This window comes from Roseovarius sp. EC-HK134, assembly GCF_902498815.1.
GTDB lineage: Bacteria > Pseudomonadota > Alphaproteobacteria > Rhodobacterales > Rhodobacteraceae > Roseovarius > Roseovarius mucosus_A.
The window spans coordinates 652,143-709,813 of the sequence record NZ_LR701544.1 but is presented as its reverse complement, the minus strand read 5'-3'; the positions used below and the strand labels follow the sequence as shown (position 1 = coordinate 709,813).

The following is a 57,671-nucleotide window of genomic DNA, read 5'->3' as shown; positions in this document are numbered from 1 at the left end:
CGGCGCGCAACGCGCTGGTGTCGCTGGCCCTACGCCCCGCCCCTGTCACCGATCAATGGCTGCGCGACGGCCCGCATCTGCGCGACATCGCCGGGGCCATGGCCAATGTCACGCTGGTCGAGGCCCCGTCGCAGCGCCAAGAGGCGCTCGCCATCGCCCTGCGCCTGCGCCAAGCGGCAGAGGACGGGCGCACCGCCGCCCTCATCACGCCAGACCGCACGCTCACCCGCCAAGTGACCGCAGCCCTCGACCGATGGGATATCCTGCCTGATGACAGTGCCGGTCTGCCGCTGCATCTGTCACCACCGGGGCGCTTTCTGCGCCATGTCGCCGATCTGTTTCGCACCCGGCTCAGCGCTGAATCTCTGCTCACTCTGCTCAAACATCCGCTGGCACATCAGGGGGCCGAGCGTGGCCCACATCTGCGCCTCACCCGCGAGCTGGAATTGCATCTGCGCCGCCACGGCCCCCCCTATCCGACCGAGGAAAGCCTGCGCCTTTGGGCAGCCGATCAAAAAGATCCCCTTGCCCCTGAATGGGTGAGCTGGCTTTGTGCTTGCTTTGTGAACAGAGACTATTCCGGCGAAATTCCTCTTGATCATAGCGTGGCCACGCATCTCGACCTCGCGGAAAAGATCGCCCAAGGCTGCCATGGCACAGGCTCTGGCACGCTCTGGCTCAAGGATGCTGGGCAAGAGGCGCAAAAGGCCGTGACCGAACTTCGGGCCGAGGCCCATCATGCGGGCGCGCTCAGCACCAGTGACTATTCCAGCCTGTTTCACAAGATTCTGAGCACGCGCGAGGTGCGCAATCCTGTTGATCCGCACCCCCATATCCTCATCTGGGGTACGCTGGAGGCGCGCGTTCAGGGGGCCGATCTCTTGATTCTCGCCGGGCTGAATGAAGGGAGCTGGCCCGAATCCCCCAAACCCGATCCTTGGCTCAACCGCGCCCTGCGCCATCAGGTGGGGCTTTTGCTGCCCGAGCGGCGCATCGGCCTCTCGGCGCATGATTTCCAGCAGGCAATCGCCGCGCCCGAGGTCTGGCTTACCCGGTCCGTCCGCTCTGCCGATGCCGAAACCGTGGTCTCGCGCTGGCTCAACCGCATTTTGAACCTGCTCTCTGGACTGCCGGATCAGGGGGGGCAGGCGGCGATTGAGGACATGCGCAACCGTGGCCGCCTCTGGCTCGACCGCGCCACGGCGCTAGAGGACCCGGGCGAGGTGCCGCGTGCCACCCGGCCTGCGCCCGCGCCGCCCGTTGCCGTACGCCCCGACCATCTGCCCGTAACCGAGATCAAGCGGCTCATTCGCGACCCCTACGCCATCTATGCCCGCCATATCCTCAAACTGCGCCCGCTTGATCCGCTGATGCGCGCGCCCGATGCGCTTTTGCGCGGCACCGTGCTGCATGAAATTCTTGAGGGGTTCATTCGCGAAACACTGGATCACCCGGAGCAGTGCGACCACGCCACATTGATGCACCATGCAGAGACTGTTCTGGCCGAAAAGGTCCCTTGGGCCGAGGCGCGCGCGCTATGGCTGGCGCGGCTGGACCGTGTTGCCGACTGGTTCATCGACACTGAGGCGCGGCGTCGAACGCTGGCCCGACCCGTGTATTTCGAGGCTAGAGGCCGCGCCACCCTGCCAGATCTGGGCTTTACCCTTTCGGCCAAGGCCGACCGGCTCGATCTCGATGATCTGGGGCAGGTGCATATCTATGACTATAAAACCGGCGCGCCCCCTTCGACCAAGGAACAGACCAGTTTCGACAAGCAATTGCTGCTTGAGGCCGCGATTGCCACCCGCTCCGGCTTTGAGGGGATGGGCCCAACCCGTGTCGCCCGCGCGGTCTTTATCGGGCTGGGTAGCGAACCCAAAGAATTGGACGCGCCGCTGGACACAGAGCCGCCTGAGAAAATCTGGGCCGAGTTCCACGCGCTGATTTCGGCCTATTTCGACCCTGATATGGGCTATACTGCGCGCCGCGCGCCGCGCAATGCCGATGAGGATGGGGATTACGACCAGCTGGCGCGCTACGGCGAATGGGACCAGACCGATACACCCGACGTGACCAAGGTGGGCCAATGACTGCGCGTGATGCCGCCACTCAGGCACAGGTCGAGGCCGCGCGCCCCGACCTCTCGACATGGCTGTCGGCCAATGCCGGATCGGGCAAAACGCGGGTGCTTACAGACCGTGTGGCGCGGCTTTTGCTCGATGGGGTCGATCCTCAGCATATCCTCTGCCTCACCTATACCAAGGCCGCGGCAAGCGAGATGCAGAACCGTCTTTTTCGCCGCCTTGGCGCTTGGGCGATGTTGGCCGATGCCGCGCTCATGCAAGAGCTTGATCTTTTGGGCCATGAGGGCGCGATCACCGAACAGACCCTGCGCGACGCCCGCCGTCTCTTTGCCCGCGCGATCGAGACGCCGGGTGGGCTGAAAATCCAGACGATCCACTCCTTCTGCGCCTCCCTTCTGCGTCGTTTTCCGCTCGAGGCGGGCGTCACGCCGCAGTTCACCGAGATGGAGGATCGCACTGCCACCCTCTTGCGCGCCGAGATTGTCGAAGACTTGGCCGCCGGGCCGCAGGCCGCCACGTTTTACGCCCTTGCCAGACACTATTCCGGCGAAACTCTGGAAAAACTGACCGCCGAAATTGTCCGCAACCGCAGTGGATTTGCACAACCGCTAAGCGATGCTGATCTGGCCGCCCTCTTTGATCAACCCGAGGGGCTGAGCGCCCAGATGATCCGTGACGGGGTGTTTTTGGGCAGTGAACAGGCGCTTCTCGGCCACCTCATGCCTGCGCTTCAGGCCGGGTATGCCAATGACGTCAAGGCCGCCGCCAAGCTGGCGCAAATGAGCGCGTTGGACCTGCGCGCGCTGCCCGTGCTCGAGGATGTCTTTCTCACTGGCAAAGGGGCAAAATCGCCCTTTTCCGCCAAGTTAGGCTCTTTTCCGACCAAGGCGACCCAAGGTGCCCTTGCCTCTGTCCTGCCGCAGATCGAACAATGGATGCTGCGCGTCGAAGCGGCGCGCCCCGCGCGCCTTGCCCTCCTTGCGATGCAGAAAACCCGCGCTTTGCATGACTTCGCCCGCGCTTTCCTGCCCGCCTATGAACGCGCCAAGCAATTGCGCGGCCTCCTTGATTTCGACGATCTGATCCTGCGCGCCCGCGATCTTTTGACCGATCCAGCGGTCGCGGCTTGGGTGCTCTACAGGCTGGATGGTGGCATCGACCATATTCTTGTGGACGAGGCGCAAGACACCAGCCCCGTGCAATGGCAGGTCATCGAACGTCTGGCGCAGGAATTCACCAGCGGCGAGGGCGCGCGTTCCGATGTGGCGCGTACGATCTTTGTCGTGGGCGACAAGAAACAGTCGATCTATTCCTTTCAGGGGGCCGACCCGCGAGAATTCGACCGCATGCAGCAGGAATTTGGCCTGCGTCTGAGCGCCACCAACACCCCGCTGCAATCGCGCGTTCTGGCTTATTCCTTTCGCTCGTCGCGGGCGATCCTGACCACTGTCGATTGTTGCTTTGATCAAAGCAGCGAGAGCGGTTTTACGCCGGAAGAGGGTCACAAAGCCTTTTTTGATACCCTCCCCGGTCGTGTCGATCTCTGGCCTCTGGTCGAGAAACCGGATGAGGACGAACCGCCGGCCTGGCACATGCCTGTAGACATCCGCGCCACCAACGATCCGGCAATCCTTTTGGCGCGGCAGGTTGCGGCGGCCATGCGCGATATGATCACCGCACGGCAGGCCATCCCCGATCCCAAATCGCCCAGCGGTTTTCGCGCCGTGCAACCCGGTGATTTCCTCATCCTTGTGCGCCGCCGGTCCGCGCTCTTTCACGAGATCATCCGCGAATGCAAGGCGCAGGGCCTGCCCATCGCCGGGGCTGACCGGCTCAAGGTGGGGGCGGAACTTGCCGTGCGCGATCTTGAGGCGCTCTTGTCCTTTCTCGCCACGCCCGAGGATAGTCTGGCCCTTGCCACCGCCCTGCGCTCGCCGCTCTTTGGCTGGTCCGAACACCAGCTCTACACCCTCGCGCAGGGCCGCAATCGTCCCTATCTCTGGGAGGAATTGCGCGCCCGCGCCGCCGAGTATCCCGACACCATCACAATCCTGCGTGACCTGCTTGATCACGCCGATTTCCTGCGCCCCTATGACCTGATCGAGCGTGTTCTGACCCGCCACGATGGCCGCCGCCGTCTGCTCGCCCGTCTGGGAACCGAAGCGGAGGATGGCATTGACGCCCTTCTGGCGCAGGCCATGGCCTATGAACGTCGCGCGGTGGATAGCCTAACGGGCTTTCTCGTCTGGATGGAAACCGACGATCTCGAGATCAAGCGCCAACTCGACAGCGCTGGCAACCGCATCCGCGTCATGACCGTGCATGGGGCCAAGGGGCTTGAGGCGCCCGTCGTGATCCTGCCTGAATGTGGTGTTTGGCGCACGCCCCCTGCGCCACAGATCGTGACGCAAGCGGGCCATGCCCTTTGGACCGGGCGCGCCGATGACATGCCGCCCAGCTTGGCCGCAGCGCTCGATACTGAACGCCGCGCGCTTTTGGCGGAACGTGACCGCCTGCTCTATGTCGCCATGACGCGGGCCGAGACGTGGTTGATCGTTGCCGCCCATGGCGATCTGGGTAAACAAGGCGACACCTGGTATGAAAAGGTGCAGCGCGGGATGCTGGCCGCAGGCGCTCAACCCCACAGCTTTGCCCATGGCCCTGGCCTGCGTCTTGATCATGGCATTTGGGCCGAAACAGAGACTAATTCAGCGCCCTCTGCGTCCCCTCAAACAATCACCCTCGATCCGCTCTTTCAGCGCCCCGCCCCGCTCCCTGCGCGCCTCAAAACGCTCAGCCCGTCAGAGCTGGGCGGGGCCAAGGCGCTGCCCGGCGAACGCGGGCTGGATGAAGAGGCCGCAAAACGGCGCGGTCGTCAGATCCACCGTCTGCTTGAATTCCTGCCCACTGTGCCTGCCCATGACTGGCCCGCCACCGCTGCGCGGCTTCTGTCCAATGGGGGTGATGCCGCGACAGGCGAAGAACTCGCCCTTCTTCTCGCCGAGGCAGACAAGGTGCTGACACGGCCTAGCCTTCTGGCCCTTTTCACGCCCGCTGCGCTGACAGAGGTGGCGATCACCGCCACCCTCGACCCGCTTCAGGGGCGGCGCATCCATGGTGTGATTGACCGCCTGATTATCGAAGATACCCGCATCCTCGCCGTTGATTTCAAGACCAACGCGCTGGTGCCCGACACGCCCGCCGACTGCCCTGATGCCCTGCTGCGGCAGATGGGGGCCTATGCCCACGCGCTCGGGCAGCTCTACCCGGATCATCGCACTGACACCGCGATCCTCTGGACCCGCACCGCCACGCTCATGCCCTTACCCCACGATCTTGTGACTGCGGCGCTGGAATCCACCACCATCGCTTGACGCGCCGCGCCCGGCTCCATAGGTTCACGACCGAAACCCTGACCACTAGGAGACAGATCATGGCCACCGTTGCCGTCACCGACGCCACATTCGACGCCGAAGTCAAGAATTCCGACATTCCCGTCGTCGTGGATTTCTGGGCCGAATGGTGCGGCCCCTGCAAACAGATCGGCCCGGTTCTGGAAGAACTGTCAAGCGAGATGTCCGGCCGCGTCAAGATCGTTAAGGTCGATGTGGATAGCAACCCGAATTCCGCCGTCGCCATGGGCGTGCGCGGCATCCCGGCGCTCTTCATCTTCAAGGACGGGCAGGTTGTTTCGAACCGCGCTGGTGCTGCCCCCAAGGCCGCCCTCCAGAGCTGGATCGAAGACAGCATCTGAGCCTGCAACGCCACAAGATCAAAAGGGGTCGCGCCGGTCGCGGCCCCTTTTCTTTGGCCACAAAACCCGCATGATCACACCATGACCCTGACCAATGCTGACATTACAGAGCTGACCGCGCTGCGCCACCTGCTGCACCAACACCCCGAAGTGTCTGGACAAGAGCAGGGGACAGCCCGGCGTATTATCGCGGCTCTCACGGATCACACGCCCGACCACTTGCTGACGGGGCTTGGCGGGCATGGCGTGGCGGCGGTCTACGACGGTGAGGGTCAAGGGCCAACGCTCCTCTTTCGCTGCGAACTTGACGCGCTGCCGATCACCGAGCAGGGCGATCTGCCCCACCGTTCGACCGTGCCGGGCACGGGGCATCTCTGTGGCCATGATGGGCATATGACGGTGATTCTGGCGCTCGCGCGTCTCTTGTCTCGTCAGCGCCCTGCGCGGGGTCGGGTTGTGCTGCTGTTCCAGCCCGCCGAGGAAACCGGCGCAGGCGCAGAGGCAGTGCTGCGCGATCCAGAATTCGAGACTATTTCACCAGATTATGCCTTTGCCCTGCACAATATGCCGGGCCTGCCCTTGGGGCATGTCGGCCTCATCCCCGGCCCGGTCAATTGCGCCTCGCGCGGTATGTCCATTACCCTCAGCGGAAAATCCGCCCATGCGTCAGAGCCAGAGAATGGCCGTTCGCCGATGCAGGCGCTGTCGCATCTCATGCCGGCGCTGACCGCCCTCAGCCGGGGCACACCACAAGATCACGATTTCACTCTGGCCACCGTCACCCATACCAGCATGGGCGCACCTGCCTTTGGCATCGCACCGGGCGAGGCCACGCTCTACGTTACGCTGCGCACTCTCGTTGACGCTCAGATGCAGGCGCTGTGTGATCGTGCTGAAACGCTGGTGACAAACACCGCAGCGGCGCACGACATCAGTGTTGAAATCAGCTATCACGATATTTTCACGCATTGCGCAAATGATCCCGATGCGACTCTGATTTTGCGCAAGGCGCTCGATGCGCTGCACGTGCCCCATGACGCGCGCGGCTTGCCAATGCGCGCGTCCGAGGATTTTGGCCGCTTTGGTCAACGCGCCCGCGCTGCCATGCTCTTTCTTGGCGCAGGTTCCACCCATGCCGCGCTGCACAATCCAGACTACGATTTTCCCGACGACCTCATTCCCATTGGGGCGCGCATCTTTCATCAGGTCGCCCGCGACATGCTGGGTTAGCCTGCCCTTGCGCCCTCTCCCGACCCCTTCCATATAGGGGACACAGAATAAGGAGGCCCAAATGAGCGATTTTCCCGGGTGGCACGGCACCACCATCATCGGTGTGCGGCGCGGCGGCGAGGTTGTCGTTGCCGGGGATGGGCAGGTCAGCCTTGGACAGACGGTGATCAAGGGCACAGCTCGCAAGGTGCGCCGCCTGTCGCCCGGGGGGCATCCGGTGGTCGCGGGCTTTGCCGGGTCTACGGCGGATGCCTTTACCCTGCTCGAACGGCTGGAAACCAAACTTGAGGCGACACCGGGCCAATTGCAACGCGCCTGCGTGGAATTGGCCAAGGATTGGCGCACGGATAAATACCTGCAAAAGCTCGAGGCGATGCTCATCGTCACAGATGGCGATCAGCTCTATGTCATCACCGGAGCGGGCGACGTGCTGGAGCCAGAGCATGACGTGGCCGCCATCGGCTCGGGCGGCAACTTCGCTCTCGCTGCGGCGCGCGGTCTGGCCGAGAATCCCGACCTGAGCGCCGAGGATATCGCCCGCCGCGCCATGGCCATCGCCGCCGATATCTGCGTCTACACCAATGGCAAGCTGACGGTCGAGAAGATCGGCAAACCCTAGTCTTTTTTCGCCACAGCCTCCATATATGCCCGGAGCACCGCATTCATGCGGGTTTGATAGCCTTTGCCTTGGTTGCGGAAGAATTCGACGATATCGGCGTCAATCCGCAGCGAGATCAGCTTCTTGGACTCCGGCGCGACCAACCGCGCCTTGGACCAATCCACATCTATTTCCTGCTCGCCCTCATGATCCGGCGCCGCCTTGACGCGGTCCCAATCTGTTTGGCTCTTCATCTTTCGTATCTCGTCGAGCGACATACGCGTCATATGCTTTTCGCTCATCCTGCCTTGCCTTTCGAACTGTGATAATTCGGATCACGTCGCCGCGCATGGTGAACACCACCGCGAGATAACTTCCATTCAGATATCCGACCGCGATTTCTCGTATCTCGATCTCGCTTCTTCCTGAGAGGCAGAGATAGTCGGTCTCGAAAATTTCGACAGCGTCACGGAAGTCGATGCCGTGCTTTTTCAGCGAAAGACCGCGCTTGTCCTCGTTCCATTCGAACATCGGGAGAGTTCCTTTTTCGATTACGTCTAGTAATTTCGATCATCGTCTTTCTCCCTATGATCGCGCGTTCACCACTAAACGCTCACGAAAATACATACACTTTGTAGCTACACAGATCAACCCCCCTTCAAATCCCCGCCTTCTCTGCGTATCTCTGCACAAACCGGTAAAGGAATGCTGAATGACCGACCTGACCCCGCGCGAGATTGTCTCGGAGCTTGACCGCTACATCATCGGCCAGAAAGAGGCCAAGCGCGCCGTTGCCGTCGCCCTGCGCAATCGTTGGCGGCGCAAGCAGCTCTCCGATGACCTGCGCGACGAGGTATATCCCAAGAATATCCTCATGATCGGCCCCACCGGCGTTGGCAAAACCGAAATCTCCCGCCGTCTCGCCAAACTCGCCCGCGCGCCCTTTATCAAGGTCGAGGCGACCAAATTCACCGAAGTCGGTTATGTCGGCCGTGACGTCGAACAGATCATCCGCGATCTTGTCGACAGTGCCATTGCCCAGACCCGCGATTGGATGCGCGACGACGTCAAGACCCGCGCCGAACAGGCCGCCGAAGAGCGCGTGATCACCGCCATCGCTGGCGAGGATGCCCGCCAAGGCACCCGCGATATGTTCCGCAAGAAGCTGCGCGAGGGGCTGCTTGACGACACCATGATCGACATCGAGGTGGCCGATACCTCTAGCCCCTTGGGCATGATGGATATTCCCGGCCAGCCCGGCAGCCAGATGGGCATGATGAACCTCGGTGATATCTTTGGCAAAGCGTTCGGCCAGCGCACCACGACCAAGCGTGTCAGCGTTGCCGATAGCTACGCGCTGCTGATTGGGGAAGAGGCCGACAAACTTCTTGATGATGAAACCGTCCACCGCACCGCACTCGAGGCGGTCGAACAGAACGGCATCGTTTTCCTCGACGAGATCGACAAGGTCTGCGCCCGCTCTGATGCGCGCGGTGCCGATGTCAGCCGCGAAGGCGTGCAGCGTGATCTCTTGCCGCTGATCGAGGGCACGACCGTTTCGACCAAATATGGCGCGGTCAAGACCGACCATATCCTCTTCATCGCGTCTGGGGCCTTTCACATCGCCAAACCGTCAGACCTCTTGCCGGAATTGCAAGGCCGCCTGCCCATCCGGGTTGAGCTGCGCGCGCTGACCGAAGGTGATTTCGTCCGCATCCTGACCGAGACGGACAATGCCCTCACCCTGCAATACACCGCCCTCATGGGCACCGAAGAGGTGACGGTCAGCTTTACTGAGGATGGTATCGCCGCCCTCGCCCATATCGCGGCAGAGGTCAATCAATCGGTCGAAAACATCGGCGCGCGGCGGCTCTACACCGTCATGGAACGGGTGTTCGAAGAACTCTCCTTCACCGCCCCCGACCGCGCCGGCGAGACCGTGACGGTCGATGCAGGCTTCGTCGAGGCGAACTTGGGCGAGCTGATGAGGTCAGCGGATTTGAGCAGGTATGTGTTGTGAGGGGGGAGATCATCTGAGCGGCCTCAGCGACATCTAATGATCAGGCTCACGGGCTAATTTATAGTGCGCCTTTGGATCGCGAGTGTAGTCACCGGTAACGAAAACCAGTATTCCTTTTCGGCAAAGGCGCTCCAAGTCTTTCTTCGAGGTTGCCCATGTGCGGCCGGTTAACCTCTGCGCCTCTGAAACTTGAATCTTCTCATTTCGATAGGTGTAGGCAGCAATCCTAATCTCGTGTTCCTGCATCAGTTTCCACTGATCGACTCCGAAATGCATTGCAACATCACGATCACTCGAACGATTCCGTTTCTCGTGGTCATTTTGGAGCGTCACCCTTACAACAACCCCGTGCAGAGCCTCTTGGCGAAATTCCGGCTCAGGCAGATTGTACTCCGCCATGCTGTCTCTAATGCGTCTAGTTCCTTCTCGAGCCATTTGCACATAACCGAGAATTCGCATTGCATCCATAAAGTGATGATTTCTTGATGCCCGCAAATCATAAATTGTCTTTTCATTAACTGGGGGAACGAATCCGCCAGGGCTCTCTATCTCCATTCTATTGCTGAAAATTTTAATCGTAGTGTCGGTTCCCGAGAAAGAATAAGAACGATGAACACAAGCATTTACAAGTGCCTCAAACCAAGCCCATCTTGGGTACTCGGGCGTAGTCACAAACTTTCCGTCCGAATTTAACCACGTCACGGTATGCAATACATCATCAATGAACTTTGACGCCTTCTGTATGATTTCAACTACAGAACCCTCAAAGAACCGATCCCTGATAGGTCGGTAAGTTTCTCCAGAACCCTCTCTTTCTCCCTCGAACCTCTGCACCCTGACGCGGCAACCGGGGATAGTCCGTCCAGGGTCTTTGCCCGCAAGAAGAACTATAGTATTCAGCGGAAAGACGTTCTCACCATCTTTTTCGAGAAGGTGGCGATCAACGAGAACCTCTTCATTTGACCAACTTGGCCTTTGCTCTCTCGCTCTGAACTCATCACAGAAATCTTGAATTGTGGAGAGATTAAAATCTTTTGGATACTTGAAAGAAGCCCTTTCCAGCTCGAATGAGACCTCGTTTCGCGTAGCGCGAAAGTCCCGTTTTTCTTCGTCGGACATTTTGTGCTTTGTGTCACCGTATCTGATCCAAGCTTCAGATTTGTTAGTCTCCGCAAGCCTTCCAATGTATGGAACGTAGACGAGAATTAAGAAATCTTCCTTCCCGTCTATGACAACGGGAACCCTCTTGAATTCGGGTTTGGCGAGCGGACACCTTTGCAAATGGCAAATCTCGACGTTGTTGAGACTTGTTTGCTCTAAAGACGCACATCCAATGACCTGCCCACTATCAGCTACGCCATAACACAAGACGCCCCCATCTGGGGTATTAGAAAAACAGCTCAGATAGGCCGCAAGGTCGTCCATCTGAATTTTCTTGGATGATTTATAATCAATTCTGCGGTCTTCCGAAAAATATGGAATCATTCTCTGGGTGAAGCGCACCCATATGTCTCTCGGTGTCCACAAACCCGGCTCGTCGCTGACGGAAAACGGTTCATCGAAAGGGAGGTTAAGTTGGCCGTCGTTCATCACTACATCCAGTATGTTGAGGTAAGCTCGACATACTATATATAGAAACTAAGCTCCTTTTCCCTATATACGGTGTGTCGAGCCCGCCTCGACACACCGTATATAGATATTAGGACTGAGCCTTAGGCCTAGAAGAAGTATGTCGACCCCACCTCGACATACTAGATCATGTTGATGCGGCCAAGCAAGTGAGGGCGAATAGCCTAGTTTTGGCGCGGTGGATGGCTAGTCACCATCAGCGTGCGAAAGACATATGTTGGTATCAACCACCCCCGTCATTCTCGCGAAGACGGGACTCTCCCTCCCATGCTGCGCACACCTCACGAGAACACCGCCTGTGCGGGGATGACGTCTCTGACATCGACGGGGCCCAAATCCCCCACTTCCCCCTCCGCATCGCCCGCGCTAAACACCCCTTATGGTTGTTCCGGTTCTCCTTCTTGCCCTCTCTCTCATCGGCGTTGCCGTGGCGTTTTTGTTGCCCGGCTATGGCGATCTGATCCTGCTGGCGGGGCCTTGCACCATCGCGGCTTTGATCCTGCTTTGGCGCGCCCTTTTTCTGCGGATCACGGCCCCGGCCGCGCCCGAGCCCGAGACAGAGCCGAACCGCATCCTGATCGACGGTTCCAACGTCATGTATTGGCGCGACAACACCCCGAGGATCGAAACGCTGCGCGAGGTCATCGGGCAGCTGCGCCGCATCGGCTTTGCGCCGGGGGTCGTGTTTGATGCCAATGCGGGCTATCTGCTGACCGGCAAATACAAACATGATGATGCCATGGCCGGCTATCTGGGGCTGGCCGAAGATTGGGTGATGGTCGTGCCCAAGGGCACTGTTGCCGATCGCTACCTTCTGACCGTTGCCCGCGATGTCGGCGCGCCCATCGTCACCAATGACCGTTATCGCGATTGGGCCGCTGACTATCCCGAAATCAAACAGTCGGGGCGTCTGATCCGGGGGGGCTATCGTGACGGGGCGCTCTGGTTCGAAGGCATGGACATACCGACGTAAGACCGACACGATACCGACGCGGATTTCCCCCTGTTTTCAGCGCGCTACCGTCCCCGCGCCCCGTCGATCCGTGCCCGCGCGGAATTGGAGCGCGGCATCCACAGCCCCCGGTCAATGGCCTCTGCCAGCCGCTCCGCCAACTCGCGCAGGGCCGATGGGTTATGCGCCGCGATGAAGGCCCGCGTATCCTCATCCTCTAGGAACGCGGCCTCTACCAGATCAAAGTGATGCCCCCGCACAGCGCCAGTTGTGGCAGCAAAAGCAAAGAGATAGTCCACCGTCGCGGCAATCTCGAACGCGCCTTTATAGCCGTGCCGCTTGACCCCATCGATCCATTTCGGATTGACGACGCGGGATCGCACCACCCGCCCGATTTCATCCTCGAGCGTGCGGATCACCGGGCGTTCGGGGCGTGAATGGTCATTGTGGTAAACGGGCCGGTCGCGCCCCTGCAAGGTGCTGACCGCCGCCGCAGCGCCCCCCTCGAACTGATAATAGTCGTCAGAATCAAGAAGATCATGCTCGCGGTTGTCTTGGTTCTGCACAATCGCCTCAGTCTGCCGCAGCCGGGTTTCAAACCCCGCCCGGTCCGGCGTGCCCGCCTCTTTGGCCCCATAGGCATAGCTGCCCCAAGTCAGGTACGCCTCTGCCAGATCGGCCTTGTCCGCCCAGAGCCGCTCGTCGATCATCGCTTGCAGGCCTGCGCCATAAGCCCCGGGTTTTGCGCCATAAATACGCGGGCCAATACCCTCGCTCCGCGCCCTCGCGGCGGCGGGATTGCTGTCTTCGGCCTCGTCCAGCCCCTGCACAGCCCGCGCCGCACTGTCAAACAGCGCGATAAGCTGCGGAAACGCATCACGGAAAAATCCCGAGATGCGCAGCGTCACATCCACCCGCGGCCGCCCCAGCACGCCCTCGGGCAGAATCTCGAACCCGGTCACGCGCCGGTTGGCGGCATCCCATTTTGGCTTGACCCCCAACAGCGCCAGCGCCTGCGCGATGTCATCGCCGCCGGTGCGCATATTGGCCGTGCCCCAGGCGGTGATCAGCAAGGCGCGCGGCCAATCACCATGGGTTTGCAAATGCTTCTCAATCAAGAGGTTGGCAGATTTCCAGCCCAAGGCCCAAGCGGTCGGCGTGGGCACGGCGCGGCTGTCCACACTGTAGAAATTGCGCCCCGTTGGCAGGGTATCGAGCCGCCCACGCGTGGGGGCGCCCGAGGGTCCGGGGACAATCGCCCGCCCGTTCAGCGCGCGCAACAGCCCCCCGCCCTCGTCCGGCCCGCAGGCGGCAATGGCGGGGCGAATGCGCGCTGCCATCTCTGCCAAAACCGCCGACGTATGCGGTCCGATCTCTTGGCCGCCCTCCCTCAAGAGGCGCTGCGCCATAAGCTCCAGCCGCTCCACCGTGTCGCCATTGCTGCGCCATGGATCGGCGCAGAGACCGGCCAGCGCCTGCGGCTTTTCAGTGGCGGCCCCGGCCATATCGCAATCAAGCGGATCAATGCCCAGCCCGAAATCACGCGCCAGCGCGCGGATCAGCGAGGCGTCTCCCCCTTGGCCATCGCCGCGCGGCACCCGGGCCAAGGCAATGGCCAGATCAATCTCTTGCTGCCCTGTGGGCGATTGACCGAATACATGCAGCCCATCGCGGATCTGCGCCTCTTTCAACTCGCAGAGATAGGCATCAAGCTGCGCCAGATCAGACTCTTCATCCGCCCCGGACATGCCGACATCCTTATCGAGCCCGGTGGCAGAACTCAGTGTCAGGATCTCGCGCCGCAGATGGGCGATGCGGCGTGGATCGACCCCGGCGGCCTCGTAATACTCATCTACCAGCGCCTCGAGATCGCGCAGCGGGCCATAGGTTTCGGCGCGGGTCAGAGGAGGGGTAAGGTGGTCGATGATCACCGCCTGCGCGCGGCGTTTGGCCTGCGTGCCCTCGCCGGGATCGTTGACGATGAAGGGGTAGACATGCGGCATCGGCCCTAGCACCGCTTCAGGCCAGCATTCGGCGCTCAGCGCCAGCGCCTTGCCCGGCAACCATTCAAGATTGCCATGCTTGCCCATATGCACGATCGCGTGGACGCCGAAATGGTGGCGCAGCCAGATGTAGAAGGCGAGGTAATTGTGCGGCGGCACCAGATCGGGGGCATGATAGGTCTCGGTCGGGTCGATGTTATAGCCCCGTGCGGGCTGCAACCCGACCACGACATGCCCGAAGGTCAGGATTGACAGGGCAAAGCCTGCACCGGTGCTGCCGTCGGATTTGAGAATTTGGGGAACAATGAAAGGGTCCGTCTCAGGCGCGCCCCAACGGGTCGTCATCGCCTCGCGCAGATCCCACGGCAGGGCGTTGAAATGCTCCAGATAGATATCCAGCGGCAGGGTTTCACCGCCGTCGCGCGATGCGCGATCCGTGAGCCAGTTGGTCGGCCCCGCCATCACCGCGCGCATCAGGGCGTCGCTATCTTCTGGCGGATTGGCGACGGTATAGCACGCCTCGGCCATCAGGCGCAGCGTGTGCACCGTGGCCGCAGGCGTATCAAGACCCACACCATTGGCCAGCCGTCCATCCTTGTTTGGGTAATTGGCAAGGATCAGCGCCACCCGCCGCTTGGGCGCAGGCGTCTGGCGCAGTTTGGCCCAATTGGCGGCCAGCTGCGCCACAAAATCTACCCGGTCGCCAACCGCGCGATACGTGGCGATGGCGCATTCTGTGGCTGCGTCGAAAAACGCCTCGCCCTTGAAACTGATGGCACGGGCAAGAATGCGGCCATCGACCTCGGGCAGGGCCACGTTCATGGCGATGTCGCGGCCTGAAAGGCCCGTGAGCCCCTTGGCCCATGCCTCTTCGGTCGATCCTGCCAATACCACCTGAAACACCGGGGCGCTATTGGCGGCGGGCATGGCCAGCGGATTCTCTGGGCTTTCGTCGCCCGCATGCGGCGAACCTACGGCAAAGGCGGTGCAGTTCAGGATCACTGCAGGTGGTGCCACGCTGAACAGATGCTCCAGCGTTGCCACCGACACCGGATCTTTGAGCGAGGCGACAAAGACCGGCAACGGATTAAGCCCGGCGCGCAACAGCGATTTCACCAGCCGGTTGATCGGATGAAGCCCGGCCCCCTGCACCAGCGCACGGTAAAAGATAATGGGCACCACCGGCTGGCCGGTACCCCAAGCCTCTTGCGCGGCGCTTAGGCCTGCGACACCCGCACCCGGCCAATAGACGCCCGCGCGCAGCAGCGGGCTGGCGGTGGCAGGGGGGTCGCCGCCCTCCAGCATGGTCTGCGCATAGCGCAGGAAATTCCCGGCATTCTCCGGCCCACCTTCCACAAGATAGGACCAAAGCGCATCGTAATCCGCATCCGACACCGTGGACAGGCCGCGCAATTCTGCGTCTGGCTTGTCATCGCCGGGCAAGAGCGCCAATGGCACGCCGGCCTCATGCAGACGCGCGGCATATTGTTCGGCCCCGTATTTCCAATAGCCCACACCGCCCAGAACCCGCGCGATCACCAGCCGCGATTTTGTGGCGCAGTGATCGAGATGCAAGTCGACGGACATCGGGTGCTGCAAATGGCTGAGATTGGCCAGCCGAAGACTGGGTGGGTCTGCCATTTCGCTGCGCGCCTCGCTTAGTGCCGCAAGCTCGGTATCGGCGGCCGAGACAAAGACCACATCGGCGGGGGTTTGGCCCAGATTGACGGGCTCCTTGCCATCCTCGATGGCCCCGGGGGTGGCGGCGAGAAGATGCATCAGACGGTTCCAGCTTGAACGGGGCGGTAATTTGCGGCAATAGCGGCGTCAGAGCGGCCCCATCTGGGGGGCCGGGCCGAAAGGGCAACGACATGGATTACAACGCATTGGGCGCCTCCAAGAAAGGCGGCAAGATTCCCCGCCACAAGGAGCATAACGCACCGGGTACGGACAAGAACCCGTTTGGCAAGCGCCCCTCCAAGGAAGAGCTGATCGCGCGCCTCAAGGCCAAGGCCGAGAAGTCGTCGAAATAGGCTCATAGCCGCTTTTCCATGAAAATGGACGAGGGCGCGTTGGGATAATCGCCGAACGGGCCCCTCGGCATAAAACCGTGCCGGGCATAGAGCTTGTGGGCTGCGGTTAGCAAATTGCCGGTTTCCAGTCGCAGGCAGGGCAGGGCGTGGGTGCGCGCCTCGTCCTCGATCTGGCGCAACAGGGCGTCTGCTACGCCCTGTCCACGCGCGGTCTCGGCCACGAACATGGATTTCACCTCGCCATAGCCATCGCGCAATGCAAGCGCGCCGGTGCCAAGGATTGTGGTGCCGATGCGCGCAGCAAAAAAGCGGATATCGGGCGCGCAGAGCGCGTCGATATCGAGAAAGAAGTTATCCTCGGGCGGAAACAGCGATTCCATCAGGGCATGGCTTGCGCGCAAGAGCGCGCTGGCCTCTGGATGTCTTGGGTCTGCCGCCTCGACGATGATCATGCCAAGAGCGCGGAGGTGATCGCCGCCCGGTCCATCCCGGCCTGACCGATCACCACCAGCCGCGTTTGGCGTGGACCGGACCCGAAGGGTTGGTCGAAATAGCTGTCGACACGCGGCCCAACCGCCTGAATCGTCAGGCGCATCGGCTTGCCCGCCACGGCGGCAAAGCCCTTGAGCCTCAGGATATCATGCGCGCGGATCACCTCTGTGATCTGACGGGAAAAGCTGGCCGGATCGGTGATCTCGGGCCGCGTCACCACAAAACTCTCAAAGGCGTCATGGCCATGGTCATGATGGTGATCATGGTCATCATCATCGTCGTCGTGATGATCATCATCATCGTCGTCATGGTCATGGTGATGATGGTGCAGTTCATGCCGCGCCTCCATATCCGCCTCGGCGCCGATACCCTGTCCAAGCAGCACCTCGACCGGCAGCGCGCCCATCGTCGCGGTCACGACTTGCACACCATCACGCGAGTCTGCGCGTAGCCGCGTTGTAAGCGCGATGCGCTCCTCCTCGGTCAGCAGATCGGATTTGTTGATCACGATCATATCGGCACAGGCCATCTGATCCTCGAAGAGTTCCGATAGTGGCGTTTCGTGGTCAAGGTTTTCATCAAGCTTGCGCTGGGCATCGACCGCCGCCACATCATGCGCAAAGCGTCCTTCGGTGACGGCCTTGCCATCGACCACTGTCACCACGCCATCAACGGTCACCCGCGTGGAAATCTCGGGCCAGTTAAAGGCCCGCACCAGCGGCTGCGGCAGCGCCAGACCAGAGGTTTCGATCACAATGTGATCGGGCGCGCGCTCGCGGTCCAAGAGTTTTTGCAGCGTGGGAATGAAATCCTCTGCCACGGTGCAGCAGATGCAACCGTTCGACAATTCCATCACATCCTCGTCTGAACAGGTCTCGATTCCACAGCCTTTGAGGATGTCGCCATCTACGCCCAGATCGCCGAATTCGTTGATGATGAGCGCAATGCGCTTGCCGCCCGCATTCTCGAGCATATGCCGGATCAACGTAGTCTTGCCCGCCCCGAGAAATCCTGTGACGACGGTGGCGGGAATCTTGGCTTGCATGTCTTGGCTCCTTCAGGGGCTTGCATCGGGCGGGGCGGCTGGCCTAAGCCCGGTGGAAAAGGGGATCGGGCATGATGCACCGGATTGTGGTCTGTTCTACGTGCGAGGGCACGGATGGCAAGGGCTTTGCGGCCCGTTTGCGCGCGGCTTTCAGCGAACGGGGTATGGAGTTCACGGTGCAGGACCATGACTGCATGTCCAATTGCGCCCGTCCGCTCAGCGTGGCCTTTTCCGCGCCGGGCAAGGCCACGTATCTGTTTGGCGATGTAGACCCCGCAGGCGATCTTGAGGATACGCTGGCCTTTGCCGCGCTATATGCCGAGTGCGCCGATGGCTGGATCGAGGATGCACGTCCTGCCGGACGGCTCCGGCATTGCCTGATCGGGCGCGTGCCGGGCTGAGGGCTCATTCGATCACCACCGCAATCGTGGCCTCTATGGGTACGCCGCCCACGGCCAGTTGCGTATGGTCATTGGCATTCAAAGTCACGCGCAGCTCATGGCTGCCGACAGGCAACGCATCCAGCTGCATCCATGGACCATAAGCACGCGCGATCTTGATCCCGTTGAGATAAAGATGCGCATGCCCATGCCCCGGCATATGCGGGCCATTCACCCCCTCGGGATCAAAGGTAAAGTTCTCTACCCCGATATGCAGGTTGCGGCTCTGCGCTCCATCAGCGTGCAACGTCAGGTCCAGCATCGGGGCAGGCGTGCCCGCTTCGGTCAGTGTGGCATGAGCGCTGCCCCCATGATCATGCGCGCTGTGGTCGTGCACTGCCGCACCGTGATCGTGGTCATGCCCCTCAAGCTGCGCGCCCGATGTAGCGGCAATCAAAAACCCCAGACCTGTTCCGAAAAAAAGGCCGATGCCGAGAAAGGCAAATGGTTTTGCCATAATATCGCTCTCCTTGCGGATGGCCCCGGCACCGTGATGCCGGGGTGATGTCATGTCAGGCGGTGGCGCTTTCACGTTGCCAGAAATACCCGGCAAGCGCGCCAAGACAGACCCAAGCCGCCATCCCGACGCCAAGCGCACGCGCAGCAAAGAGCGCGGCCAGTTCCGGTGGCACCGGCCCGGTAAAGCTTTCGGGTTCAGGCGCACCGATCAGATGCGGTGCCGCCAACAGGGCGATCGCAACCGCCAGCATCACCGGCCCTTTGCCAAAGGCCATCAAGCCAAGCCCCACCGCCGTGGCAGTCACTGTGCCCCACCACCAGATTTGTCGTGCGGTGATGTCGGTATAGGCCACGCCCGGCACTTCCGGCGGCAGCGACACAGCGGGTGCGAAATGCAGCGCGACAAATCCCGCCAAACCCCACATCACACCGCGGCGCGCGTCGATGCGCACGCCATATTCCGCCGCCATCCCCATACAGGCCACCAGAACCAGCCCGTAGCCCACGTAGATCAGCGCCGCAAACAGGATGCTTAGCCCGTCGCGCATCACGTCAAACCCCGGCAATTCGGGCGTGGCGCTGATCGCCTCTGCCCCGAAATGCACAAGAGTGCCCCCTTCATACAACTCGGCATGCAAAAGCACGGGCTGAATGAACACCATCTGCAACAGGGCGGCTATCAGCCCTGCACAGAAACCAGCGAACAACGCGCTGGTCGCAATTTTTGAGAACATAGGTTAGTGGCAGGGAAAGCCGGTTGCGTGGCGCACATCGTGCGCTGCGTCATGCAGTGCCGAGGCTTGCACATGGCCTGCGACGGTCACGATGCCCAAGCCCAGAAAAAGCGCGGCAACGAACGGCAGGACGGTAGATTTTGCAGCAGTTTGAACCAATGTGGTCATGGCGATATCTCCTTTGCGCCTCTCACCCGAGGCGGGATTGACGAACGCAGGGCTGGTCTCCTGGCTCGCGGGTCGTCGCCTGTCTGCCGCCTTCCCAAGGTCATAGGCACCTCAGTGGCATCTGGCAGGGGCTCGCCGCTTACAGTCGCGGGGGCGGCTGACGCATAGGCGCCCTAATTGGGTCCACCGGCACGTCATTCCCATTTCATCCCCGAGGCGCTTTGCACCCAAACGAGGAACCTTGCACGTCCGGTATGCAGGCTGTTCTGCGACCCGTCAAGGAGGATTGCGACCGCTTTTTGGCAATCCGCGGCATTCTTTCTGCGGGGCTTGGCGGCGGTTCGCCCAATATCATGTGGATAAATGCTGTGACCGCCCCATATCATGTGGTTGGTCGTTGACAGGCCCGCCCCTCAGACATCACAATTCTACGACAACGGAATCACCGGACACGAAGGGCGCGCGCGCAGGTGCAGTTCTCGAAACTCAGATTGACCGGCTTCAAAAGCTTTGTCGACCCGACCGATCTGATCATCGCGCGTGGTCTTACCGGTGTTGTTGGTCCCAATGGCTGTGGCAAATCCAACCTGCTTGAGGCGCTGCGCTGGGTGATGGGTGAAAACCGTCCCACTGCGATGCGCGGCGACGGGATGGAGGATGTGATCTTTGCCGGGGCCGCAACTCGGTCTGCCCGCAACTTTGCCGAGGTGGTGATTCACCTCGACAATTCCGACCGGCTTGCGCCCGCCGGATTCAACGAGGCCGATCAGCTTGAGATCACCCGCCGTATTACCCGGGATGTGGGTAGCGCCTATAAAGTCAACGGTAAGGATGTGCGCGCCCGCGACGTGCAGATGCTCTTTGCCGATGCCTCAACCGGCGCGCATTCGCCCGCTTTGGTGCGTCAGGGGCAAATCTCGGAGCTGATCAACGCCAAGCCGAAATCGCGGCGGCGGATCCTGGAAGAGGCCGCTGGCATTTCCGGCCTCTATCAGCGCCGCCACGAGGCCGAATTGAAGCTGCGCGGGGCCGAGGCCAATTTGACCCGTGTCGATGACGTGGTCGAGCAACTGGCAAACCAACTGGCGCAATTGGCACGACAGGCCAAGCAGGCGGCACGCTATCGCCAAATTGGTGAAGAACTGCGCTTGGCTGAGGGGCTCTTGCTCTATCGCCGCTGGAAAGAGGCCGATTTGGCCCGTGCTCGTGCCGAGGATGACTTGCGCGAGCGCACCACAGTCGCCGCCCGCGCAGAGTTGACTGCACGCGAGGCGGCCAAGGTGCGCGCCCGCGCCGAAGACGCCCTGCCCAAGCTGCGCGAAGAAGAGGCCATCGCGGCGGCAATCCTGCAACGCCTGAGCGTGCAGCGTGACACCCTGACCGAACAAGAAGCGTCCGCCCGCGACCGCATTGCCACGCTGCGCAGCCGGATCGAGCAACTCGCCCGCGACATGGAGCGCGAGGCGGGGTTGAACCGAGACGCAGGCGAGACCATCGCGCGTCTGGAATGGGAGGCCGGCGAACTTGCCAAAGGGGCCGAGGGCCACGATGCCCGGCTTGAAGCGGCCCAAACCGAGGCGCGCGAGGCTGCGCAAATCCTGCAACAGCGGGAAAATGATCTCAGCCAGATGACCGAGGATATGGCGCGCCTTGCCGCCCGCCACCAATCTGCACAGCGCCTTCTAGAGGATAGCCGCAAGACCTTGATCAAGAGCGAGGCCGAGGCCGAACGTGCCCGCGCCGCACAAGCCGACTTGCGCGCGGCCCTAACGCGCGCCGAGGCCGACCACACCGCCGCACAAGAGGCCGAGGCCGAGGCGGTCGCCCGCGCAGAGGCGGCGGAATCCGCCCTGTTCGCCGCTGACGAGGCGCGCGCCGAGGCTCAGGCCCAAGAGGCCGAGGCGCGTGCCGCGCGCTCTGAGGCCGAGGGCGAATTGGGGGCCTTGCGCGCCGAGGTCACGGCCTTGGCCAAGCTGGTGCAGCGCGACACGGCCGAGGGCGGGCAGGTGATGGACCGCCTTCAGGTGCAACAGGGCTTTGAGAAGGCGCTGGGCGCTGCCCTTGCCGATGATCTGCGCGCCCCCGAAGTCGAGGCCGATGGCCCCTCTGGCTGGACCGTGCTGCCTGCCTATCACACGCCGCAACCCCTGCCTGAGGGGGTGACCGCGCTCAGCCGCCATGTCTCGGTTCCCGAGGTGCTGGCCCGGCGCATGTCGCAGATCGGGTTGATCGATCCCGAGGATGCCGCCCGTCTGCAACCCCTTTTGAAACCCGGTCAGCGTCTGGTCAGCACCGAGGGGGATCTATGGCGCTGGGACGGATTTCGCGCATGGGCCGAGGATGCCCCCTCTGCCGCCGCCCTGCGTCTGCAACAGCTCAACCGGCTTGAGGAACTCAAGCAACAGCTTGAACACACCACAGCGCGCGCAGAGGGGGCCGTGCGCGGCCACGAGGCGCTGCGCGAGGCGCTGATCCGTCGCACCGAAGAGGATCGCGCCGCCCGTGAGGCCCGCCGCTCTGCCGATGCCGCCGTCAACGAAACCAATCGCGCCCTCAGCCGCGCTGAGGCGGATCGCAACCTTGCCGGATCGCGGCTGGAATCATTGGGTCTCGCGGTCACCCGGCATGACGAAGAGGCGATGACCGCCCGTCAGAGCCTGTCTGAGGCGGAAAAGGGTCTGGCGGGACTTGGCGATCTCGATGCCACCCGCGCCGATCTCGAAGATATCAAGATGGCCGTCGAGGCCGCGCGCATGACCATGATGACCAAACGGTCAGGGGCCGACGAACTGCGCCGCGAGGGCGAGCGCCGGACGCGCCGCAGTCAGGAAATCACCAAGGAAGTCAGCGGCTGGCGGCACCGGCTCGACACTGCCGAGCGTCGGATCGCGGAACTGGCAGAGCGCAAGGAAGAGTCCGAAGAGGCCCTCGCTGATGCCAGTGCTGCACCCGAACTTCTTGCTGCCAAGCGCGCCGAACTAGGCGAGGAAATCACCCGCAGCGAGGCCCGTCGCGCCGCCGCCGCCGATGCGCTCTCGACTGCCGAAGGGGCCGCGCGCCAAGCCGCGCTGGACGAGCGCGACTCCGAACGCCTGGCCTCAGAGGCTCGTGAAATGCGTGCTCGGGCCGAGGCCCGGCTGGATGCCGCGCGCGAGACCCGAGACTACGCCGCCGAGCGGATCAACGAGACGCTGGAGCAGACCCCCGAGGCCCTCTTGCAGAGCCTCGCGGTCGATCCCGATACCATGCCCGCCTCTGATGCAATCGAGGCTGATGTGAACCGCCTTAAACGACAGCGCGACGCACTGGGGGCCGTGAACCTGCGCGCCGAAGAAGACGCCAAAGATGTCGAGGCCGAGCATGACAGTCTGATCAAGGAAAAGACCGATCTTGAAGAGGCGATCAAGACCCTGCGCAGTGGTATTGCCAGCCTCAACCGCGAAGGGCGCGAGCGGCTTTTGACCGCGTTCGAGACGGTCAATTCCAACTTTAGCCTGCTCTTTCGTCACCTTTTTGGCGGCGGCGAAGCCAGTCTTGTGCTGGTCGAGAGCGAAGACCCATTGGAAGCCGGGCTTGAAATCATGTGCCAACCGCCGGGCAAGAAGCTCTCGACGCTCAGCCTCTTGTCGGGCGGAGAACAGACCCTGACCGCGTTGGCGCTGATCTTTGCCGTGTTTCTCGCCAATCCCGCGCCAATCTGTGTGCTGGATGAGGTGGACGCGCCCCTTGACGATGCCAATGTCACCCGCTTCTGTGATCTCTTGGACGAGATGTGCCGCCGCACGGAAACCCGCTTTCTCATCATCACCCATCACGCCGTGACCATGAGCCGGATGGACCGGCTGTTTGGCGTTACCATGGCCGAACAAGGCGTAAGCCAACTGGTTTCGGTCGATCTCAAGAAGGCGGAAGCAATGGTCGCCTGAGCGACGTAAGACGGCGGATGCATGCGCGCCTTTGCGTGGCGTCATCCAACCTCGGGCTTGACCCCAGGTGATATTCCAATAGGTTTTACGCCCCTGACGCCGAATGGCGCGGCGCGCTTTTCACATCCCTGCGCGCCATCACGGGCGCGTCCATGTGCCCAAAATTCAAACGGGACATGGAGAGCCTTTGTCATGCTACGATTTTTTGTGCAGTTTCTTGCCGCCCTTTTTTTGACCATCACCACCGCCACAGCTCAAACCCCACAAGAGCCTGCGGTTGATCCCGATACCGCGCGTTCCAGCGTCGATGTGCTGATCGAGGTGATTGAGGATGAGGCCGCGCGCGCGGAACTGGTCGAGCGGCTGCGCTCCGCCGGTCTGCCTGAGGCGGTCGAGGCGGTGGTTCCCGCCGCTCCACCGCCCTCGGACGTGTCCTTTGGCCGTAGGGTGGCCGAGATCACGCAGGCCGCCGCCGAAGATGTCGCTGATTGGGTTACGCATGTCGCCCGCCAGATCACCCGCGCGCCCAATGTGCTTGATGGGCTCAGCGGCGGAGAGGTCGCCGTGCTGCTTACGGCTTTGGCGGATCTTGCTGTGGTGATCGTGGGCACTGTTGTGGCCTTTCTGGTTTTGCGCGGGCTTGGCAAAACGCTCTACGCCCGCATGAGCGCCTCTGCCCGCGATGGCGGCCTTGCGCGGACCATCCTGCTCTTTCTCGCCTCTGCCGTCACGGATGGGGTGATCGTCCTTATTGCTTGGGCGGCGGGCTATGCGCTGGCAATCCTTGCCTTGGGCGAGTTTGGCCAGATTGGTATTCGCCAAACCCTCTATCTCAACGCCTTTCTGCTGGTGGAAATGGCCAAAGTCGCGGTCAGACTGGTGCTTTCGCCTTCGGCGACTGCGCTGCGCCCGCTGCCGATCAGTGATCGCGCGTCGGCCTATCTGTGCTCTCGCATCAACCTCATTGTCGGGATTGTGGGATATGGGCAATTGCTGGTCGTGCCGATCATCAACGGCAATGTGTCCTTTGCCGCCGGTCGGGCGGTTTCGACGCTGATTGCCGTGGCGGTTCTGGTGCTGGCGATTGGGCTGGTGCTGCGCAACCGGCGGGCGGTGTCCGAGTGGCTTTTGGGCGCGCAAGTGGACAGTGCAACGCCGCCCAAGGGCGCATTGGCCTATCTGGCGCGTCACTGGCACTGGCCCGCGTTGACCTATCTTTTGGCGATGTTCGTGGTCGTGCTTGTGCGGCCCGGCAATGCGGTCTTTCAGACCTTTCTGGCCTCTGGTCAGGTGCTTGTTGTGGGGCTTGTCGGATTTTCCGTTGCGACATTTCTCAGCCGCATGATGGTGCGCGGTGTGGCGCTGCCGCCGGGCATTTCGGCACGGGTGCCGCTTTTGCAGGGGCGGCTCAATTCCTTTGTGCCCAAGACACTTTTTGTCCTGCGCGCGGTGATCTTTGTTCTGGTCGTGCTTTTGGCCCTGAACGCGATTGGCCTTATTGACCTGCGCGGCTGGATGGTCAGCCAGTTTGGCCTCCGCCTTACCGGTATGATCCTGTCGGTGTCGCTGGTGCTGCTGGTGGCCTTTGGTCTCTGGCTGGCCTTGACCTCTTGGGTCGATTACCGGCTGAACCCTGAGTTTGGCAAAGTGGCCACCGCGCGGGAACAGACGCTTCTGACGCTTTTGCGCAATGCCGCCACGATTGCGCTTGTCGTTGTGACGCTGATGTTCGTTCTGGCCGAAATCGGCCTTGATATCGCGCCGCTTCTGGCCTCTGCCGGGGTTCTGGGTCTTGCCATCGGTTTCGGTGCGCAAAAGATGGTGCAGGACATCATCACCGGTATTTTTATTCAGTTCGAGAACGCGATGAATGTGGGCGATGTGGTGACAGTGGGCGGTGTCACCGGCACCGTCGAGCGGCTGACGATCCGTTCGGTCAGCCTGCGTGATGTGCAGGGCGTCTATCACATCATTCCGTTTTCTTCGGTCGATATGGTGTCAAACTATGTGCGTGATTATGGCTATTTCGTCTGCGACATGGGCGTGGCCTATCGCGAGAATGTGGATGAGGTGAAGCAAGCGATGCTCGATGCCTTCGCCGAACTGATGGGGGATCCCGATCAGGCAGATGGCATTCTGGATGAATTGGAATGGTTCGGCGTCAACAGCTTTGGCGACAATGCCGTGATGCTGCGTGCCCGGATCAAATGCGTGCCGGGACGGCAATGGGGCATTGGACGCGCCTATAATGGCGTGTTGAAAAAAGTGTTCGACGCTCGCAACATCGAAATCCCCTTTCCGCATCAGACGATCTATTTCGGCGAAAGCAAGACAGGCCGCACACAAAGTCTGAGGGTCGATATGGATGCAGAGCGCGCCAAGGCGTGATCCGCTTGCCATGGATCACACGCCGATCACGAAAGCGTGTTAATCCCTGTTGACTTATCGCGCAGACCAGAGAAATTCCAACCAGGACACGCGGCGGGATCCCGCCGCGTGACGTAATGCAGACCTGTGGCATTGTTGAAAACAATGTTGAAACCTGTGGTCGCGGCGGCTTTTTCGCAGCGACTTCTTTGATTGAATAAATTGGAGCGAAAATGAATTCCACCGAAGTCCTGCGCCTGTCTAACGGAAACTTCTTCAGTTTTGAGACCGTTTTCGCTGCGCCCTCACCGGGTGCCGCGTTTGAGCAGGTTCTCACTGTGACGCTTCATGGGGCTGACGGTTCTCAGATCGGCGATCCGCTGCGTCTGCGTGTCGGTGAGCTGCCCGAAGCTGAGGTGGGGCTCTATCGCAACAGCGTCGAGTTCTCGATTGCCCAGCCGGATGGCGGTGCGGTGATTTATCTTAATGAGACGACTGACGGTATATTCGATTTTGAAGCCAACACTTTTTTGGTCTCCAGCACATTCAGCGACTTTATTGTCAGACTTGATGCACAGGGTGTGATTTCCAGTGTCGCGCCGCTGTCGGAAAGCTTGGCACTACGCGGCTTTTTTCGTGATCCGGGCACGGTCATTTCCTTATCAGATGGCTCGGGCCTTATCGTCCACAATGTCTTGGCGAAAGTCTCGGCGGATGGCACCGTGGGCGATGTCTTCTTTCAGATCGATCCTGCAGAGATGACCGCTGGCACGATCATCAACACCGGGGCCGTAGCCTTGCCCGATGGTGGCTTTTTCGCCATTGGCTACACCGATCCGTCGGCCCGTGCCAGCACCGGCAATTTCCTATATGGCAGCTTTGTTGACGCGGACCTTGCCGCCGTCGGCGATCCCATCGTTCTTCTGGATGATACTTTCTTTCCCGAGGCGATTTTTGGCGAGTTGGATGACTACGCCATTCTGCGGCTGCCCAATGGCCGTATCGCGATTGCCGTCAACACCTACGATTCCGCCGATGCGCTCAGCCGTGTCAGTGAGATGACGCTGCTGATCCTCAACCCGGATGGCACGGTGAACACGCCCGCCTTCAGGGCCAACGGCGGCGGTGAACGCGCGGCGCGTCAATTTGAGCCGGAATTGTTCCTGTTGTCCGATGGCGGATTTGCCTTGGCGTATCAGACAGGCAATGAATTTGTGAGCAGCATTGATTTGCATGTGCGCCGCTTCAGCGCAAATGGTGTGTTTCAAGAAGAGATCGTGGTGGTGGACGGCGGCATTGTGGGTGGCTTTGATCCCGATATCGTGGAACTGCATGTCAATCCCAATGGCGATATTCTGTTCTTTGGTGTCTCCGGCGATGCGGCCTTGCTCGGTCAACTGGCAGTCGGCACCGTTGTAGAGCCGGAACCCACCGATGTGATCACCGGCACCGATGGCGATGACACGCTCGCGGGCACGGATGGCGACGATCAGATCGCCGCAGGGGCAGGCAATGACAGTATCGACGGTGGGGCGGGAAATGACTCGATCTCGTCCTCCGATGGCAACGATCAGGCCATCGGAGGTGCTGGCAACGACAATATCGGCGGTGGCCAGGGCGATGACACCATCGACGGCGGGGCCGGTGACGACATCATCGGCGGCGGCTTTGGCGCCGATAGCATCATGGGCGGCGCGGGCAATGACGTTGTTGCAGGCGGGGCGGACAATGACACCCTGTCCGGCGGCGACGGCAATGACAGCATGTCGGGCAGCTTCGGCAATGACAGCATTGATGGCGGTGAGGGCGCGGATGATATCGGTGGCGGCACCGGGCGGGATACGATTGACGCAGGCGCAGGGGATGATCGCGTGGGCGGCGGCGAAGGCGATGACAGTATCCTTGGCGGTGACGGCGATGACTTCCTTGCTGGTGGCGGGCGTAACGATCTGATCGACGGCGGCGCAGGCAGTGACACGATCAACGCGGGCGCTGGAAATGACACGATCACTGGCGGTGCGGATGCCGATTTGTTCGTCTTTTCGTCCTTCTTTGACGGCGAGGCCGATATCATCACCGATTTCGAGGATGGTTCAGACAGTTTCCTGATCCGCCGCTTTGATCCCGATACCGGCGTTGAGAATATCAACAACGGTGGCAACGGTCTGGCGGGCTTTGTTGCTGCGATGAACATCGTCGATGTGGCGGGCGGCGCGCAGATGACCGTGGGCGGCAATACCATCCTCGTTGAGGGGGTCACCGCTGCGCAACTCACAGTGGATGATTTCACTTTCCTCTAACACGAAAAGGCATGGCTCGCCCAGAACAGGGCGGGCCATGCCTTTTGGGCCAAACCCCGTCCCGCCTATTCTGATACATGCTGTCGCAGCCCTGCGCAGCTGGCGCTTTTGGCTTCTCTGAGCATCTCATTTTACACTAATCTTTAGTCTCGAAAGGATATCTTTTCGCGAGATGCCTCTGGCGTGTATCTTGCGCCTTTGAACACAACCGAGACTAGGAATCGGAGAACAATGCCATGCCGGAGCTGAGCGGCACAAAATGGGGCTCGCACCTGCTGGGCACGGCAGGTGGCGTCGTGACATGGAGCATCGCGCCCAGTGGTCAAGATATCTATTGGTTCACTGACGAAGATCCCGGCACCAGTTTTTCCGTTGATCCTGCCTCTGTCTACACCTTCGATGTCGAGGCCGCGCTGCGTCTCGCCTTTGCTGAATGGTCGCGCTATGGCGATATCGAATTTTTGCAGGTCCAAGATCCCGGTGGTGCCGCCGGAGGTCAGATAGACCCCGATATTCGTATCTTCTTTGCTCCGATTCCCGGCAATACATTGGGGTTCGCGTTCTTTCCCTCGCCCCTAGAGGTGCCCATCGCCGGAGACATCCTTCTCGATGTGGATGCATCGCTGAATTTCGATGTGCCGCTCTTCGAGGGGCTGGCAATCCACGAAATCGGCCATTCGCTCGGGCTTGAGCATATCGAAACCGTCGCTGCGATCATGAACCCGATCCTGACTCAGCCTGATATTCTCGCCGATGACATCTCCGGTATCCGCCAAATCTATGGGGCGCAGGATGGTGCGGCGGTGGTCTATACCATGCCGACGGGGCTTCGGGATCTGACCTTGCTGCACAATCCCGAAGATTTGACCGTTCTGGGAAACAACTTTGGCAACCGCATTACCGGAACCGATGCGGATGAGACCCTGAATGGGCTGGTGGGCAATGACACCCTCGATGGTGGTGCGGGCGACGACCTGCTGATTGGCGGTGTGGGAAACGACTGGGCCGAGTTCAGCGCAATCACCCGCTCTGCGGCTGCGTTCAGTGTCGTTGAGAACGGGCTACAGGTGGTCTCGTCTCTTGGCACTGACACGCTGATTGACATCGAATGGATCCAGTTTCTGGACGAGTCGATCCGCGTGGCCGAGGTGATCACAGCGATCAGCGGTCCGATTGGGCTTCAACTGATTGGCAGCGGTCTCTCTGACAGCCTGATGGGCACTGATGACAATGACACCCTCAGTGGGGGTGCTGGCGATGATGTGCTGGCAGGCGGTCTGGGGAATGACTCGCTTGACGGGGGCGATGGCAATGATCGGATTTCTGCCTCCGATGGCAATGACATCGTGTTTGGCGGCCTTGGCAACGACAGTATCGGCGGCGGCCTTGGCGATGACACCATCGACGGCGGCAGTGGTGACGATATCATCGGCGGCGGCTTTGGCGCGGATAGCATCACGGGCGGCGCTGGCAATGACGTGATCGCGGGCGGGGCGGACAATGACACCCTGTCTGGCGGCGATGGCAATGACAGCGTGTCGGGCAGCTTTGGCAACGATCTGATTTTTGGCAACGGGGGCGCGGATGATATCGGCGGCGGCACCGGGCGGGATACGATTGACGCAGGTGCAGGGGATGATCGCGTGGGCGGTGGCGAAGGCGATGACAGTATCCTTGGCGGTGACGGCAACGACTTCCTCGCTGGCGGTGGGCGTAACGATACCATCGACGGCGGCGCTGGAAATGACACGATCAATGCGGGCGCTGGAAATGACACGATCACCGGCGGAACCGGCGCAGATCAATTTGTCTTTTCGTCCTTCTTCGATGGCGAGGCGGATGTCATCACCGATTTCGAAGACGGCATCGACAGCTTCCTGATCCGCCGCTTTGATCCCGATACCGGCGTTGAAAACATCAACAACGGCGGCAATGGTCTGGCGGGCTTTGTTGCTGCGATGAATATCGTTGACACCGCCTTGGGCGCGCAAATGACGGTGGGCGGTAACACCATCCTCGTCGAAGGCATCTCCGCCGCGCAACTCACAGTGGATGATTTCACCTTTATCTGAGTGATGACCCGACTTTGGGCATCACCGATTTCCCTTTAACTTTCGGTAAATGCCGCAAGGCTGCCATGATTTGTTAAGCGCATGGCAGCCTTGCTTTGCCACCTTGGGTCTTGCGTGGGGACGCGGGAAACGGGTGGATATACATGGCAGTCAGGCTGACGCATGTCGGGACGAATCGTGCGGCGAATTTCGAGGTCGCGCGTGCGGTGGTGGCGATCACGCCCTTGCCGGACGGGGGGTTTATACTGGCCGACTTCGCCGCCGGTCAAAGCCGCGTGGTGCGCGCCACCGCCGCCGGTCCACTGCTTGAAGCGCCGTGGTTTCACGAGGCAACGCCACGCATCGCCGTGACGGTCGGCGATACGCAGGGCGCGCTGCCACCGCTGCTCTTGTCCGATCTGCGCGCGGCTTGGGATGCCGGATTGCGCAGCGCTGTGCCGGGGTTTCTGGGCCAAGGCGGGGTGCAGCCGCAGGCCGCAACCCTGCTTGCTGCGCGGCTTGCGGGGCGCGATGTTCTGATTGCTGCCGCCGCTGATGGTCAGGGTTTGTCCGTCCTGTCGCTTGGTCCGGATCAAAGCATCGCGGCGGTGACGACCATGATGGACAGCGACAGCCACTATCTGCGCGCCATTTCCGATATCGCGGTCATCGAGCGGCCCGGTGAAGTGCTTGTCTTTGCCGCCTCTGCGCAAGAGCATGGCATAACGGTCCTGCGCCTCTTGGAAGAAGGCGGGCTAGAGCCTGTTGCCAGCGTTGGGCGCAATGACAGCCTGCCGATCCAGACGATCACGGCGCTTGCCCCGGCAGACATCGCCGGGCGTGCGTTTCTGATTGTCGCTGCGGCGGACAGTTCCAGCCTGACCGTGCTTCGCGTCGGTGACGGGGGCACGCTTGATGTCGCGGATCACCTTATCGACGGGCTTGCGACCCGGTTCGCCGGGGTATCGCATCTCGAAGTTGTGTCCGTAGACGGGCATGTTTTCCTGCTGGTCGCAGGCCGGGATGCGGGGCTTAGCCTTTTGCGCCTGACCGCCGAGGGGCGGCTCTTGCATATTGATACGCTCGCGGATGAGGTGGCCTTTGCCCTCAACGGTGTCTCAGGCCTTGCGGCACAGGTTCGGGCGGGCGGGATCGACATTCTGGTCACCGCGGCGGGCGAGGCGGGGCTAAGCCTCTTTCGGGTTGATCTTGGTCCCTTGGGGCTGGTCCTGCACGGCAATGCTGCACGGATCGAAGGCGGCATGCGCGATGATCTCTTGTCGCGCAGCGGCGGCAACGGTGTGCTTGACGGCGCAGAGGGGGACGATACGCTCAGCGATGGTCCCGGCGCGGATACGCTTGTGGGCGGCACGGGGGCCGATGTCTTTGTCCTGCGGGCCGATGGGCAACGCGATGTCATTGCCGATTTCACCTTGGGTGAGGATCGGCTCGACCTCTCGCTTTGGCCAATGCTGCGCAATCTTGGGCAGTTGGCGTTTACTCCGACAGCTACGGGGGCCCTTTTGCGCTTTGGGCTTGAAGAGGTGGACTTGCGCAATGCCGCAGGCGGGGCCTTTGTTGCCACGGATCTGCCCGGTCTGCTTTTGCCATTGGTCTCGCATTTCGACGTAGTTCTGGGGCCGTTGCAGGTGGCACCCCCTTCGGTGCGCCTGCCTCCCTTGCCGCCGCCCCCGCCTGTTCTACCCGAGGTCGCCGCCCTCCTGCGGGTGGGGGGTGCGGGCGATGACTTGCTTGAGGGCGGACCCGAGGACGACACGCTTGCGGGCAATGCGGGCAATGACACGTTGCGCGGAAATGCGGGCAACGACCGTCTGGCTGGGGGTGATGGGCGTGATCAGATCGACGGTGGCGCAGGCCATGACAATATCGGGGGTGGTTTGGGGGCAGACCGGCTTTACGGGCAGGCGGGGGATGACACGATCGGCGGCGGCGCGGGGGACGATATGCTCTTTGGCGGCAACGGTGCCGATATCCTGAGTGGCGGGCCGGGCAATGACCTGCTTGAGGGCGGGGCGGGCAATGACCGCCTTGCCGGTAGCTTTGATCACGACACGGTGCGCGGCGGTCTTGGCGATGACCGCATTGGCGGCGGTCCGGGGCGCGACCTGCTCGACGGCGGCGAGGGCAATGATGAGCTTGGCGGTGGCGAGGCCGATGATACCGTGTTGGGCGGTGCCGGGGATGATTTTCTGGCCGGTGGTGGCCGGAACGACCTGCTTGATGGCGGCACCGGCAACGATACGCTGAACGCGGGCGCAGGCCATGACCGGCTGATCGGTGGCGAGGGGGCCGATATCTTTGTCTTCAACGATTTCACGGCTGGCGAGCGCGACGTGATTGTAGACTTTCAATTCGGAGAGGATCGCATCCGTCTGACCGGCATCGAGGGGCAGGGGCCAACAGGCCGCTTTCCTGCGCTCGACATTCAAGACACCGACGCAGGCGCTGTCCTGCGCTATGCGGGCCATGAAATATTGCTCGAAGACGTGGCGGCATCCAGCCTCTCACGTGACGATTTCATCTTCCTGTAAGGCGGCCCAAGGCTGGGAAAGTGCGGTTTAAAACACCCACCCATCCGCTGCCATGAAAGCCATCCCTCGGATCTAGCGGATAGTCGAGGGTTCTGAAATCAATGTCATAAATGCTTTGAATCGTCGCCAGCGTTTCGGGGGTGATGAAATTGTCATAGTTGAAATTCATCTCGCTCAGCGCGCGGGCAGGCAGATTGCCCAGATACCCCGCGACCGGGCTTTCGGGCAGGCGGGTGCGGTTCAGCACGCGCGGTGTATAGTTCAGCCCCAGCTTTCGCGCGACCCGGGGCAATTCCACATCCAACCGTTCGACATGCACGACAAAATCATAATGGATGCCGACCTCTTTGTAGAACGCAGGCACCTGCGTTTCCCAATGCCCGTTGATCAGGTTCTCAGGGCGTGGTCGGCTTGCATGCAGATGCGCGACCGTGTCCAGAAACGCCTCAAAGGACATGCTGTTATCGTGGGGGTCGGCACCGGTGCGCGCGCAGTAGAGGTCATGCAACTCCTGAGCAAAAGGCTCCAGATCCGCACGACAGAGCAATTGCCGGCCGCGATAGATGCAGAATTTGTTGAAATAGGCGCTGATGATCCGTGTCACCGGATGCCGAACCAGAATCACCGAGCGATAGTTGCGCGCCGATAGCGCCTCGGCGCAGCCACGAAAGGGGGCGCTGTTGGTGTGGAAATACTGCTTGCGGGCCGGGCGTGACGGCATGTTATCGGCCAAAAAGTTGAACAGCGTGGTACAGGCCGCCTTTTGCGACCAAAAGAACACCGTTTTGCTGTCATCATGAATATAGCCGCGCCAGCCCATGCGCTCCGCCTTTGGCCAAGGGTCGTCCCCCATGGCTTAATGCGCGGGGCCTGCCTTGGCAACGCGCGGGTGGGGTTTTTGCGCCTTGTCTCGCGTGGCATGGGTCACTAGGTTGCGCCAGACCGATTGGAGGGCTTCGTTCATCATGGCCAAGCGCCTTTTTCTGCATGTCGGGATGCCAAAATGCGCGACGACGTCGATTCAGGCCTATCTCGCGGCTCATGCAGACGATCTGGCCGCGCGCGGTCTGAATTATACCTTCGCACCCGGAGAGCAAATTCCAGAGCAGGGTAATGCCAGCCATCTGGCCAATGCCCTCATCACGGGCGACACGCGGCGCGGCTGGGAACTGCTGGATTACTTTCTGCGGCCCGAGGGCAATGTGATCCTCAGTTCCGAGTATCTTTTTGGGGTCTCGCGCGGGGCCGTCGCGGAAGAGTTGATTGCGCGCATCCGTCAGGCCGGTTTCGACGTCTGCGTGATCTGTTATTTCCGCCGACAAGATCTGTGGATCGAATCCGACTACAAGCAGCATGTCAAAAGCGGTGCAGACTGGCGTCGGGGAATCGTGGCCCTTCTGAACGAGCGGGTCGAAAAACAGGTGCTCAACTACAACGCGATGCTGATGAACTGGGCGCGCATCGTGGGGCATGACAATGTGCTCGCGGTGCCCTTGCGACCAGAGCAGGGGCCTGACTATGCGGTGCGCCGCTTTCTTGAAGCGCTCGATGTTGCGGATATGCTGCCGCAGGGGTCTGCCGGTCCAAAGCATCACAATGTCAGCCCTCCGACCGGTCTGATAGAGCCTGCGCGCTATCTCAAACGTGCGATGCTGGATCGGGGCGTATCACTATCGCTGGTCCAGCAAGAGGTGGATCGCTTCTTTGACGTGGCCCCACGGCTGGTCCGTGTGCCGCAGCGCCGGTTCCTGCTGACCCATATTCGTCGGCAACGCTTGTTGCGAAATTGCGAGACCTCGAATGCCGCGCTCGCACGCAATTTTCTCGGGGGCATACCAGCCTTTGACATGGTGCCAGAGGAGGATGCGCCAAGCGAAATTCCGCTAGGCGCAGAAGCGGCCGGCATCCTTGCAGCCTATCACGTGGACAGCCAAAATAACCTGTTCGCGCGCGGGACCATCGAGCGTGGATTGGGTCTGCTCAAGCGCTCTGTGACGGCACTGCGCGTCAGAAATTGATGATATCCCGGTGATACCGGCGGAGCAGCAGTAGCCCAAGCGCCAGTGTTATGCCCGATACGGCCATCACGAAAACCGAAGAGACATAGGTGGCGTCATAGGTGCTGTAGATGCCCTTGCGCACCAGCCCGATAGGATGGATCAGCGGATTCCACCACATCCAATCCCGATAGGGCAGCGGGACGGTATCGAAGAGAAAAATCACACCGGAAATGATCAAAAGGGGGCGGTTCAACACGGCCCAAGCCCGTTCCCAGATTGGAAATACCGACAACAAAAAGCAGTTGAGCGTGCCAACCCCGGCCCCAAGCGCAAAGGTAAGCGTATAGCCCCACGCAATAGCCCTCATGTCGACGATAACATTAAGATCATAAACAATGATAATCAGAGGCAACAGGATCACCGCGATCATGATGCTGGTTATGACGTTCAGAATGAACCGTGCAATCAGGGCATCGGTATAGGTCACACCGGGATAGAACAACAGCTGCTTGGAAAAGCGCAGCGAGACCGACATTTTATTGCTGATGTCCATATAGGCCATGAACGGCAGAATGCCGGTTGCAAAGAACAAGGGAAAATTGGTGCCGAGACTTGGGCTTTTGAATCCTAGGGAAAAGATAAAGGTCAGAAGGAAAATTCCTGCCACCGGCTCAAGCACCGCCCATAGGTATCCAAGCGCCGAACGCCCATAGGTCGCCGACATCTCGCGCAGCATCAACGCAATCACGGTCTGAACGGTGCCCGTGCGCTTGCGCGGCAGGGCCGGGGCAAAGGTTACATTTGTCATCTTGACGGATGGTGTATCACCCTGTCCTTTGATAGAAAATCCCCATCCGACAGATGTGATCGGACAACAACAGACCAAAGAGCAAGATTTGAACCAGTCCAATTCTCCTGCGGAAAAAGCGGCTCAACCCTCTGAACAGGGTGCCGCCCCCAAGACTGGGCCGGGTCCGAACGTGGTTCAGGCCCCTTCCGCCAAGATGTCCTTGCGTCCGCCTGCAAGGCCGGCGGGTATTCGCACGCGGCATGTTCTCATTGCCCTCAGCTTTGTGATTTGGGTGATTCTGCCAGTCGTAGTGTCGGGCGGGTATCTCTACACAGTCGCACGTGATCAATACGCAAGCCATGTCGGCTTTTCGGTGCGCACAGAGGAAATCGGTTCTGCCATAGAACTCTTGGGCGGCATCACCGAGTTGTCGGGGTCCAGCTCTTCGGACACGGATATTCTCTACGAATTCATCCAGAGCCCGCAAATCGTGCGCGCCGTCCACGATCAACTTGATATGGCACGGATTTATCAGCGCTCCGGCGATCCGGTTTTCACGCTCGGCGAAGATACAAGGATCGAGGCGTTGCTGTCCTATTGGCAGCGCATGGTCAAGATTTTCTATGATCGCAGCAGTGGTCTTGTGGAAATCCGCGTGCTCGCCTTTGAGCCGCAAGATGCCAGAGCCGTGGCAGAGGTTGTGTTTGCCGAGAGCAGCAACATGATCAACCAGCTGTCGGCCATCGCCCGCGCCGACGCCATGCGCTACGCCGAAGAAGAACTGGCGCGCGCCGAGGATCGGCTCAAAGTATCCAACCGGTCGCTCACCAGTTTCCGCAACCGGACACAGATCGTCGATCCGGCGGCCGATGTTCAGGGGCAAATGGGTCTGCTGAATTCGCTCAGCGCACAGATGGCTGAGGCACAGATCGAGCTTGAGCTTTTGCTCGATAATGCCAACGAAAGCGACCCGCGCGTCAATCAGGCCAACCGCAAGATTGCGGCGATCCAGAAACTGATCAACGAAGAGCGGTCGGCTTTCGGTGGCGCTTCTGGTGTGTCCGGGGTTCAGCAGTATTCTGAATTGATCGAAGAGTATCAGGCTCTCGAACTCGAGCGGCAATTCGCCGAAAAGAGCTATCTTTCTGCGCTTGCCGCGCGCGACGTTGCCTTGGCCGAAGCGCAGCGGCAATCGCGCTATCTGGCCACCCATATTTCCCCGACCTTGGCCGAGACCGCCGAGTATCCACAGCGCGAATTGCTGTTGCTGATGATCTCAGGCTTCCTGCTCTTGTCTTGGTCGGTCCTGGTGATGGTCTATTACTCCCTGCGCGACAGGCGCTGAGCGGACACGTCCGATGATCGAGATACGCAACCTGTGCAAGACCTTCGTGCTCAACGGGCGGCGCAAGGTGGTTGCTGACAACATTTCCGCGGTTTTCCCGGATCGCACGGCGGTGGCCATTCTCGGTCGCAATGGCGCTGGCAAGTCGAGCCTGCTCAAGATGTTGTCGGGGTCCATGGACCCCGACAGCGGAGAGGTGATCAGCACCGGCACGATTTCTTGGCCAGTGGGCTTTGCCGGTAGCTTCCATCCTGAGATGACCGGGCTACAGAATGTCCGCTTCATTGCCCGGGTATATGGCGTCGATACTGCGGAACTTGTCGATTTCGTCGCTGATTTCGCGGGGCTGGGCCAGCATTTCAACTTGCCGGTGCGCACCTATTCCTCAGGCATGCGCTCGCGCCTCGCTTTTGGGGTGTCGATGGGCATCCACTTTGAAACCTATCTCGTGGACGAGGTGACAGCGGTCGGCGATGCTGCCTTTCGTGAAAAATCCGAATTGCTTTTTGCTGAGCGGATCACGCAGAGCGGGGCGATCATGGTGACGCATAACATGGGGCAGGTTAAACGCCTCTGCTCGCTTGCCGGTGTGCTCGAGGATGGGCATCTCAGCCTTTATGACGATGTCGACGCGGCCATCGCGCACCATCAGGAATTGATGAAAAGCGACAAGGCGGCTTCGGGCTGATTATGCCCTGACCGCGCAAACGTTTCTGTTACACCGGCGTTTTCAGGCGTCCGTGTCACGGGGCACGGGGGCGCGGTTGTCAAAGCCGAATTGCGTAAGAAGAGCCTCGTTATGCGGTCTAAACTGCTCTTCCAGCCATGCGACCCGTTCTGGATTGCGGCCCATATCCGGTTCTTGCGTGTGGTGAAACGCATTAAGAAACATTTGCTTAATGTCGTCATCAGCACAGGCCGGATCCAGCATGGATGCCGCAATGATATCGCAGTCCTGCATCCTTAAAGAGGGGTTGGTCTCGTGATGCGGAACGTCCCAGACCATATCCTGAGGCTGACCCAGAACGGTATCGAGAACAGATTTGATGTTGCGATGGCTGTCCAGAATGATCGGCAACTCGGGAAACAGCTTGCTCCAATTCGTCAGATAGGCGGCGGGCTTCATCGTGTCGATCCGACGTTTGGCAAAGGTCTCGAAATCGCGGCCCCCATAAGGTTTGCGCTCTGCCAGAAAGGTATCGAAAAACTGCTTCATGAATTGCGAATAGTCACCAAACACGAAATCACTGAATGGGCGTAGGAAGACCAGCAGTTGCACCACAATCCCGGCCTTTTTGGTGATCTCGGCAAGCGCAATGCCCCGCTTTGACAGCGAATAGAGATCCTCATGGCTCAGCACCACCGTATGTGCCCCCTCTGCGAACATGGCGTCGATCTCGGCTTGGCTGATCTCTGCCAGATGCGCAGCATTGCCCGGATGCGAGCCCGCAGGCGCAGGATAGTGAATGCCCTGCCGCAAGAGCGTCTCAGAATTCTGCACCATCACGCGCTGGAGGTAGGTCGAGCCACATTTGGGCGAGCCGATATGCAGAATGATCTTTTGTGCCATGGTGCAGATATCTAGATTCGTGCAAGCTGTGTGGCAAGCCGATTGGCAAGATCGTCGATCATGTCTTCGGGATGACTGCCTAGATCGCGCAGATCAATCTCGCGTTCAGATTGGCTCACGGGTGCTGCGTGCCATGCGAGGCCAAGTGCGTCGGCCAAATCCGGTGCCGTGGCAGGCACCGACAGGATGGCAGGGCTCAACCGGCTCAGGTCCTTTGGGCCAAATCCATTGGTCACAACCCGTACCCCGGCCGCAGCCATTTCCAGCGGTGGATGGCTGGGATGAGGCGAATACATCAGCGACAATCCCAAATCGACTGTACCTAAATAGTCGGGATAATCTTCCCAAGGCAACTTACCGAGGCTCCGCAAAATATGCCCGCCCGGCAGGGCGACATCACTGTGATGCTGGCCGATGGATACAAGCTCGATATCCTCAGGGCCCAAATTCTCTTTGCTGACAAACCGCGCAAGCGCCTCGATTGCGGTGGCATACATATTGCGCGGCACATCTGGCCGCCCATAGAGCGCCAGACGGCGCGACCCCTTGCCCGCTGCCCGGCGCGTGACATGACTATAGCGTTCAATGTCGATTGAGGGGTGAAACGCCAGAACATCCCCGGTGGCAAAGCCGAACCCCTGATTAGCGAACCAATCGCGCAACAGGGTCGTGTTGAACACCGGCTCGAAATCAAAGTGATAGCTGGCCATGGCATCGGCGAATTCCGGGCCCCAGGCATAGAAATGCGGCTCGTAATCCTGAATGAGATAGAGAAACCGGGTTTGCGCCATCTCATGCCGCCGGATCAACCTTTCGGCGACATGCGCGCTCCACCATGCCGTGGCCATGAACATATCCCCGGAATGGAGCGGTAGGGTTTCGTTCTGCACGCCGCAGAGCAGGCTGATGCGCGCGGCTGTCGCTTCCCGGTCCTGCCCCTGCCCAAGGCGCCCCAATACAAAGCTGCGTGAGGTGCCCGGAGAGGACATCGGGAGATCGGTGGCAATGAAGCGCACAGGATAACCCCGCACCGCAAGACCCAGCCCGATGTCCAACGCTGTGGCGATGCCGGCAAAAATCTCAGTCGGGTTAAGCGTTGGCACCAGAATATTCAGCGCGGCATGGGGTGCGGTGAACTCTGGCACAAAGCGCGGTTCCTTGCGCAGATCAACAATGCTCTCGTGCTTGACCGGTGGCTTTGCCGGTGCTGTAAGGTTGCGCGGCGGTCGCGGTGACATCCCCGGCGAGAGCGAATAAAGCCGTGTGTCAAATCCGTCGATCGCGCTCTTGAGGCCTGGCCCAAACGCTTCCCGCAGCGTCCAGACGGCACGGCCGATACTGACCACGGCAAATCCCGCTGCGATCCGTGCTAACCCCGCATGCCCCTGCAGGCCCAACACAACCGCATCGCGCAAATGTGTCCCCATGCCGCGCATCCGCCGCAGATAGGGGCGCAGCGGCGCGGTTTTGGCCTCGCCATGGCTCATGCTGCCATCGGTAACGGCATCGCTCAGCCGGTTATAGGTCGATTGCCCAAGGTATCGCGCCAGCGCATAGGCAGTCGCCTCCTTGCGCATCCACATGGCATCGGGGCGCTTCCAGCGCGGTCCTCGGGGCTGGGTGCGGTCAATCGCGCCCATCACATTGCTTTGATGCTGGCGATAATCAACCAAGGGCGTGTCGATCAGATGCACGCCGCCCGTTGCCGCGGCCAACAGGCCAAGCCAGAGGTCATGGTAAAAATGCACCCCGCTTTGCGGCGGAAAGGGTAGCGCCAACCGCACCAGCCGGGGCCGCATCAGCGTGGTCATGCCAGTGATGTTATTGCGATAGAGCAGGCCGCGCAGACCGGGGTTTTTCTTGCGCCGCTCAAAGGCGAACATCGAGCGGTGCAGCACGGTTGTGCCATCCGGCCCGACGAGGCGCGCATCGCTATGCACAAGATCGGCACCGCTTTTGACCAGGGCTGCAACGCCGCGCTCCAGACGATCCGCATGCCAGATGTCATCCTGATCGCAAAGGGCGATGAGCGCTGCGTCTTCGCCCAGCCCCTCGGCGTCGATCAGGCGCAGCGCCTCGCTTAGCCCCGCCTCAAAGGCGCGCACAGAATCTAGCGCGACATCGCCGGAAACCAGCGTCAGCGGCAGGCCCGGTGCTACAGCCATCGCCGTCTCGAGGACCAGATCCTTTGAACAGGTGTCCGCGATAACGGCCACCAAATGACAGTCGGTATGAGACTGCTCCGCAAGCGACCGGATCTGCTGCGCCAGATACTCAGGCTCCGGCTGAAATACAGCCATTATGATGAAAATGCGAGGCGTCATCATGTCCTGAGTGATCGAAATAGTCTCTGCGCTCTAACCGAGCCCTCCTGCCAATGCAAGCCACGCACGTCCGACATGGGGGGTTCGGCCTGCGTCACCTCTCTTGTCATTCGACCGTAACAGATTTTGCAAGGTTTCTGGGCTGATCCACATCGGTCCCTTTGGCCACGGCGGTGTGATAGGCGATCAACTGTGCGGGCAGGGCATAGAGGATGGGTGCCAGAATGGGATCGGTATCGGGCAGGGTGATGGTCTGCCACACGCAATCGCCTGCCTGCGTCACACCCCGCGCATCTGACACCAGCAGGATACGACCGCCGCGCGCCATAACCTCTTGCATGTTGGAAACGGTCTTGTCGAACAGCGCATCGCAGGGTGCCATAACAACCACCGGCATCGTCTCGTCGATCAGCGCAATTGGTCCATGCTTCAACTCGCCCGAGGCATAGGCCTCGGCATGAATATAACTGATTTCCTTGAGCTTCAGCGCACCCTCCAGCGCCAGTGGATACATCAATCCACGCCCGAGAAACAGCGCACTAGGTGCAGTCGCAAGCTGGCGCGCGATGGCTCTGATCTGTTCGTTGCGTTCCATCGCGGTATTGAACGTGGCGGGCAAGGCGCGCAGCCCGGACAAGAGATCCGCCAGACGTTCCGCCCCGACATGGCCCCGGTCTTGGGCCGCCTTGAGCGCCAAAAGCAGGAGCACGGTCAACTGACAGGTAAAGGCCTTGGTCGAGGCCACGCCAATCTCGGCCCCGGCATGAATCGATAGCGCCAGATCGCTTTCGCGGGCGATGGAACTCTCGGGCACATTGACCACGGACACGATTTTTGCCGCGCGCCCCTGCATATAGCGCAGTGCTGCCAGCGTATCGGCGGTCTCGCCGGATTGGCTGACAAAGAGCGCGGTTGTGCCGGGGCTCACGGGCGGCTCACGATAGCGGAACTCAGAGGCGATATCGACCTCGACCGGCAGGCGTGCCAATTGTTCGAACCAGTATTTCGCAGTGAGACAGGCGTAATAGGCGGTGCCACAGGCCACCAGAGTCAGCCGCTCCACTTTTGCAAAGTCTGGCACGCCTTCTGGCAGGGTCAGGCAGGTTCCATCGCTGCTCAGGTAATGCCCAAGCGCCGCGCCGATCACCGAAGGTTGTTCGGCGATTTCCTTGGCCATGAAATGCCTGTGCCCGGCCTTGTCAACGCGGGCGGCCTCGATCTCGATGGTCTTGATCGGGCGGTTGGCCAGATGGCCATTGACGTCTGTGATCACAAGGCTGTCGCGCGTTACGACGGCAATGTCACCCTCTTCCAGATAGGTGATCCGGTCGGTCATCGGGGCCAGAGCGATGGCCGCCGACGGCGGCCGGTATCGGTCACAGATAGGATCTCGACTTCGGGTCTGTATCTATGGTCGGACATAACGTCGGACCTAAGCGGAAATCCTCAGCGCAAAAAGACGGCCCTCGGCGGAGGCTTACATCCAGACCATATCATCCAATCAAACGGCGCGGTCGGCACCGCCATGCTCGCCAGAGCCGCGGAGTGACTCGCTGAGAGCGCTAGTGCTTTTCCGGCCCTCTCCCTGGGGGCGGACCCCTGATGCGACTCTGGGGGCCGCTGTGGGCGCGCTACGAGTCCAGCACGCGCGAGCATTCCCGTCCCGGCCTGGGCTGCTGCCGAATATCCATAGACCGATGTCGATCTTAAGCAGGTCCACGGCTCGTTACCGAGTTCGCGCCACAGCATCGCCCCTTTCCAGGATCGCCTCCTGTTCAAAGCCCATAACCTGAAATGGCAACTTTTTTCTACTTTCTCTCGGGCGCATTGCCTCAAGAGCCTTGGGCGAGACTGCCAATGTATTATGGCGCGCTGGATGAGGCGCGTCAGTCGCAGCCTTCTTACTTAAGTAAGCACTTACTCATCTCCCTCCATCTCCCTCCATAAGACATCATTCACCAGAAGAGACCTGACTTCCCATCTGCCTGTTGGACCTGGCTCTCTGCTCCCGTTCATCAAGGTGCCGAAACGCGGTCGCGACCTCTTTGTTCAGGAGCTCATACGATATCATCGTGGAACGCGATCCGGTCCCGGTTCTCTTACGAGCAACAGGCCAACCTTGGCGGCGAAACACCTTCTTCAGATCTGGTCGTTCCGAATCCTTATAATCTTCCCAGACCTCGTCTCGCCTCAGTAGCGCCAGCAATCCGGATCTGAGAAAAATGTCGGCGCGCTGTTGTTCATCACAGCCCACAACTGCATTCACGGCCGAGCTTTTCTCCGGGTCCTCATCCGCAAATGTTGGCAGCATGAACTGGAAGTATTTTCTCTGCAGTTTTGCATAGCTGAAGCTTTCTAGATCACGCAATTTGCGAAGCCCGAGGGGTTCCAGATCGCAGGCTTGGAGTGTGACCTCTACGCGTGCCCTTGCCTCATCTGCTCCAAGTGCATTGAACGTGCCCTTCTCGGGGTATTGCTGATCCTTAACCTTATTCTGAATGCGGATCATGCCGCTTGTGTCTTTCGCACCCAGATACATTGTGCCTTCCAGAAACGGGCTCGTGAACTCATCCGGCTTGGGGCGCACAGTCCAAGATGAGTTGCGGCTTGCTCCCATTTCGGGTGTCAAATATCTGGTTTCCGGCTTGGGACCAGATTTACTCACATTCTCGGCCGTTGTTCTCGGCATATCCAGATCATTTTGCCAGCGCGCTGTCTCCGCAAAATATGTCCTTTGCATAAGACCCACCATTTTTTCACGCGCGTCATCGTCACCCGTGCGGCTGTAGACGTCGAGGCTGAATTCCATCTTGCGGATTTGCGGAGCACTGCGTTCTCCGCGTTTCTTGCTGACAGCCTCAATCGCAGCAAAAACGACCGCGATCGAACGGGGTTCTTGGATCTTTATATCAAATTCTTCTGCTACCATTCCGGCGCCTGAGTTGATGGCTACAATCCAACTGTCGCGCGGCAAGACTTCGCGAAGCGCTTCCTGTATCCATTGACGCTGGGTTCTTTGCGTAAAGACGCGGACAACAATGAAGTCGATGACGGCTTTGAAGCGATAGGCCTTCAGATCGATCTCGGGAATGAGCATACGGCGGTGTTTGAAACGCGCCTGTTTGGAAACCACAGGCGTTTCGATGAATTTCAGTTCGCGCACTGGCCTTGCAGGGTCAAGCGGCATGAGCTTGGCTGATGTTGGCAGCGGCATTTAACCCTCGGCTGTTGTCTTTCATGACAGTGCTATTACGCACGTCGTCTGTTCAGGTTTCCAGATCACGGTCTGCTCAACTGTTAGTCAGCATCTGGTCTGCGCCGTCAATTGGGATTTCGATCAGCTAATCTATAGATGTCGGAATGCTGGACCTGATTTAATCTGATCGCACGTGTAGTCTTGGTCGGACAGTCGGACACAATCCTCTGTCCGACTGTCCGACCAAATGATGAAGCATGATGAACAATTAACCCACGTCCTTTACCAGCGCCATCAGTTCCGAATAACTGGTCACGACATCGTATTTTACGCGGTTGTCATTGATCCGCCGGCCGATTTCATCAAAGAACTTTCGCGCACATTTGATTTTGGTCTGCTCCAATTCGCGCATTTTCATCGAGGGTAGATCAGATTTGGTCTCTGCGACGAAGTAGAGGTGCTTGATACCGCCTTCTTTGAACGCGATCGCCCAATCCGGGTTGTAGTCCCCAACGGGCGTCGGGATCAGAAACCCGCGTGGCAATTTGGAGTAAACGACAACCTCTGCGCTTGTATCGAGATCCCTGACAAAGTCGCGCTCTACCTTGGAATCCACAATCGCATAATCGTAAACGTGATTTTTCAGCTTATCGGTGGCCTTCTTGAAGTCGTTGCCCGTTTCACCTGCAGTGAACAGCTCGGAGTCATAGCGCTCTTCGACCGTATCGTAGGTCAGCTTCTCGATGATCGCGGTTGCTTTTTGCTCTTGGATCAAGTGCGAGGCATCGGCGATGAACTGTTCGGGGTTCTTGGCAAACTCACCAAATTTCACCGGTTGTATCCCGGCCAGGATTTCGCCCACGGTCTTGCGGGTCAGATCGGTATTCTGGGCGATGGATCCAATGACGTCGTATGACACGCGGGAATGCGCGCTCTTGCCGCTCTCAGACCGAATTTTCCCCTGCACGAAGGCACTGCCAGCCCGAAGGCTCTCATCGGTCAGGTCATCGGACAAAGCACCCTCTGTCACCAGATATTGCAGCGGTGCCACCTGCAAATCTCTTTCTAACCGATCAACGCAGCTTTTGATCAGTGCGGTGCTGTCGAACTCGACCTGATAGACGGCCTTGCGGTTTATCCTACGCCATAGCTCTTGAAATTCCTTGCGCTGGAAATTTTCATTCAGCCGGTTTCTCTTTGGTGCGCGGCCATCGCTGAACATGTCGTCGATGGACCTGCCATTGAAGACAGTGTCGATAAGCGCGAAGACGGCATCGCGATGAGGTTCCAGTTCCTCGGGAAGTTCTGCCAGTTCCTCTGCCTTGCGGGCCTCGTGATAGATGGCGGTGATGTGGCCATCTTCATCCACATAGTCGCTCTTGATCAGAAAGCGCTCCAACTTCTTGGCAAGTGACTTGTCCAAGACCAGTTCCAGATCGCCGGTTTTCAACGTCTTGCCGTCGAAATACTCTGCATCCGCCTGCTTGGGCCGGGCCGAAAGGTTCTCGACGATCTCTTTCTGCAGAGCCGTCACAAATCCCTTGTAGCTTTCCGAGGCGACCACGGTCAGCACATTAACATCATGCACGATCACCGGATGATCCATCCGCTCGCCATTGCGATTGACCGCGATCCGCAGACCGCGCCCGACCTCCTGACGCCGTGAGATGGTGTTCTGGCTTTCATTGTGCTTGAGCATGCACATCACGAAGACATTGGGATTGTCCCAACCTTCACGCAGGGCCGAGTGGGAAAAGATGAACCGTGTGGGTTCCTCGAAGGACAGCAACCGTTCCTTGTCCTTCAGGATCAGATCGTAATCACTGGGTTCTGTCGATTGGCCTGCCAACTCCCCACGTGCGGCGGCCTTGGGGTCCGTCATCCGCCCCTTTTTGTCGATCGAGAAATACCCGCGGTGGGTCTTGGCCACCTCGATCCCGGCCAGATAGTCGCGATATTCCACATTTTCCAGCGGCAACTCAGCCAGAAGTGCTTCGACCGCTTGCGCGTATTCCTCCTCGAACACCCGGGCATATTCGCCCTGCTCGTCAGCTTGGTCGTAGTCGCGATACTTCACCACCTCATCGATGAAAAACAGCGACAGCACCTTGATGCCGCGCGCAAACAGCACCTGTTCGCGTTCCAGATGAGCCGAGATCGTCTCGCGGATCTGAATGCGCCGTATATCGCGTTCCGTCACATCGCCGGAGGCTTCGCCCGCGTGTAGAACATCACCGTTTGTGAAATGCACCGTGTCATCGCGCGCGTCGATATTGCTGACAACGAAATCCTTGTAGACCTCCAGCCCCTTGGACAGATCGACCAGGTTGCGCCCCTGTTCCAACTTGCGGGCGACACGTTTGATCCCACTCTGCATCTTGACCTCGATATCGACCCAAGCGACCGGCGCGGCGTTGGAGGTCTCGATCCGGTGCAAGAACAGATAAGGGTTCGTCCCACTTAGGCCTTTGGTTTCCACACCGCGCACCTTGATTTTCTTGACCAGCTTCCTGTTGAAAGCATCCACCGCATCCAGACGATGCACCTTGTTGTGGACGGTCCTGTGCGTGGCCGAATAGCGCAGGATGAAGAGCGGGTTGAACAGCGGCAAACTCTTTTGCGTCGCCGGCCCTTCCATCTTCTGCGGCTCGTCTAGGATCAGGATTGGCCGGTTCTTGGCGATAACGTCAATCGGGCGGCGCGACTGGAAATCGTCCAGCTCGTCGTAAATCCGCCGATTGTCGGCACCAGTGGCGGCGAACGCCTGAACGTTGATCACCATCACGTTGATCCCTGCGTCCGACGAAAAGCTTTCCAACTCGTGCAGCCGCTTGGAATTATATACAAACGTCCGCACCTTCTTGCCGTATTCCTGTTGGAAATGCTCAGCGGTCATCTGGATCGACTTGGCCACGCCTTCGCGGATTGCAACGCTGGGCACCATGATGATGAACTTCGACCAACCATAGCGCTTGTGCATCTCGAACATGGTCTTGATGTAGACATAGGTCTTGCCCGTGCCCGTCTCCATCTCGACGTCGAGGTTGATCTGCGCGCCCGGCTTATAGCTGGCGGGCTTCTTGTTGCCCTTGTCATCGGCGCAATGCGTCAGGCTGTCCGACGGGGGAAGCATTGCACCGCGCTGCACCTTGCGGATGTTCTCCAACAAGACATCTTCGGGCAGCCTGACAGGGGCGTTGCCAAAGCCCTCCACCTCCATCTTGGCCTGCCGGTCTGCACCCGGATCGATGGTGTATTTCAGAACATCCTGCCGGGGCTGGCCCTCGAAGCAATCGACCACGGCATCGACGGCATCGGTCTGATAGGGTTGCGACTTGAACTTGATTTTCATGACTGTCGCTTTCTTAAATCCAGCGCTTCTTTCTTAGATTCTTTCTTAGGATGTTCGCGTTTCATTCGCGCACCCTCCATTCCGGGGCAGCCCTTGACCCTGCATTGAAGATCGCCCCGCCCAAACGTAACTTAGTGAGAGTATTGCCTATTTTGTTCTTTTTCTGCGTATCGTTCAGCGCATCACTCAGCTTGTCCCACAGCAGCTCGTCGATTTGCTTTCTTGAGGCACTGCCGAACTTACTTAAAAACTTGAGCACCAGATCGGCATAATGCTGATCATCGAAAGCACTGGTCTTAATATACTCGGCCTGCCGGGAAGACGCGGCAGCCACGGCAGCCGACACACGAAGGTTCGGCCTGCGCCCTTCAACCAGCCCCCTGCGCTTCAGCGCCTGGATCGCCGTATCAGGCACCTCCAGCCGCTTCTGCACCCGGTCCAGCGCCAGCACGTCGATCAGCTTCAAGCCGCCGTTTTCCATCAGCACGCGTGTATAGGCTGGATCAACAACGCCGCCATAGACTGTCATCACCACTGCATCGCCCGCCACCTCGTAATCTGGCATCGGCAGATAGCGTTTGCGCTGCGTTTCATACATCCGCTGGATTCCGTAACCCATCTGGTCGATCATGTTCAGCTCGACCATGGCCTGCACCAGATAGGGGTTGCGATAGCCCCTCGGCGTCTTGTCACCGCGCACATAATCCTCGGGGGCGCCCTCAAAGAACTGGCCCGCGTTCTCCAACACCAAACGATCCGGTCTCTCGGTCACGATGATCCGCTGGTTCTGGCGGTAATCCTGATGGGCGATGCAGTTGTGCAGCGCTTCCAGCACCACCTTCTGGTCGTATTTCGACACCTCATGCGGCAGCAATTCGTCATCGGGCAACAGGCGCAGCTGGATGTTGCGGATGCGTTGATAGAGCTGCGAGGTCGCAAGCAAGAACGGCGGGCCGAAATGTTCATAGGCCGTTTCCGGTCCGACTAACTTCCAGGTCATCTGCGCGGGATGGGGGGACAGCAGATAGGCGCTTTCCGCACGCCCCAACAGCAACAGCGCCGTGCGGGTCACCTGTCCGCGTTGGGTCACCTTCGCGCGGTCCAGCAGGGTCGCCACCGACCAGCCGCGCACCTCATCCGCGTCAATCCGGTTTTGATGCTTCAGGGCAAAGTCACTGCGCGCGCGCTCCACAGCGGTCGGGTCCAGATCATCCAGCGTGGCGCCGTCCACCAACTGCGCGCTCCAGTCGGTGTCCAGCGTCTGCGCGCGGATCTCCTCCAGCTTGCCAATGTTCAGCGGGGCTAGGCTCTCGCCTGAGCGGGCATAGTAATGCCCCTTCCACGAAATCGGCATTCCACGCGGGGCGGGCGGCACTTCGAGCATGACCACGCGCGCGCCCTCCACATCCACCTCGTGGATCTGGCGCAGGGTTATCGTGGGGTCAGCCCCTTGGGCGATCTGCTGCTTCAGGCTGTCCAGGCGTTCACGCTCGGGCCGGTAACTGGTGCCCACCACCGTGCGCGTCTGGTTGCTGACGCCGAACACCAGCCAGCCCGCATCGGCGTCGCGCAGGTTCGCCTCGTTCGCGAGGGCCGAGAAATAGCGCCCGATCTTGTCGGTGTCATAGTCGTTCGACGCCTCCTTGAACTCGACCACCTCGTTTTCCCAGGTGGCGATCAGGTCGGTCAGTTTCTGGCGCAGCGCGGCGGGGGTCATCAGATGGCTTTGACGTCGGTGTCGGGCGACAGGGATTTGAAAATCTGCTTCACGTTGATCTTGGTCGCGTCGTCCTTGAAGCCTGTGTCCTTGAACACCACGCGCAGCGGTTTGCGGGTGGCGAGGGTTTTGACGAGGGTTTCATCCACGCCGTTGTCGAAGCAGGCGATCAGGGCGGTGCCGGCGACGGCAAAGACGGTCTTGCCGTCCAGGCTCTCGCGGGTGATGGGCAGGGTCAGGTCAACGCCCCAGTCCAGCAGCACCTGAAACAGCAGGTCTTCGGGGCTGCGGTCGGGTTTGATATTGTCCACGCGGGTCAGCAGGTCAGCCTGCGAGGTGGCGTCGGGGGTGTAATAGACATCGGCCATGTTCGAGCTGTCGATTTTCAGCACGCGAAAGCCCACATCGCGGTTCCAGTCGGGGTGACACTCCCCTTCGAGGATTTTTGCCCCCGCGCGGCGGATGCGTTCTTTGGAGATTTCGGAAACAACAAGTGGCACTCCGTTGTCTTTGCAGAACTTGGCGGCCACTTTGGAATTCAGTGCATTTTCGTTCAGCGGCTCGGGTATCTGAACTTGAATAAATTTTCTCGTTCCGCCATCTATCGAGTTCTGATGCAGGACAGCGTGTGCCGTGGAACCAGAGCCAGCAAAGAAATCCAATACAATTCCTTGCTGGTCTTCAAAAGTTACCAACTCGACCAACTTTCTAATCAGCTCAGAAGGCTTAGCAAAGGGAAAAACTTGAGTGTTACCAAGCAACTTCAGAATCTCATTGGTTCCATGCTGGCCATAAACCCCGTCAATTATCGAGAAAAATTTTGAAGCACGCCTTTCTCCATCAGCCTCTTTCAAATATTGTTTCGACGAAAGAGACCACGTCCCATCTTTTTGCTTCTGAAAGAAAACTTCTCCAGAAGTTAAGGCTTGGTTCATTCTGTCTTTGCTCCAGCGCCACTGTCGTTTTGGCCACACTTGCGAGCCATCCGGGGCCGACACTGGAAAGTTCAAGTTTGGTCGGTCTTCAAAACTTTTCATCGCTTCAAGCGGATGTGTTCTGAACGGGCCCTTTTCTTCGAAATACTCGTCTTTATTTGTATAGTATCTCTCCACCTGCGCCTCAGTTAGTGGGACATACAAATCAGCAACTGATCCAAGATCACGAGCATACATCAAGATATATTCATGAATAGAGACCAGATGTCTTTCTTTTGCTCCTCCGCCATACCGCTTCTTCCAGATAATATTATCAATGAAGTTCTCCGCCCCAAAAACCTCATCACAAAGCTTGCGAAGGTTATGGATTTCATTGTCATCAATACTTATTAGGATGATACCATCTTGGGTCATCAGGTTTCTAGCGAGCCCCAATCTAGCACGCATCATCGAAAGCCAATCCGAGTGAATCCGCCCATTCGATTGCGTATTCGCCACCAGCCGATTGCCCGCCTCATCCACCTGATTTGACTTGGCCAGAAACTCCGCCGTGCTCTCGGCAAAGTCGTCGTCATAAACAAAATCATTCCCCGTATTATAGGGCGGGTCGATATAGATCATCTTGACCTTGCCCAGATACGTCTCTTGCAGCAGTTTCAACGCCTCAAGGTTATCGCCCTCGATGAACAGGTTCCGGGTGGTGTCAAAATCCACCGACTCTGCCCGCACGGGCCGCAGGGTTTTGGCAATCGGCGCGTTGGCTGTGATCAGCGCCTGCCGCTTGCCCGGCCAGTCCAGATGATACCGCTCTTGCGGGCCGTCAACGATACTGTCGCTGAGTTCCTGCCGCAGCAGATCAAAATCCACCGCGCGGCGCAGCGTGCCATCCGGCCCCCTGCTTTCCGTCACACAGCCCGGAAACAGCGCCGCGATCCGCTCCACGTTTTGCGCGGTCAGGTCGGGGCTGTGCATCTTCAGCTTTTCAATCTCGTCACTCATGGTTTTCCCCCGCCCGTTTTGCTCGGGTCTTTCATATGGTCAAAGGCCGCCTGAGCCTCGGCCAATTGGCCATGCAGGGTCACTTTGATGTTGAATTGGCTTTCGCGTTTCAGCCTGGATTGAAGCTGCGCAATCTCACGTTCTTTTGCCCTGATTGCCGCCAGTCGCGCAAGGCGGGTCTCCACATCCTCGCCCGGCACCGGCGCCACCGGCATCAGCGCGGACAGCATCCGCTCATACAGCGCGCCCATGTTGACCGCCACCGGCAAGGGCGCGCGAGGGGCGTCACGCGCGACCCACTCGCCGCGCAAAGGATCGGACAGCACCCATTTGCCGCGCTCCGCCTCGGACGGGCGTTTGTAGGCGGCGGCAGTCTGGATGTGTTCGCCGGTCAACAGCTCGAACACAATCGGGAAGGGAACAGCGCGGTCAATGGCGCGCAGAACATCATCATGCAGCGCGTCGCCCTTGAGCGTGACGCGGAACACCTGAATTTCCGGCACGGCAGATGTGGCGGGCAGGTTCAGTGTCTCGGGCGCAAGCTTGTGTGCCCAGGTGATCTGGTCCACCTCGCGCACGAAACGGTCCCGCAGTGCCGTGCTGACGGCGGCGCCGTCATAGATGCGGGTCTTGGGGATCACGCGTTTGAGCGCGGTCTGGGGTGGGTATTGATACAGCGTCATGGGTCGCGCACCACGATGAAGGCGATGAGTTCGAAATCCTCCAGCCCCGCGATGGTCTGGGTCAGGGCCGTTGTATGCCCGCCCGAGAACAGGCTGTCGATGTCGCGCTCCTCCTTGACCTCGATCATCGAGCGGATCGCGTCATTGAGCAGGCCGGAATAGGTGCCCATCTTGCGCCCGTCCTGCGTTTCCGCGTTGAAAGCGGTGCAAAGGTCGCGAAATGGAATGGTGTTTCCCTTGCAGCCCGACCGGATCAGATCGAGCAGGCGTTTGACCTGTGTCTGATCCGCGATGATCTGACCGTCCTGACCGATGTAGATCAGGTAATAGGGATGCAGGCGGTTCTGCTGGCCCACGTTCACGCTGTCATGGATGTTGCGCAGCGTGAAGATCACGCCGGGGTGCAGGCCGCGCTTGGGGTCCGACGGAATGACCGTGTGCAGCCCATGCGGCATGCGCGGTAGGTCGTCATGGGTCTTTAGGTAGTTGAGCAGATCCATGCGGAAGTCGTTGAGGCCAAGGTCGGTGATGGAAATGCCGGTCTTGACGTCTTCCAGCTCGATCACCTCGTTCTGGAGACGTTGCAACTGATCCTTGCGGTAGGCCACGTCCGAGCTTTTGGAGGTCAGCACGTTGTCTTCACCGGTGCCCGCCATATCGACGATGTGCATCCGGTTCTCGACGCGTTCCTTGAGGTTGATGTATTCGTCTAGGCTGATGTCAGGCCAGTAGTTGGACAGCTGGATCTGGGTGTTTGGCGAGCCGATCCGGTCGATCCGGCCAAAGCGCTGGACGATGCGGACAGGGTTCCAGTGGATGTCATAATTGATCAGGTAGTCGCAATCCTGAAGGTTCTGCCCCTCGGAAATGCAGTCGGTGCCGATCAGGATGTCCAGTTCAGCCGGATCATCGGGCATGATCTTGTCCTTCTCCTTGGCGCGGGGGGCAAAGAGCGTCAGGACGGATTGGAAGTCATAGAATTTCTTGAGCGTGGTGCGCGGGTTGCCCGACCCGGTGACAATGCCGCTGTGAATGTTCTGTGCGTCGGCGAAATACGGCGCGAGCTGGTCGAACAGGTAGTTCGCGGTATCGGCATAGGCGGTGAAGACGACCACCTTGCGGTTATCAGCGTTCAGAGGGTTGGCCATCTTGCCCGCGATCTCGGCGATGAGATGCTGCAGCTTCGCGTCATCCTCGGGCGTGACCTTCTCCATCTCGGCAATCAGGCCGTCGATGATGATCTTGTCGACCGACAGCTCCTGCTTCCAGGCCGTGATGTCCATATCGGCGAGATCGATCTTGATCTTCTTGCCGACCGAGAAATCGGCGAAGTCGTCGTCTTCGTCTGCAACAGCTTCCAGGTCGATGTCCAAATCCTCGACCGTAGCTGCACCGCCCGAGGCCTCGAATTGCGCGATGGCATCCAGCGTGCGACCTATATTGCCCGACAGTGCGCCAAGGGTCTTGCGGAACGCATGGACCGAGCTTTCCAGCCGCTTGAGCAGGTTGGTGGTCATCAAGGCTTGCAGGCTCTTTTCGCGGTCAGCCTGTTTCAGCGTGCCTTTGCCGCCCTCCGTCTTGGTGTCATAGAGGTCTTCGTATTTCTTCAGACGACTGGGCTGGATATAGTTGACCGGCGCATAGACGGCCATCTTCAGGTCACTCAGCTGGGCGAAGATCTCGTTGAACCCGATGACATCGTCACGGTGCGTGATCGGCAGATGGTGCGACAACGGCTTCAGTCGCGTCGGGAACTTGCCGATATCCGCGGTGTCGTAGAAGGTTTCGATATGCTTGCGGGAGCGCGCGATCGTCACCGCATCGAGCAGCTCGAAGAAATCAAAATCCAGTGCCCTCAAGATGGAGGCTGGTGTCCTTTGATCCGGTGGGAGGTTGGACCAGACGTTGAAGGCAGTCTGTGCGCGGCGGAATATCTCCTCCACGCTGGTCTTGGTCTTCAGGTTCTTGCTCAGCGCATCTGAATGCCCTTCATAGGCGAGCGCCAGCTGGTTTCTCAGATCTGTGAAACGGTTGTTAACCGGCGTCGCTGACAACATCAGGACCTTGGTCTTGACCCCGGCCTTGATCACCTGGTTCATCAGACGTTGGTAACGGGTCTCGCGGTCCTTGTAGACATCGTTGTTCCGGAAGTTATGGGATTCATCGATGACAACCAGATCGTAATTGCCCCAGTTCACGCGATCGAGCCGCATCCCGAATGACTCGCCAGACGTGCGCGAAAGGTCTGTATGGCACAACACGTCGTATCGAAACCGGTCTTTGGCAAAGATGTTCGTGGTTAGATTGGCGTTATAGTTGCGCCAGTTATCGGCCAGCTTTTTGGGGCAAAGAACCAGAACGTCCTTGTTGCGTAATTCGTAATACTTAACCACTGCCAGAGCGGTGAAGGTTTTGCCCAGACCCACACTGTCGGCCAGAATGCACCCGTTATAGGTTTCCAGCTTGTTGATGACGCCAACTGCGGCATCGCGCTGGAAATTGAACAACTTCTGCCAAACTAGACTTTCAAGATAACCGGTTCGATCCTTGGGCAGCACATCCTCATCGATCTCGCTCAGGAAGTCGCTGAACAGGTTGAACAGGATCATGAAGTAGACCCGCTCGGCGGGGTTCTCCTGATACACGGACTCGATGTGCTCAAGGACCTCGGCCGTGACATCCCGCAGCTTTTCCTCGTCATGCCAGATCTGGTCAAAGAGGTTCAGGTAGGTCTGCGCGAACTGGGGCTCGTCCATGACCTGTGTGTAGCTGGAGACCGCATCCCCGCGCTGATACCCAAGGTCAACGGCAGTGAACCCGGACAGCGGCATATAGGCGGCGCCGGCATCAGGCCGTTGCACGTGTCCGAACTGCTGCATCGGCGCTGATGTGACGTTCGATTTGAAGCGCGCCTTTTTGCGGATCCAGTTGGCACATTCACGCGCGACAGCCCGTTGGGTCATCTTGTTTCGAAGTTGGATTTCGAATTCACTGCCAGAAAGAGAGCTTTTGCCTTGGTCCCTTGGAATAAAGAACTCGCGGCGTTCCTTCTTGATCCGGTCGATCGCGCTATTGGGAACAAATGTCGGCGAGGTAAAGATGAAACTGAAATCATTCAACTTGCTCAGCTCCGCCTTTAGAGCATCAAAAGCATAGATAGAGAAGCAAGCCGCTGCCACGCGGAACTTGGTCGCCTCTGCGAGTTCACTTTTGAGATCGTCTCCCAAGAGGTTCGTGGTGTTATCAATGATCCGCAAGAATGACCCCAGTCATCAAAATTACTTTTCAATCACAGCCTACTGGCAACTTTGAGATGTGCAACGTGTCGAATCCCAAAACTGAAACGCAGGTCACCTAAATTCACTCAGTTTCAGTGCTGGGTATGCCTTCGTTGCACGGGTCGTGTCGCTCAACGACGCATTGTTGGAAAAGCTCTATGCCTATTCAGACTGGCTCTCACGACTGCTGCCGTCACGCGACGTGCCTGAGTGGCGGTCCTATTTGAGGGTCTTCATAACGTTCGACTTTTCTGCCCTCGATCTTCATGCCGCAAGGTGGCTATTTTGAACCTCGATCCGCTGCCGGTGCGGTATCTGCTGTCCTGAGTCTCAAAATACGCACGACCTGACGTTGCAAAGTGAAGACTTGTGTTCACCAGCCAAAACATGACCGGCCCAGACCCGCCATAGACTGAGGGTTCAACCGCTGCGCTGCGGCTTCAACAGAGCTGCCATTCATACATTTTGCAGCATTTCTGGAGGGTGAAGGTCGGTAGAGCTGACCAAGCTGCCTTTAGCAGCGGTTGTTCCAATGGCCGTTTTAGTGCAGTCCGCCAAAACACAATCTATCCCTCAACCTGAGCACTCAACATTAGACTGAGGCTTTTCAGTGCGGGTGTCTGCAGCACGCGGGACTTGCGGCCGCACAAACATTACCAAATTTAGTTACCAAAAATAAGGTGCCATTTATGCCAGATGGGATGGTGAGATGCTTGGTCTTGATCCAGGATTGAGCACATCAACCAATCTTGGAGGTCCAAAATGCATACTGAGTCTTTGCCTCAAATCTCAAAGCATGCCGCGGTGCGCATGGCAGCTCGTGGTATCAATAAGCTGTTTCTCGCGGCCATTTTGCAGAACGCTGATGTAGAAACACCCGTTGGTAGTGGTGCCAGCGCTCTACGGGTCTCGCGCAAGCGCGCGCGGGTGCTCAATGTCGATGATCGGCTGCATCATTATGCTGTCGTTCTGAGCTCGGACGCAAAAGTCATCACTGTGCTTCCAATGAAGCCCGGCCATCATGGTCGTCGTTATCGTCATAACTAAATTAGGGCGTAAATCATGGAAAGACCTGAAAATCCGAACAAAGATCGTGTTCGTCGGGAGCGCAACAAACTACTCGCTCGGATCGACCACCTCTCCAACCACGGGCCAAAACATCTCAACACGGAACAGCGCCTGCTCGCAGCTCTTTTTGTGCGAGAGCAGTATGAAGCGTTGATCCGCCCTGCGGGATCCTTACGTCTGGCCGAGATTGAAGAAAAGCTCGCACGACTTGGCAATAGCCTATCCGGAATTCGTATCCATCGTTGGATGCTGCGAATTTCTGGACGCGACATTACTGAAGAATTGATCTCTCACTACGCCAACCGTCCGGAACCACTGAGGAAAACCAAGACCTATTTCGAGTTGGCTGACGCTCTTGCCCGTATTGGCGGAGACGATCCCATTGAAGCCAAGATCGCTTTGCTGCGCCGCACCAGTCTTGATACCATCCCATTGGCGGTTGAGGGTGAGGATAGCGAGACGCATTTTGATCCGTCAGTAGGCTTGCTGAGGCTGGTGCGAAATTTTGCGAGCGACACGGCTTATCGCCTGGATCTTGCAAATATTTATGATCAAGTTGAACGCCTGCAGGCCGCTTGGTCACATAGCGCAGCCAATCGCATCTTCCCCATGAGAGACGCGTTTGAACGATATACGCGTCACTCGCTCTTCTCCGGCATGTGGTCGATGAATGAAATTCCTGCCCTTCCTTCGGTCCGCTTGGCAGAAATTCCACTCGCTTATTTTTCTGACGCGGAGGTGATCCTCGCTGAGGATGACCGCGAACGCCATGCAGTGGGCAACCTGCGTGCAACCTGGTCGTTGCGCTTGTGCATCGCACCGACGGCAAAGAATAGCGTTACTCCGGCCATGATTCGAACGACCCGTTTGTGGCTTGAAGAATTCCCGGGGCCAGATGTCATTCCTCTCGAACGCCAGGAGATCATACACCCACACGGAGATGGCCTTGATGATTTGGTGCCGGGCAATCGTCAACGCGCCTTCTTGGCTGATAACTCAAATGTCACAATCACTTTCACAGAAGAAACCTCGCAAAGATATCTTCATCTTCGCGACAAGGATGAAATGTATAAGCGGACGACACCTGACGAAACGTTGCCACATGAAGACCTTGCCTGCGCTGTTATTGAACCACTCGACATCGCGCGCCTAAGCACTTGGTTCCGTGATGGCGCGGGTCGGGAGGACTACGAGATCGAGCGAGCCTCATTCCTCAATCACGACTGCACCGGCTCCGCTGGGAAGACGGTGCATTGGTTTCCAACGCCGTGCTTGGCACACGATCTGGAAAACTCGATCAGAAATGGACGGCTTCGAACGGAATTTTCTCAGTCTGCCAAAGCAATGCAACGTTCGCTCACAGCACTGGAAAAAAGCTGTCTCTCCGAGGCGAAATTGGCGGATCGGGATTTGAATGACACATGGGCGGCAGAGCGCGTCTCTTTGGATAGAAGCGGAGAACCCGAATGATGGATATGAACAAGGAGCTGCCCAAAGTGCAAAGACAAGACAAAGTTGTTCTTCACGGTATTGAACTAAATGTAGATTTTACGGGTCAAGGGCTTGTCGTTGACCAC

Annotated in this window: 39 protein-coding genes, 1 pseudogene and 1 riboswitch (2 of these 41 cut by a window edge); of the genes and pseudogenes, 20 read left to right on the top strand and 20 right to left on the bottom strand. The window is 59.3% G+C overall.

Annotated elements, in window-relative coordinates; genetic code table 11:
- From addB to hslV, 5 genes are all read left to right on the top strand, one after another.
- Positions 1-2,090: the 3' portion of a double-strand break repair protein AddB gene (gene addB / locus GC127_RS07335; protein WP_151977320.1), read on the top strand. 850 nt of this gene lie to the left of the window's left edge; the window shows 2,090 of its 2,940 coding nt (coding positions 851-2,940); its start codon lies beyond the left edge, outside the window; the stop codon is at positions 2,088-2,090.
- A complete protein-coding gene (addA, locus tag GC127_RS07330; RefSeq protein ID WP_151977319.1) occupies positions 2,087-5,458 on the top strand; it encodes a double-strand break repair helicase AddA in 3,372 nt (1,123 codons plus the stop codon). The genes addB and addA overlap by 4 nt, the downstream gene beginning before the upstream one ends.
- Positions 5,459-5,517: 59 nt before the next feature.
- Complete coding sequence (gene trxA, locus GC127_RS07325; RefSeq protein WP_008279716.1) at positions 5,518-5,838, top strand: thioredoxin; 321 nt, start codon at positions 5,518-5,520, stop codon at positions 5,836-5,838.
- Between the two features lie 81 nt (positions 5,839-5,919).
- The gene (locus tag GC127_RS07320) at positions 5,920-7,068 is read left to right on the top strand and encodes an amidohydrolase (protein WP_151977317.1); all 1,149 of its coding nucleotides are present in this window, start codon (positions 5,920-5,922) and stop codon (positions 7,066-7,068) included.
- 61 nt (positions 7,069-7,129) lie between these two features.
- Positions 7,130-7,687, top strand: a complete 558-nt coding sequence (gene hslV, locus GC127_RS07315) for an ATP-dependent protease subunit HslV (RefSeq protein ID WP_151977315.1) — start codon at positions 7,130-7,132, stop codon at positions 7,685-7,687.
- On the opposite strand, the gene GC127_RS07310 is transcribed toward hslV, so the two are convergent.
- Positions 7,684-7,920, bottom strand: a complete 237-nt coding sequence (locus tag GC127_RS07310) for a BrnA antitoxin family protein (RefSeq protein ID WP_199861209.1) — start codon at positions 7,918-7,920, stop codon at positions 7,684-7,686. The genes hslV and GC127_RS07310 overlap by 4 nt on opposite strands.
- Entirely contained in the window at positions 7,871-8,197 is a 327-nt protein-coding gene (locus GC127_RS07305) for a BrnT family toxin (protein ID WP_151977311.1), read from the bottom strand. The genes GC127_RS07310 and GC127_RS07305 overlap by 50 nt, the downstream gene beginning before the upstream one ends.
- A gap of 181 nt (positions 8,198-8,378) precedes the next feature.
- Between GC127_RS07305 and hslU the strand changes: the two genes are divergently transcribed.
- Positions 8,379-9,686, top strand: coding sequence for an ATP-dependent protease ATPase subunit HslU (gene hslU, locus GC127_RS07300; RefSeq protein ID WP_008279713.1), 1,308 nt, complete (start codon positions 8,379-8,381; stop codon positions 9,684-9,686).
- A gap of 33 nt (positions 9,687-9,719) precedes the next feature.
- Here hslU and GC127_RS07295 read toward each other — a convergent pair whose 3' ends face one another.
- Positions 9,720-11,276 carry an ATP-binding protein gene (locus GC127_RS07295; protein ID WP_151977309.1) on the bottom strand — a complete coding sequence of 519 codons (1,557 nt, stop codon included), beginning with the start codon at positions 11,274-11,276 and terminating at the stop codon, positions 9,720-9,722.
- 418 nt (positions 11,277-11,694) lie between these two features.
- On the opposite strand from GC127_RS07295, the gene GC127_RS07290 reads away from it, so the two are divergent.
- Positions 11,695-12,288, top strand: a complete 594-nt coding sequence (locus GC127_RS07290; RefSeq protein WP_151977307.1) for a hypothetical protein — start codon at positions 11,695-11,697, stop codon at positions 12,286-12,288.
- A 44-nt stretch (positions 12,289-12,332) separates the two neighbouring features.
- Here the strand turns inward: GC127_RS07290 and cobN are convergent, their stop codons facing one another.
- A complete protein-coding gene (cobN, locus tag GC127_RS07285) occupies positions 12,333-16,049 on the bottom strand; it encodes a cobaltochelatase subunit CobN (protein ID WP_151977306.1) in 3,717 nt (1,238 codons plus the stop codon).
- Between the two features lie 92 nt (positions 16,050-16,141).
- Here cobN and GC127_RS22770 point away from each other — a divergent pair, with 92 nt between their 5' ends.
- On the top strand, positions 16,142-16,303 hold the full coding sequence (locus GC127_RS22770; protein ID WP_008279707.1) for a hypothetical protein: 162 nt from the start codon (positions 16,142-16,144) through the stop codon (positions 16,301-16,303).
- Positions 16,304-16,305: 2 nt separating this feature from the next.
- Here GC127_RS22770 and GC127_RS07280 read toward each other — a convergent pair whose 3' ends face one another.
- Both GC127_RS07280 and cobW read right to left on the bottom strand, forming a co-directional pair.
- The gene (locus GC127_RS07280; RefSeq protein ID WP_081507385.1) at positions 16,306-16,755 is read right to left on the bottom strand and encodes a GNAT family N-acetyltransferase; all 450 of its coding nucleotides are present in this window, start codon (positions 16,753-16,755) and stop codon (positions 16,306-16,308) included.
- Positions 16,752-17,840 carry a cobalamin biosynthesis protein CobW gene (gene cobW / locus GC127_RS07275; RefSeq protein WP_151977304.1) on the bottom strand — a complete coding sequence of 363 codons (1,089 nt, stop codon included), beginning with the start codon at positions 17,838-17,840 and terminating at the stop codon, positions 16,752-16,754. The genes GC127_RS07280 and cobW overlap by 4 nt, the downstream gene beginning before the upstream one ends.
- Before the next feature lie 71 nt (positions 17,841-17,911).
- Between cobW and GC127_RS07270 the strand changes: the two genes are divergently transcribed.
- Positions 17,912-18,241 carry a DUF1636 domain-containing protein gene (locus GC127_RS07270; protein WP_151977302.1) on the top strand — a complete coding sequence of 110 codons (330 nt, stop codon included), beginning with the start codon at positions 17,912-17,914 and terminating at the stop codon, positions 18,239-18,241.
- A 4-nt stretch (positions 18,242-18,245) separates the two neighbouring features.
- Here the strand turns inward: GC127_RS07270 and GC127_RS07265 are convergent, their stop codons facing one another.
- Genes GC127_RS07265 through GC127_RS07255 form a run of 3 tightly spaced genes read right to left on the bottom strand, consistent with a single transcriptional unit; the run spans position 18,246 to position 19,641 of the window.
- Positions 18,246-18,737, bottom strand: a complete 492-nt coding sequence (locus tag GC127_RS07265; protein WP_037297028.1) for a hypothetical protein — start codon at positions 18,735-18,737, stop codon at positions 18,246-18,248.
- Between the two features lie 55 nt (positions 18,738-18,792).
- Complete coding sequence (locus GC127_RS07260; RefSeq protein WP_151977300.1) at positions 18,793-19,473, bottom strand: CbtA family protein; 681 nt, start codon at positions 19,471-19,473, stop codon at positions 18,793-18,795.
- 3 nt (positions 19,474-19,476) lie between these two features.
- Positions 19,477-19,641 carry a CbtB domain-containing protein gene (locus tag GC127_RS07255; RefSeq protein ID WP_008279701.1) on the bottom strand — a complete coding sequence of 55 codons (165 nt, stop codon included), beginning with the start codon at positions 19,639-19,641 and terminating at the stop codon, positions 19,477-19,479.
- A 32-nt stretch (positions 19,642-19,673) separates the two neighbouring features.
- Positions 19,674-19,900: riboswitch (cobalamin riboswitch) on the bottom strand.
- A gap of 211 nt (positions 19,901-20,111) precedes the next feature.
- Between GC127_RS07255 and smc the strand changes: the two genes are divergently transcribed.
- The 5 genes from smc (at position 20,112) to GC127_RS07230 (ending at position 32,837) form a co-directional block, all read left to right on the top strand.
- Positions 20,112-23,567, top strand: coding sequence for a chromosome segregation protein SMC (gene smc, locus GC127_RS07250; protein ID WP_151977299.1), 3,456 nt, complete (start codon positions 20,112-20,114; stop codon positions 23,565-23,567).
- Between the two features lie 192 nt (positions 23,568-23,759).
- Complete coding sequence (locus tag GC127_RS07245) at positions 23,760-25,955, top strand: mechanosensitive ion channel domain-containing protein (RefSeq protein ID WP_151977298.1); 2,196 nt, start codon at positions 23,760-23,762, stop codon at positions 25,953-25,955.
- Between the two features lie 212 nt (positions 25,956-26,167).
- A complete protein-coding gene (locus GC127_RS23100; protein WP_254700029.1) occupies positions 26,168-28,234 on the top strand; it encodes a calcium-binding protein in 2,067 nt (688 codons plus the stop codon).
- A gap of 236 nt (positions 28,235-28,470) precedes the next feature.
- Entirely contained in the window at positions 28,471-30,306 is a 1,836-nt protein-coding gene (locus tag GC127_RS07235) for a matrixin family metalloprotease (protein ID WP_151977296.1), read from the top strand.
- Between the two features lie 143 nt (positions 30,307-30,449).
- A complete protein-coding gene (locus GC127_RS07230; protein WP_151992558.1) occupies positions 30,450-32,837 on the top strand; it encodes a calcium-binding protein in 2,388 nt (795 codons plus the stop codon).
- Here the strand turns inward: GC127_RS07230 and GC127_RS07225 are convergent.
- Positions 32,824-33,657 (bottom strand): sulfotransferase family protein, encoded by an 834-nt coding sequence (locus GC127_RS07225; RefSeq protein WP_254700054.1) that lies wholly within the window; start codon positions 33,655-33,657, stop codon positions 32,824-32,826. The genes GC127_RS07230 and GC127_RS07225 overlap by 14 nt on opposite strands.
- 145 nt (positions 33,658-33,802) lie before the next feature.
- On the opposite strand from GC127_RS07225, the gene GC127_RS07220 reads away from it, so the two are divergent.
- Complete coding sequence (locus GC127_RS07220) at positions 33,803-34,855, top strand: hypothetical protein (RefSeq protein WP_151977801.1); 1,053 nt, start codon at positions 33,803-33,805, stop codon at positions 34,853-34,855.
- Here the strand turns inward: GC127_RS07220 and GC127_RS07215 are convergent.
- Entirely contained in the window at positions 34,845-35,645 is an 801-nt protein-coding gene (locus GC127_RS07215; protein ID WP_008279690.1) for an ABC transporter permease, read from the bottom strand. The two genes, GC127_RS07220 and GC127_RS07215, sit on opposite strands and share 11 nt — an antisense overlap.
- 88 nt (positions 35,646-35,733) lie before the next feature.
- On the opposite strand from GC127_RS07215, the gene GC127_RS07210 reads away from it, so the two are divergent.
- The gene (locus GC127_RS07210; RefSeq protein WP_254700052.1) at positions 35,734-36,972 is read left to right on the top strand and encodes a sugar transporter; all 1,239 of its coding nucleotides are present in this window, start codon (positions 35,734-35,736) and stop codon (positions 36,970-36,972) included.
- A gap of 13 nt (positions 36,973-36,985) precedes the next feature.
- Complete coding sequence (locus GC127_RS07205) at positions 36,986-37,660, top strand: ABC transporter ATP-binding protein (protein WP_008279688.1); 675 nt, start codon at positions 36,986-36,988, stop codon at positions 37,658-37,660.
- A 42-nt stretch (positions 37,661-37,702) separates the two neighbouring features.
- Here the strand turns inward: GC127_RS07205 and GC127_RS07200 are convergent, their stop codons facing one another.
- The 9 genes and pseudogenes from GC127_RS07200 to GC127_RS07160 form a co-directional block, all read right to left on the bottom strand.
- Entirely contained in the window at positions 37,703-38,542 is an 840-nt protein-coding gene (locus GC127_RS07200; RefSeq protein WP_151977797.1) for a hypothetical protein, read from the bottom strand.
- 11 nt (positions 38,543-38,553) lie between these two features.
- Positions 38,554-40,842 (bottom strand): glycosyltransferase, encoded by a 2,289-nt coding sequence (locus tag GC127_RS07195; RefSeq protein ID WP_254700816.1) that lies wholly within the window; start codon positions 40,840-40,842, stop codon positions 38,554-38,556.
- 130 nt (positions 40,843-40,972) lie between these two features.
- Positions 40,973-42,226: pseudogene (gene glmS, locus GC127_RS07190) on the bottom strand (glutamine--fructose-6-phosphate transaminase (isomerizing)); the annotation flags it as partial.
- Between the two features lie 591 nt (positions 42,227-42,817).
- Positions 42,818-44,080 carry a hypothetical protein gene (locus GC127_RS07185; protein ID WP_151977291.1) on the bottom strand — a complete coding sequence of 421 codons (1,263 nt, stop codon included), beginning with the start codon at positions 44,078-44,080 and terminating at the stop codon, positions 42,818-42,820.
- A 250-nt stretch (positions 44,081-44,330) separates the two neighbouring features.
- Positions 44,331-47,414: a type III restriction-modification system endonuclease gene (locus GC127_RS07180; protein ID WP_151977289.1), complete on the bottom strand. Its 3,084-nt coding sequence runs from the start codon at positions 47,412-47,414 to the stop codon at positions 44,331-44,333.
- A gap of 61 nt (positions 47,415-47,475) precedes the next feature.
- Entirely contained in the window at positions 47,476-49,131 is a 1,656-nt protein-coding gene (locus GC127_RS07175; protein WP_151977287.1) for an RNA-binding domain-containing protein, read from the bottom strand.
- Positions 49,131-51,065: a site-specific DNA-methyltransferase gene (locus GC127_RS07170; protein ID WP_199861208.1), complete on the bottom strand. Its 1,935-nt coding sequence runs from the start codon at positions 51,063-51,065 to the stop codon at positions 49,131-49,133. Before GC127_RS07170 ends, GC127_RS07175 begins: the two co-directional genes overlap by 1 nt.
- Entirely contained in the window at positions 51,062-51,748 is a 687-nt protein-coding gene (locus tag GC127_RS07165; RefSeq protein ID WP_151977285.1) for a DUF4391 domain-containing protein, read from the bottom strand. The genes GC127_RS07170 and GC127_RS07165 overlap by 4 nt, the downstream gene beginning before the upstream one ends.
- Positions 51,745-55,005, bottom strand: coding sequence for a helicase-related protein (locus tag GC127_RS07160; RefSeq protein WP_151977283.1), 3,261 nt, complete (start codon positions 55,003-55,005; stop codon positions 51,745-51,747). The genes GC127_RS07165 and GC127_RS07160 overlap by 4 nt, the downstream gene beginning before the upstream one ends.
- A gap of 783 nt (positions 55,006-55,788) precedes the next feature.
- On the opposite strand from GC127_RS07160, the gene GC127_RS07155 reads away from it, so the two are divergent.
- The 3 genes in view from GC127_RS07155 to GC127_RS07145 are tightly spaced (at most 15 nt apart) and all read left to right on the top strand, a layout consistent with a single transcriptional unit that may run on beyond the window.
- The gene (locus GC127_RS07155; protein WP_151977281.1) at positions 55,789-56,073 is read left to right on the top strand and encodes a hypothetical protein; all 285 of its coding nucleotides are present in this window, start codon (positions 55,789-55,791) and stop codon (positions 56,071-56,073) included.
- Positions 56,074-56,088: 15 nt separating this feature from the next.
- Positions 56,089-57,564, top strand: a complete 1,476-nt coding sequence (locus tag GC127_RS07150; RefSeq protein ID WP_151977279.1) for a hypothetical protein — start codon at positions 56,089-56,091, stop codon at positions 57,562-57,564.
- Positions 57,561-57,671, top strand: partial view of a hypothetical protein gene (locus GC127_RS07145; RefSeq protein ID WP_254700027.1) — the 5' end (the start) only. Its footprint extends 342 nt past the window's final position; only the first 111 of its 453 coding nucleotides appear in the window; it begins with the start codon at positions 57,561-57,563; its stop codon lies off the right edge, out of view. Before GC127_RS07150 ends, GC127_RS07145 begins: the two co-directional genes overlap by 4 nt.

Excerpts from the sequence above, each read along its gene's own strand:
- addA (WP_151977319.1), top strand. The coding sequence starts at position 2,087 with ATGACTGCGCGTGATGCCGCCACTCAGGCACAGGTCGAGGCCGCGCGC.
- trxA (WP_008279716.1), top strand. The coding sequence starts at position 5,518 with ATGGCCACCGTTGCCGTCACCGACGCCACATTCGACGCCGAAGTCAAG.
- GC127_RS07320 (WP_151977317.1), top strand. The coding sequence starts at position 5,920 with ATGACCCTGACCAATGCTGACATTACAGAGCTGACCGCGCTGCGCCAC.
- hslV (WP_151977315.1), top strand. The coding sequence starts at position 7,130 with ATGAGCGATTTTCCCGGGTGGCACGGCACCACCATCATCGGTGTGCGG.
- GC127_RS07310 (WP_199861209.1), bottom strand. The coding sequence starts at position 7,920 with ATGAAGAGCCAAACAGATTGGGACCGCGTCAAGGCGGCGCCGGATCAT.
- GC127_RS07305 (WP_151977311.1), bottom strand. The coding sequence starts at position 8,197 with ATGTTCGAATGGAACGAGGACAAGCGCGGTCTTTCGCTGAAAAAGCAC.
- hslU (WP_008279713.1), top strand. The coding sequence starts at position 8,379 with ATGACCGACCTGACCCCGCGCGAGATTGTCTCGGAGCTTGACCGCTAC.
- GC127_RS07295 (WP_151977309.1), bottom strand. The coding sequence starts at position 11,276 with ATGAACGACGGCCAACTTAACCTCCCTTTCGATGAACCGTTTTCCGTC.
- GC127_RS07290 (WP_151977307.1), top strand. The coding sequence starts at position 11,695 with ATGGTTGTTCCGGTTCTCCTTCTTGCCCTCTCTCTCATCGGCGTTGCC.
- cobN (WP_151977306.1), bottom strand. The coding sequence starts at position 16,049 with ATGCATCTTCTCGCCGCCACCCCCGGGGCCATCGAGGATGGCAAGGAG.
- GC127_RS22770 (WP_008279707.1), top strand. The coding sequence starts at position 16,142 with ATGGATTACAACGCATTGGGCGCCTCCAAGAAAGGCGGCAAGATTCCC.
- GC127_RS07280 (WP_081507385.1), bottom strand. The coding sequence starts at position 16,755 with ATGATCATCGTCGAGGCGGCAGACCCAAGACATCCAGAGGCCAGCGCG.
- cobW (WP_151977304.1), bottom strand. The coding sequence starts at position 17,840 with ATGCAAGCCAAGATTCCCGCCACCGTCGTCACAGGATTTCTCGGGGCG.
- GC127_RS07270 (WP_151977302.1), top strand. The coding sequence starts at position 17,912 with ATGATGCACCGGATTGTGGTCTGTTCTACGTGCGAGGGCACGGATGGC.
- GC127_RS07265 (WP_037297028.1), bottom strand. The coding sequence starts at position 18,737 with ATGGCAAAACCATTTGCCTTTCTCGGCATCGGCCTTTTTTTCGGAACA.
- GC127_RS07260 (WP_151977300.1), bottom strand. The coding sequence starts at position 19,473 with ATGTTCTCAAAAATTGCGACCAGCGCGTTGTTCGCTGGTTTCTGTGCA.
- GC127_RS07255 (WP_008279701.1), bottom strand. The coding sequence starts at position 19,641 with ATGACCACATTGGTTCAAACTGCTGCAAAATCTACCGTCCTGCCGTTC.
- GC127_RS07245 (WP_151977298.1), top strand. The coding sequence starts at position 23,760 with ATGCTACGATTTTTTGTGCAGTTTCTTGCCGCCCTTTTTTTGACCATC.
- GC127_RS23100 (WP_254700029.1), top strand. The coding sequence starts at position 26,168 with ATGAATTCCACCGAAGTCCTGCGCCTGTCTAACGGAAACTTCTTCAGT.
- GC127_RS07235 (WP_151977296.1), top strand. The coding sequence starts at position 28,471 with ATGCCGGAGCTGAGCGGCACAAAATGGGGCTCGCACCTGCTGGGCACG.
- GC127_RS07230 (WP_151992558.1), top strand. The coding sequence starts at position 30,450 with ATGGCAGTCAGGCTGACGCATGTCGGGACGAATCGTGCGGCGAATTTC.
- GC127_RS07225 (WP_254700054.1), bottom strand. The coding sequence starts at position 33,657 with ATGGGCTGGCGCGGCTATATTCATGATGACAGCAAAACGGTGTTCTTT.
- GC127_RS07220 (WP_151977801.1), top strand. The coding sequence starts at position 33,803 with ATGGCCAAGCGCCTTTTTCTGCATGTCGGGATGCCAAAATGCGCGACG.
- GC127_RS07215 (WP_008279690.1), bottom strand. The coding sequence starts at position 35,645 with ATGACAAATGTAACCTTTGCCCCGGCCCTGCCGCGCAAGCGCACGGGC.
- GC127_RS07205 (WP_008279688.1), top strand. The coding sequence starts at position 36,986 with ATGATCGAGATACGCAACCTGTGCAAGACCTTCGTGCTCAACGGGCGG.
- GC127_RS07200 (WP_151977797.1), bottom strand. The coding sequence starts at position 38,542 with ATGGCACAAAAGATCATTCTGCATATCGGCTCGCCCAAATGTGGCTCG.
- GC127_RS07195 (WP_254700816.1), bottom strand. The coding sequence starts at position 40,842 with ATGGCTGTATTTCAGCCGGAGCCTGAGTATCTGGCGCAGCAGATCCGG.
- GC127_RS07185 (WP_151977291.1), bottom strand. The coding sequence starts at position 44,080 with ATGCCGCTGCCAACATCAGCCAAGCTCATGCCGCTTGACCCTGCAAGG.
- GC127_RS07180 (WP_151977289.1), bottom strand. The coding sequence starts at position 47,414 with ATGAAAATCAAGTTCAAGTCGCAACCCTATCAGACCGATGCCGTCGAT.
- GC127_RS07175 (WP_151977287.1), bottom strand. The coding sequence starts at position 49,131 with ATGACCCCCGCCGCGCTGCGCCAGAAACTGACCGACCTGATCGCCACC.
- GC127_RS07170 (WP_199861208.1), bottom strand. The coding sequence starts at position 51,065 with ATGAGTGACGAGATTGAAAAGCTGAAGATGCACAGCCCCGACCTGACC.
- GC127_RS07165 (WP_151977285.1), bottom strand. The coding sequence starts at position 51,748 with ATGACGCTGTATCAATACCCACCCCAGACCGCGCTCAAACGCGTGATC.
- GC127_RS07155 (WP_151977281.1), top strand. The coding sequence starts at position 55,789 with ATGCATACTGAGTCTTTGCCTCAAATCTCAAAGCATGCCGCGGTGCGC.
- GC127_RS07150 (WP_151977279.1), top strand. The coding sequence starts at position 56,089 with ATGGAAAGACCTGAAAATCCGAACAAAGATCGTGTTCGTCGGGAGCGC.